Raw genomic sequence first — 56,172 nt, 5'->3', positions numbered from 1 at the left:
CTCCCGCCGTCCGGCCAGGCGCAGCCGGTCCAGGCCGGCGCCGATCATGGTCTGGTCCCACAGCGACCGGTCCTGGTCCTCCAGCCCGATCAGTTCGCCCGCCGGCCCGATCCGGCCGGGCTGCCGGGCGCGTTGCAGCAGCAGCAGGGCGAGCAGGCCGCCGGCCTCCGGGGCGTCCGGCATCAGGCTCGCGGTGAGGTCGGCCAGCCGGATCGCCTCGGCCATCAGGCCCGGCCGGGCCAGGTCGTCGCCGGCGGTGGCCGTATAGCCCTCGTTGAACAGCAGGTAGATCACGCCGAGCACCGCCGCCGTTCGTTCCGGCAGCAGATGATCGGGCGGCACCCGGTACGGGATCCCGGCCTGGGTGATCTTGGCCTTGACCCGGACCAGCCGCTTCGCCATGGTCGGCTCCGGGACCCCGAACGCCCGGGCGATCTCGGCCGTGGTCAGCCCGGCCAGGGTCCGCAGCGCCAGCGCGACCTGGGCCTCGAACGCCAGCGCCGGATGGCAGCAGGTGAAGATCAACCGGAGCCGGTCGTCGGTCAGCGGCGACATCGCCGGGTCCGGGTCGTAGGTCTCGGTGCGATCGCCCTCGGTCATGATCAACTCCTGCAGTTTGGTCCGGCCGACCTGTTCCCGGCGGAGCCGGTCCAGGGCCCGGCGGCGGGCCGCGGTGGTCAGCCAGGCCCCCGGCCGGTCCGGGATCCCGTCCCGGTCCCAGGTGCGCAGGGCCAGCGCGAACGCCTCCTGCGCACAGTCCTCGGCCAGGTCCCAGTCGCCGGTCCGCCGGATCAGGGTGGCCACGATGCGGCCCCACTCGTCGCTGAAGGCGGTTGCCACCGCCGCCGCGACCGCGGGGCCCGACCCCTGCGTCACGGGCCGATGACCGGCCGGATCTCCACCTGGCCGAAGTCGGTGGCCGGATGTCCGGCGGCGATCTCGATCGCGGCATCAAGATCATCGACGTCGATCAGCGCGAAGCCGCCGATCTGGTCCTTGCCCTCGATGTAGGGCCCGTCGGTCAGCAGCACCTGATCGCCGCGGACCCGGACCGTCGTCGCCAGCGGGCTCGGCCGCAGCCCTTCGTGGGCCACCAGCACCCCGCGCCGGACCAGGTCGTCCATCCAGGCATGGAATTGCCGGCCCTTCTCCGGGGTCGCCAGCACGTCGGTCCGGCTCTCGTCGGCACTGATCAACAGCAGATAGCGCATCGCACGCCTCCTGTGGTCTCGATTCACCCTAACGACGGACGGGCTGTCGCCCGGATGGACAGCGGGCGAGAATTTTCGCGTGACGGTCCTGCAGCCCGGTCGCCGTTCGTCGCCCCTGTGGAAGTCCCAAACGAGGAGGAATCATGGAATCCACGAAGTCCGCCGACGGCACGATCATCGCCTACGACCGGGACGGCGCGGGCGACCCGATCGTGTTCATCTCCGGCGCGTTCAACGACCGGACCAAGTGCGCCCCGGTCGCCGAACTGCTGCGGGACACGCACACGGTGATCTGCTATGACCGGCGCGGCCGCGGCGACAGCACCGACGAGGGCACGGTGGCCGGCATCCCGGCCGACGGTCCCGACCGCGAACTGGCCGACCTGTCGGCGGTGCTCGAGGCGGCCGGCGGTTCGGCGGCCGTCCTCGGCTTCTCGTCCGGCGGGGTGCTGGCGCTGCAGGCCGCCGCGGCCGGGCTGCCGATCACCAAGATCGCGCTGTACGAGCCGCCGCTCGGGGTCGACCGGGCCCCCGACCTGCCGGAACGACTGGCCGAGCTGATCATCGCCGGCCGGCGCGGGGATGCGGTCGCCACCTTCCAACGGGAGGGGATCGGGCTGCCACCGGCCGTGGTCGAGCAGATCCGGCAGTCGCCCGGCTGGCCGTACCTGGAAGCGATGGCGACTTCGGTCGGGTACGACGCGGCGGTCACCCGGCTCGGCCTGCCGGACTCGCTGCCGGACCTGCCGATGATCGTGCTGAACGGTGCCGAGACCTGGCCCGGCCTGCGCGAACTGGCGGCCGGACTGGCCGCACAGGTGCCCGGGATGCGGCACCTCGAGGTGCCCGGCGGCGAGAACCACACCATGCCGCCGGCCGCGACCGCCGAGGCCCTGCGGACGTTTCTGGCGGGAGCGGAGTCATGATCATCATCGCCGGCCACCTACGGCTCGACCCGACGGCGCGGGACGCCTTCGTCGCGGCCCATCGGGACCTGGTCGCCCGGGCCCGGGCCTTCCCGGGCTGCCTCGACCTGGCCATCACCGCCGACTCGGTGGACCCGAGCCGGGTGAACAACCTCGAGGTCTGGCAGGACGCCGAGGCGCTGACGGCCTGGCGGGCCGTTGCCGCGGCGCCCGACCTGGGCACGGCGATCCGGGCGGCGGAAGTCAAGCGGTACGACGCGGTTGACGGCGGACCGCTGTTCTGAGGACGCGGGTCGGTCAGCGGCGGTCGGGTGTCAGCCGGTAGATGTTGAGGCCGTCGGTCTCGGTGACCAGCCAGTCGCCGGTGACGGCGCGGACCGTACCCTCGACCGGATCCAGCCGGCGGGCGCCGGTGCGGTCGATCGCCGTCGTGCTGGTGGCGGACTCGAGCCACAGGTAGCGGCCGGTCGCGGCGCGCAGGTTGCCGAACCGGCCCAGGTCGGCCGACTCGCCGACCTTCGGGGCACGGATCGGCAGGCCGCTGCTCAGCACCGTGCCGCTCTCCTGGCCGGGCCAGGCGAAGTAGGCGCCGTCCGAGTCCCGGCCGAGCGAGCCGAGCGCCTGGAAGCCGTCGGTCAGTTCGTACTGGCGTTCCCGGGCGAGGTCGACCAGCACGGTGTGCGGGCTGGTGGTGTCGCCGGCGCCGGCCCGGACGGCGATCGCGGCCAGGTCCGCCGCCGATTCGTAGAGGTCGACCTCGGGCCGCCGCCAGGTGCCGCGGTGCTCCGAGGTCAGCACGACCTCGCCGCTCTCCAGGTCGACCACCACCGGGGTCCAGTCCTCCAGGTCCGGGCCGTTCACCCGCTGGGCCAGTACGTGGTCGCCGCTCACCCAGCTCGCGGCGTAACCGGAGAGCGTCCAGAGCCGGTCGCCCGAGTCGGCGTCCAGGGCCGCGATCGAACGCTGCTCCTCGTCGGAGGTCCGCAGTTCGACGATCACCGCGTCGTCCGTCACGTCGGCCACCGCGATCGGGCCCTCGTTGCCGCTGATCGACCGCGACCACTGGAGGCTGCCGTCCTCGGTGGAGAAGCCGGCGACGCCGTACTCGTTCGCGCCGATGCAGTCCACCGCGTCGCAGCGGTAGTCGGCCGCGATCAGGTCGGCCGGCCCCTCACCGAACGAGCCGACCACATGATCGATCGTCCGCGGCTCGTCCGGGTCCCCCAGCGTGAGCTGTCGGGGCAGCCGCCACTGCTGGGTGCCGTCGGCTCCCATCAGGTACGCGATCTTGTCGGGGCCGGCGAACACGACGCCGGAGTCCGTCACCGCGATCGGCTTGTCCTCGGCGTCGGCGAACCCGTCCGCCACCAGCTCGGCGTCCAGTTTCGGCGCCGCGGGAGCCGGCTTGCTCGGCGTCGGGGTGGGGCTCGGCGTCGGGCTCGCGCTGGGCGTCGAGCGTTCCGGGGCGCTCGCGTCCGGGGTCGGTGCGGACTGCGGTGCGGCCGTGCAGCCGGTCACCACCATGGCCACACCGAGCACGAGCAGTCTGGCGTACGTCCTCATCGGTCAGCTCCGTCCGCAGGCAGATCGATCGGTCGGCCCGATTCTGCCGGACCGAAGGGCACCGCTGGGACGGGGACGGCCGTGGGGTCCGGATTTCTTGTCGGGGGCGTAGTGTGAGTTGATGAGCAAACGGTCCGAAGCCAAAGCCCGAGCCCGGCAGCAGGACCAGCAGGCCGAGGCGCGTGCGCAAGCACACCGCACCGCGACGGCGAACGCCCTCGGCCGTCCCGAACCCGAGGTCCGTGCCCGGCTCAAGTTCGAGTACACCAACGCGGGACTCGAGCTCGACGAGACGTACGAGGCGGCGATCAGGGAACTCGTGGCCGGCCGTCCCGCCTGATCATTCCGGTTGATCGACCCCCGGGCCCGCAAGGATGGCGCCGAAACCCCGTCACCCAAACACGGAGGCTCGGATGCCAGATCACCTGACTCGTCGATCGCTGCTCATCGGCGGTGCCGCCGCCGGAATCGGTCTCACCGTCGGCATCGCCGAGGCGGAGGCCGCTCCCCGCGGCGTCAGATACCGCTATCAGGAACAGCCCAACGGCTGGTACTGCTCTGCCGCGTCCGTACGGATCGCCCTCAGCACGCCGCTGTTGGCCAGAAACGGAAGCATCCCGTCACAGAACAGCCTGGCCAAGTCCCTCAATCTGCATCCCTACGACGGCCCGAGCCGCGAGAACATGGGGCTCAAGGATCCCACCCTGATCGCCAAGGTGTTGAACCGCCGGCTCAGCTACGTCGGCCTCTCCTATCGCTACCTGTTCCGCATCGCGCCGAGCGGCACGCTCTACCGGGACCTGCAGGCGAAGGTCAAATACAGCATCGACCGCAACCATCCCGTCGTGATCAACATGAACCAGGTCGACGGCACCCGCTACGCGGGGCACTACATCGCGATCGTCGGCTACTCGAACCGGCAGTACAAGATCGCCGATCCCGCCAACCCCCGCCGCGCCGGCGTCTGGCGGGACAAGCAGAAGATCGTCGACTGGAACAAGCTCAACCGCTTCACCTACTTCGGGTACGCCGGCTGACTAGTCGACCGAGATCGTCTCCCGCGCGGTCACGCCGTTGACGGTGATCACCAGCTCGGCCAGGCCGGGCCGGAGGGCGGTCAGCCGGCCGGTGCCCGGATCGTAGGCGACGATCGCCTTCGGGTCCGGCCGGCGCCGCTCGTGATCACCGATCCAGACACCACTACCGCCCCAGGTCGCGCTGACCGGCCAGGCGACCGGGACCCGGCGATCACCGTCCTGGACGATGGAGGCGCCCGCGGCGACGGTCTCGCCGACCGCGAGCGAGCCGGGCACGGTCAGGTCGATGTCGTCCACCCGGGCCCGGGTCTCCACCCGCAGCCAGTCCAGTCGATCATGACTGCCGACGACCGGGCCCTTCGCCGGGTCGATGCCGAGCAGCGACCAGCCGGTGAAGCCGCCCCGGTCCGGCGCGCCGGACGGGCTCTTGCCGGAGTTGCCGTTGATCAGCCGGGACACGCCGCCCGAGGCCTCGGCGTAGAAGGTCCCGACGTGGCCGTTGATCAGGGCCACCGATTTCCGTTGTTCCGCCTGGAACCGGGCCAGCAGCCGGTCCAGCGCGGCGGCCTCGTGCCGATCACCGAGCTGGCTCGCCTGGTCCGGGTGCGGGTCGTCGATCGGGTGGTGGTGGAAGATCACCACACCGGTGATCTCCGGGTCCGCGGCGGCGTCCGCGAGCTGGGCCTCGAGCATCCGCAACTGCGCGGTGCTGCCGCCCGGGTGCAGCGTGCCGGTGCTCGAGTTCAGCGTGATGATCTTGGTCGGGCCGAGGTTGCGATGCGTGGACGAAGGACCGAAGATCGACTCGAAGTTGCCGATCGGGCCGCCCATGATCTCGTGGTTCCCCGGTACGTAGACGTACGGGATCTTCGTGCCGACCTCCTCGTCCAGGATCCGCTTGGCCAGCTCGAAGTCGATCATGGCCGCCTCGTCGACGAAGTCGCCGTTGATCACCAGCAGGTCCGGCTTCGCCGCGACGATCTCGCGCAGCGTGCGCCGGGCCGCAGCGACCAGGTCGCTGTCCGGATTACGGCCGACGAACTGGCTGTCGCTCATCACCGCGATCCGCTGCGGCCGGTCCGCCACCGAGCCCTCGCTGATGATCACCGGGTCGCGCAAGGCGGCCGGCTCCGGCAGATCGACCTCCGGCGGCACCTGAGCGGCCAGGCCGGCGATCTCCAACCGGTCCTTGTACGAGGCGTCGGACCTGATCTCCATGAACCGGAGTGCGGTCACGGTCAGCGGGAACGCGGTGCCGGCCGGGACCGGGAACCGCACCTGCCGCCAGCCGGTCCAATCGATGTTGGGGCCGTCCAGGTTGGTCGAGGTCCCGTCGCCGCGGGTGACCTGGATCCGCGGCCACTCCTCCTTGCCGGTGCCGTTGATCCACAGCGTCAGGGCCTGCGGCTGCCCGGCGACCGCGATCGGCCGCACCGGCACCGCGTACATGCCGCGCGTCGCCGTCGACTGGGTGAAGTCGAAGTCGAGCGCGAGCGCCGGGCCGCCCTCCGGCCCGGTGGCCGCGGACAGGGTCCCGGTCGCCCTGGCCGTCTGGGCCTTCCAGCCGGCCGGGTCGGCGAAGTCGGCCAGCGGCACCTCGGTGTGGCCGATGGTGACCGGCACCGTGAGCTGGTGGCCCTGGACGGTGAACGTGATCTTGCTGGCGCCGGTCCCGACCGTCGGGGTGATCAAGAACGCGCCGTTGTCGGCCGGCTCGACCCGGACTCCCGCGTCGGCGGTGATCTTCACGTCGCGCGGCTCGACCGGCACCCGGTGCCCGTCGGCGTCGACCGCGGTCAGGGTGATCGTGGCCGTCGACTCCGCGTCGGGCATCGCCACGATCTGGTCCGACCCTTCCAGCCGGGTCATCGGGCCGCGCACCCGGAGCGCGACCTCGGCGCTCCCGGTGCGGGTCCGGAACCGTACCGTGCCGCTGCCGGCGGTCCCGCCGATCACCACCGCTTCGGAGGTGGCGCGCGGATCGGCCAGCGTGATCACGCCGGACGGCCGGGCCTGGAAGGTTCCCGTGACCGGCGCGGCGGCGAGGTTGCCGTCCAGTCCGGTCCCGGTCACGGTCCGGCTCAGCCCCGGCAGCAGGTCGTACGCCTCAGGCCAGCCCAACCCGTGCGCCGGCTCGATCGCCGGCCGCAGCGCGACGTCGGTGATCGGTGCGGCGGGCGCGGTCGACCGGAAGACCAACGCGTTCGCGTCGGCGCGTTCCCGGCCGTCGGACGGCCTGTTGATCACGGTACGGTCCTCCGTCCCGGCCGGCCGGGCCACCAGGGTCGACGACCCGCCACCATCGAGATTGACGGCGTTCCAGGCGCCGAGTTCGATCATGAACCGGGTCAGCTCGGCGATCGTCATGCCGTGCGCGTCGCCCTGCCGGCCGTCGATGCTGACCACGATCAGGCGGCTGCCGTCCTTGCTCACCCCGACCGCGGTCCGGGCCGCCGCGACTTGATCTTGATCGGTCGGCTCGCCGTCGGTCAGCAGTCGTTGATCACCACCGACCGCGAGGTCGACGTCCGCGCTGGCCTGCACCGTGAGTTCCGCGGTGTCGCCGACCTCGGCGCCGGCCAGCCGCTCGGTCGCCGTGCCGCGGGCGACCAGGGCCGAGCCGCCCTCGGGCAGGTCGAGCGCCTTGCTGAGCAGCGACCGGTCGGTCGAGTTGCCGGTCACCTTCCCGGCCACGATCGTCACGATCCGTACCGGCTCGTCGGCCTCGATCAGCCGGCCGACCGGAAAGTCGCCCCAGACCCGGTTGAACAGGCCGATCGAGTTCTTCGCGAAGCTGGGTGAGTTGACCGACCGGAGCTGCTCGGTGGTGCCGTCGATCCGTACTGTCGCGGCCGACATCAGCTCCCGTACCGCTGCCTTGCCGTCCTTCAGCGTGAACGCCTGCCGCGGGTCGGCGCCGGCGGTCCGCAGCCCGTCGGTCGGCGAGATGTTGGTGCCGACCGGGGCGTCGGACCGGTTCAGGTCGAAGTAGTCGCCGTTGACCGCGGCGACCGTACGGCCCTTCGCCCCGAGGTCACTCTGCTCGGCGAACTCGCTGACCGGCGCGGGCGAACCGGCCACGTCGCCGCCGTCCTCGATGTCGAGTTCGAGCGTCGGCACCGACAGGTCGGCGCTGAGCACCGATCCGGTCACCCAGCCGCCCGGCTGCAGCCGCTGGAACGAGGTCAGGTCGAGGCCGGGCGCGACCCGGATCGACCGGTCCCGCAACAGGGCGGACTCACCGCCGGTCAAGTCGGGCCCGTCCGGCGGTTCGGCGGCAGCGAAGCCGCCCACTCCCGCAAGGCACAGTCCGGTCAACAGTGCCGCAACAGCGGCCAGGCGACGACGCGTCATGATCCCCCTCAGCGAGTACGTCCGCGCTCAGACTGGCATCACTTTGCCAGTCTTTGGCAGACCCCGCTGAACTCAGGGTTAATTCTTGACCTGCCTTGGGGATCAGAGCCCGTCGGCGATCGCCGCGGTGACGTGCACCCAGGCCTCCCGGGTCTGCGGGTGCAGTTTCTCGATCTCGATCGTCCCGCCGTCCACCAGCGCCGGATCGTGCGGCACGTCGAGCACGGCGCGGGTCAGCCGACCGAAATGATCATGGAGCCGGCGGGACAGGCCCTCCTCCGGTTCCCGGGCCGGCGCGGACAGTACGGTGACCGCCGATTCCACCTTGTGCTCCAGGCCGCGGGCCCGCAGGCCGTCGATCAGCCAGGCCGCCGAACTCGCCGTGTCCTCCCGCACACTGCTGCTGATCACCAGCAGGTCCGCCGCCTCGACCGCCGCGATCCAGTTCGAGGCCCGCATGTTGTTGCCGGTGTCGATGATCAACAACCGGTAGAACCGGGACAGGGTCTGGTGCAGCTGGTCGAACGCCTCGCCGTCCAGGGTCGCCGAGCGTGCCGCGTCCTCGTCGGAGGCGAGCACGTCGAACTGGGCCGTGCCCTGGGTCCGGACATAGTTGTCCAGGTCGCCGACCCGAGCCCGGTCCACCGCCTGGAACCGTTCGATGTCGGCCAGCAGGTCGACCGCGGTGTTGGTGTGCCGGGCCGGAATGGACCGCCAGCCCAGGGTGCCGCGGGTCTCGTTGTTGTCCCAGGCCAGCGTGTAGCCGCCGCGGTAGAGCCCGAACGTCGCCCCGATCAGATAGCAGGTGGTCGTCTTGGAGGCGCCGCCCTTCGGGTTCACGACGGCGACCGTCTTCGGCCCGGACAGCGACCGCTGGATCGCCGAGACGTCCATCCGGTGCTGCATCTCGGCCGACGACGGCCGGAACTTGACCGCGCCGAACGTCACCTTGCGCAGGGCACCGCGGACACCCCACTCGGCCGGGCCGGGCTTCGGCTTCGGCCGGGTCTCCAGCAGGTCCTCCAGGGTCGGCTTGCGGAACGGCTCCTCGCCGGGCGGCTGGACCTCGAGCACGTCCGACGGCGGCGGTTCGTGGCGCCGTTGGTCGTCATCCAGGTCGGCCGCCGACGTTCCCGGCGGGGGTGGGTTCTGCGGCGCGGCCGCCGGCTGCTGGGCGGGCTGTTGCGGGGCGGGCTGCTGCTGGGCGGGCGGCTGCTGAGCGGGCGGTTGCTGAGCGGGCGGTTGCGGGGCGCGCGGCGGCGGCGCCGACTGGACGTAGGCGGCCGGCGGCTGCTGGTCCGGTCCCGAAGGCGGCCAGCCCGGCGCCTGCTGCTGCGGCACGGGAGCGGGCGGGGCCGGCGGCGACGGCTCCGCGGCCGGCCGCTCCGACCGGGACGGCGGCGCCGGATAGTCGCTCGGGTGGGTCGGACTCAAGTTGACCAGGGCGCCGACCGAGCGCCGCTCCGGGGTCCACTCGTGGTGCCGGGCCGGTTCCGAGGCCGCCGGCTCGTCGTCGTCCGACTCGTCGATCGCGGCCGACCACGGGGTCGAGTCACTGTCGTTCGCCGGCGGCGGCTGCTGCTGGAACGGGTCCTGCCGGAACGGATCCTGGCCGAACGGATCGTTCCGGAACGGATCCGGCTGGTACGGCGGCTGCTCGGCCGGGAACTGCTGCACCGGAGGAGCCGGTGGTTGCTGCTGCTGCGCCGGAGGCTGGCGCGTCGCGTACGGATCCGGCTCCCGGACCGACCGGTCCTCGAACACCTGGCCGTTCGCGTGCACGATCAGCCACCAGCGGCCAGCCGGCTCGGACGTGGACAGCCGCACCGGATGCCCGGCGATCACGGCCCGTTGCCGGGCCCGTTCGAGGATCTGCTGACGTACCGAGTCCTCGTCGGCGGCCCGGATCTCCTGGGTGACGCCGTCCACCGTCACCGCCGCCGTGCCGTCGGCACGGACGACGGCATGCAGCATCGGATCGGTGGATGGTGTCGGATCCTGGTTCCGCTCGCTCATCTCGGTCCCTCCTCGCTCCCGCGGGCTTGGATATGGCCTCAATTGTGCTGGTTCCGGCGGACAAGTGCTGCGACAGGGGGCCGGTTTCGTCAATGGCCCACCCCTTGATACCGATTCAACGCGATCCGCCACAGTCCCGCCGCCGCCAGAACGGTCAGCGCCGCGACCACCGGCGTGGCCAGCCCGAGCCAGCGTTCCGGGCCGCCCCGGCCCAGCACCAGCAGCGCCGGGAAGTAGCTGACGAACGCGTACGGGATCACCATCACGACGATCCGCAGCGGGCCCGGATAGATGGTCAGCGGGAACTTCGCGAAGTCCCGCATCCGCGACACCATGGTCGGGAAGGCGCTCTGCGCCGCCGGCTCCCAGAACACCGGAAGATTGGTGATCAGGTTCACCGCGGCGCAGATCACGGTGCCGGACACCCCGGCCATGATCAGCACCGGGACGGTCCACCAGTGCCACACCGGCGCCGACCCGACCAGCCCGGTGATCAACATCGCCACGCCGAGGCCGGCGTCGCCGAGGCCGTGGATGGAAGCCATCGAGGAGAGTTGCTGCAGGACCGGGCGGAGCGGCCGGACCAGCACCCGGTCGAAGCTGCCCGAGTTCACGTCGACCCGGAGCCGCCAGGCGCCCTCGGTGAACATCTCGGTCAGACCGAGCGAGGTCATGATCATGCCGTGCAGGACGGCGACATTCCAGACCGACCAGCCGCCGAGCGACGGCACCACGCCGAAGAACGTGATCAGGAAGATCAGCCCGACCGCCTGCTGCAGCAGCGCGCCGAGGATCGCGATCCAGAAGTCGCCCCGATACTCCATCGCGGTCCGCAACTGGAGCAGGATCAGCCGGAAGTAGAGGCGTACGGATCTGATCATGATCAGCCGCCCTGGATGTCGACCACGGTGAACGCCTTGCGCCAGGCCAGGTTCGCGAACACCCAGAGCAGCGCCAGCCAGAGCACCTGCAGCCCGAGCAGCAGCGCGATCTCGCCGCCCTCGGCCTTGCCGAGATAGAGCGTGACCGGGGTCGAGACGATGCCGCGCATCGGCAGCACCTCGGCCACGATCCGGAGCCAGCCTGGCATCAGGGCCAGCGGGACGATCGTGCCGGACAGGATCTGGATCACCGCGTCCTGAGACCACATCACGCCCAAGCCGGACAGCGTCCAGAACGTGATCAAGGAGACCAGGAAGACGATCAGCGCCTTGGTCAGGAACCCGAGCAGCACCGAGACCGCGAACAGCACGGCGGCCAGCGGGGACGCCGGGGGCTGGAACCGGAGCAGCACCAGCCCGACGAAGAGCGTCAGGGCCAGGCTCAGGATCCCTTCCACGACAGCGAATCCGGCCGCCCGGGCGAGCTGGGTGCCGCAGTAGTTGAGCGGCCGGACCATCTCCCGGAGCACCTCTCCGGTCCGGATCGTCCCCATCATCTGGGTACCGACCCGCCAGCCGACCAGGGCGTTGATGCCGAACGCCAGCACGATGTAGGTCCGCATCTCGTCCCAGCTGTAGCCCCGGATCGCCGGGCGGCCGGAATAGGCGGCCTGCCAGAGGAAGTAGAGGACGAAGACCCAGATGAACGTGAGCAGAATGTTGATCACCGTCGTCCTGCGGTACGCGATCGCCTGCTGCAGCGACATCTGAGCCAGGGAGCGGTACTTGTTGATCGGTTTGGTGCGGCCGGTCCAGGTGCTCATGATCAGGACCGCGGTTCGTCGGTGTCGAAGGTCAGCTCGCCCTCGTACAGGCGCCGGATGATCGTCTCGGCGCTGGTCTCCTCGATCGTGAGATCGTTCACCGGTACGGCGCCGGTGAGCTCCCGGATCACCTCGCCGGGCGTGGCCCGCCGGCCGTCGAAGCTCACCTCGTAGGTGCCCGGGTCCGGGCTGGTCACCGCCGCGCCGATCCGGGCCAGCGCCGCGCCGATCCGTACCTCCGCGTCGGGCACCTCCTCGCTCAGCGTGACCGCGATCTTCTTCTCCCAGCCGAACCGCGCCGTGATCTCGTTGTAGGGGCCGTCGTAGACGATCTTGCCCCGGTCGATCATGATCATCCGGCGGCAGAGCTCCTCGATGTCGCCGAGGTCGTGCGACGTGAGCAGCACGGTCAACCCGTGCCGGTCCTGCATCAGCCGGATGAACTCGCGCAGCCGCGCCTTCACCGCGACATCCAGCCCGATCGTCGGCTCGTCCAGGAACAGCACCTCCGGCCGGTGCACCAGCGCGGCGCCGAGGTCGCACCGCATCCGCTGGCCGAGCGACAGCTGCCGGGCCGGCACGGTGAGCAGCGGGCCGAGGTCGAGGACGTCGACCAGGTCCGCCATCGTGGCCCGGAACTCCGCCGCCGGCACCTGATAGATGTCGCCGAGCAGCCGCAACGACTCGGCCACCGGGATGTCCCACCAAAGCTGGGTCCGCTGCCCGAAGACGACGCTGATGTTGCGGGCGTTGCGCTGCCGGTCGTGGTGCGGCCGGAGCCCGCAGACCGACACGGTGCCCGACGACGGCACCAGGATCCCGGTGAGCAGCTTGATGGTGGTCGACTTGCCGGCGCCGTTGGGCCCGACGTAGGCGACCGACTCGCCCGGCTCGATCCGCAGCGAGATCCGGTCCACCGCGGTCACCGTCTCGTACCGCGGCCGGAACAGGTGCCGCGCAGCCCCGGCCAGGCCCGGCGGCTTGACCGCCCGGCGGAACACCCGGGTCAGCTCATCGGTGCGAACGATCTCGGTACCCGGCATGACCCTGGACCCTAAGCCGACCGCCCCGGATTAGCCAGGAGAATTCCGCGCCGGCGATACGCGTTCTCCTATAGTCGGCGACGTGACGATCGAGATCAGGCAGGGCGACCTCACCGAGGTCCGCGCCGACGCGCTGGTCAACGCCGCGAACTCGTCCCTGTTCGGCGGGGCCGGCGTCGACGGCGCGATCCATCGCGTCGGCGGGCCGGAGATTCTCCAAGCCTGCAAGGAACTCCGGGCGACCCGGTATCCGCGCGGACTGCCGGTCGGCGAGGCCGTCGCGACGACGGCGGGCCGGCTGCCGGCGCGCTGGGTGATCCACACCGTCGGGCCGGTGCATTCGCCGCGGGAGGACCGGACCCACCTGCTCGCGGCCTGCTACACGTCGTCGCTGGCGGTCGCGGGCGAGCTCGGCGCCGCCTCGATCGCGTTCCCGGCCATCTCGACCGGGCTCTACGCCTGGCCCAAGCTGCCCGCGGCCCGGACCGCCCTCCGCGCCGTACGGGAGGCCGCGACCTCGGTCGAGAAGATCATCTTCGTCCTGTACGGCGAGGACAGTTATCAGGCGTTTCGTACCGCAGCGGAGGAAGAGTCATCATGAAGACGATCTTGAACGTGATCTGGTTCGTGCTGTCGGGCGTGTGGCTGTTCCTCGGGTACGTGATCGCCGGCGTGATCTGCTGCGTCCTGATCGTCACCATCCCGTGGGGCATCGCCTCGTTCCGGCTGGCCAACTACGCGGCCTGGCCGTTCGGGCGGGAAGTGATCAACAAACCGAAGAGCGGTTGCCTGACCATGATCGGCAACGTGATCTGGCTGATCGTCGCCGGCTGGTGGATGGCGCTGCTGCACGTGATCACCGGCGTCCTGCTCTGCATCACGATCGTCGGCATCCCGCTCGGCGTCGCCAACTTCAAGATGATCGGCATCTGCCTCGTACCGTTGGGCAAGGAGATCGTCGCGAAGGAGTGACGCCCACACCCACGTCACGGCTGCCTCCGATCTCGCCACCGCGCTGACCTTCGGCGTGACCACGGAGCTCGACCTGTTCTGCATGCCCGCGCTGCTCGCGGAACTCCGCGCCGCCGTCCGGGACCGGGACGACCACGCCGACCTCCGCTCCTCCGGTGTCGGCGCGACGGCACCCGGCGGGCACCCGAGCCAGCTCGTCCAGTGGGGCATCTATCCCGAGTTCCCGACCGTCGCCGGCCTTGATCAGGTGGAGTCCTTCGTCGCCGACCGGGTGGCCGAGGACTCCGAATATCTCAAGATCATCCTGGAGGACGGCAGCACCTTCGGAATCGAGTCGCCGCGCCTGTCACCGGAGGTCGTCCGGGCCTTGGCCGAGGCCGCCCACGCCGCCGGGCTGCGTACCGTCGCCCACGTGTCCACCCAGGCCGACGCCGACCTGGCGATCGAGGCCGGCATCGAAGGCCTGGCCCACCTCGTACCGATCCTCGCCGGCACCGACGCGGCCACCGGCCGGTCCGTACACGGCTTCAGCCTGCACGGCGAACTGGCCGCGCTGGTCGACGCCGGGTTGTCGCCGGCTGCTGCGCTGACGGCCGCCACCGCGGCTCCGGCGGACGCGTACGGACTTGCCGACCGCGGCCGCCTCCAACCCGGCCTCCGCGCCGATCTGCTGCTCGTCGACGGTGACCCGACGGCCGACATCACGGCCACGCGGGAGATCAGTGGTGTCTGGAAGGGTGGCGTGCCGCTCGACCGTGAGTCTCGAGCCGCCCGCCCGGAGTGAATTTCAGCCGGGCAGCCACGGCTGCACGGAGAGACCGTATTCAGCCGAGGCGCCGCATTGCTTGTTCTACGGCGATCTCGACACGAGCTGTCATCCCCGCCGCGTCGACTGGGCGGCGCCCCGCAACCTGGCGGGAGATTGCCTGCGGTGCGTTGTCGTTATGGTGCAGGAGGCTGTACAGGTCCCACCACGGGTGAAGTGGGACGCCCGCGATCGATTCGTAGAGCGAGCGGAGTTCCTCTGCCCAAGCGGGCGAGTACAGCGCGGCCAGGTACCGCCGACACTGTCCGATATCGATTGCGCGAGACCCTCGGTGAATGCCGTTCCAGTCGGTGAGTCCGGTGATCTTTCCGCGCGACCACAGCAGATTGACGGGCAGGTAGTCGCAGTGCAGGAAAACAGCCCCATCCTCCGGTGGTGGCGACTCCATGGCAGCGAATGCGGCCTTCCAGACCGCGGGCTGCTGCGCTCCGAGCGGAACCCGGAACTGACCGCGAGGGGTGATCCATGAGTCTGCCCAAGCTCGGAAGGTCGGGGCTGGGAGGTCAACGGCATGGAGGCTGGCAGCGAACTCGGCGATCCTCTCGATCCACGGCCGGTGCTCCGTTGGGTTGAGGTGGACGTGGCCAGGTAGCCGTGTCATCAGCAGCGACGGCGCCCCGCGGGTGGCTGCGCCGGTAACGTCAGTGGCCAGAATCGTCGGAACCGGAAGTCCACTGCCTGCCACCACCTTGAGGTTGGCAACTTCCTTCTCCAAGGCGGCCCGGAGCGCGATGCTTCCCGCCGGGTACTGCCGCAACACCACGAACGTTCGCGTGCCGTGTTGCTCAACGGTCAAGCGATGGACAGCAGAGTTGACGCCTCCAGTCAGCCGACGGTGGCCGACGATGCGACTGCCTTCACCCAGGGAAGCGGCCGCCCACGCCAGAGTTTCGGCCGAGGGCCGACGCTGAAAGAACTTGTCCTCTCGCCAATCGACGTCGTCCGTCAGGTCCTTGTCGGCAACGTCGTGGTTGGTCATGCACGCCAACCTACTGGCGACGGAGTTGCGCGCTCCAGCGCTTTCTCTCAGCCTCCGGGCGGGTCACTTGTTCGGGCAGGCGGCGTTCCAGATGGCGTGCGCGAATGCGCCGTGACCAAGATCGAAAGTGCCGGAGTAGTTGGTGATCTGGACATCGCCGTGGGGTGATCTGAAAATCATCGTGTCCGGCTCGGGTTGTCGGCGCTGCCAGCCGCCGAACGTGACCGCGCGGTGTTCCCGCTTCGCCAGCGGCGTCAACCTGGCCACATCGGTCTGACCCGGCGGACCGCCCAATCGGTAGGGCTCGGAGTGATCAAACTCGAGTCGCCCGGTCGCGGTGGACCACGGAAACCGTGAGCCGGGCCGGGCGTAACGAAGATAGCGTTTGTGCCGGTCCGGGATCTGGTAGTCATCGACCGAGGCTGGGGTGTCGTTCAGATCGATCACCGGCACGACCTTCACCCGGTCGTGGCCGAGCCAGTCCTTGACCACACCCTTGAGGGTGGGTCCGATTCCGGGGACCCGGCAGATCCCGTGTCCGGTCTCGAGGGATTCGGCAGCGAGGTGGACGACCAGGGTCGAGGTCGGCACCAGCAGGGCCGGATCCAGCTTCGCCACGATCCGCTCCACCGCCGCCTTGAACACGGCCGCCTCGACATCGACGCCGATGGCCGGCTTGGGCTTGTCCCGCAGGGACGGGTGCAGCTCGGACTCCTCCAGCGGCTCATCGTCACCGTCGATCGGCTGGACGGCGGAGGCGAACTCTTCGTCGAACAGGTCGGGCTGGCGATGCTCGGCCAACACCCGAGTCGCCTCGAGCTCGTTACCCAGCAATGCCAACCCCGCCGCCCGACGCTCATCCGCAGATCGATCATCGGGCGGGAGGGCGTCGGCCAGTTCCTGCACCCGGGCGAGAACCCGGATCGCGTCGGCCGGTTCAAGCCTGGCGAACATCGCCTTCAAACCCTCGTCAGTGGTCTGCGACAGCCATACCCCGAGCTGCTTCTTCCGCTCCGCAGCCTCCCGCTCCATCCGAGCGCCGTCGACCCGAGCGATCGCGGCCTCGGTCAGGTTCTGCAGCTTCTGCTGGCCGACCAGACCGGCGTGGCCGGCCAGGTCCTCATCGACCTGCCGGGCCAGCTCCAGGGAGAGGTGGTGGGTGTGGCGGGCGATGCCACGGGCCTGCCAGCCCTCGACCTCACACCTCATCGCCTTCTCCCACAACAGCGGGAGCCTGTGCCGCAGATCGAGCACCTCGCCGACGAACTTCGTGCACGCGTAGTCGCTCTTCTTGATCTTGACCGCGAGCTCCGCCAAGGCAAGATCATTCACCTCAGGCGTGCCCTCGCCACCCGGCCGCACGCCACGCGGCCCGCCCGGCAGCTTCAGTTCAGCGGGATGGATCGAATCCGCCGAGTTCGCATCCGCCCAGGCCGCAGTCCAGGCCAGCAGAGCGTTCTCGGCTTCCAGCTTGGTCCGCAGCGTTTCGGACGCAGCCTTGAGGATGTCGTCGGTCCCGTACCCGACAACCCGCTCCTCCAATGACTCGAACACGTGTTTGATTCTACCTGATCGCACTGATACTCACAATGCTGAAAACCCCACAAAATAAGGAGAATCGCGTCGATCAGCGGTAGGAACGGGCTTGGAGTTCGAAGAGGTCGGCGTAGAGTCCGCCCCTCGCCATGAGTTCGTCGTGGTCGCCGGTCTCGATCAGTTCACCATGATCGAGAACGATGATCAGATCCGCCATACGGACGGTGGAGAACCGATGGGACACGAGAATCGTGATCGCACCACTGGTGTCCTTGATCCGTTCGGACGCCGTTGCCCACTGGCGGAAGAGGCGATGTTCGGTGTCGGCATCGAGTGCCGCGGTCGGCTCGTCGAGGACGAGGAGCAGCGGTGCGGTTCGCATCATCGCGCGGCTGATAGCGATCTTCTGCCATTGGCCACCAGAAAGATCAACTCCGTCGGTCCAGCTCGGGCCCAGTTGGGTTTGGAGCCCGGCCGGAAGCGCGGCCGGAAGGTCCGCGGACCCGGCCCGCTGAAGCGCCGTCCGCACTGCGGCCTCGTCCTCGATCGCGTCGAGGTCGCCGATGCCGATGGCTTCACGGAGAGGAAGTTCGAAGCGGGCATGGTCCTGGAATCCGGCCGAGGTTCTGCGGCGCCAGCTCTCCGGGTCGAGGGTCGCAAGATCAACACCGTCGATGCTGATCTTGCCGTCAGTAGGCAGATACAGGCCGGTGAGCAGCTTGACCAGTGTTGTCTTTCCGGCGCCGTTGTCTCCCACCACGGCGACGGTTGAGCCCGCGGGCAGCCGGAGGTCGATGCCACGCAGGGCCGGTCGCGTCGAGTGTGGATAGCGGTAGCTGACCTGGTCGAGCCGGATGCCGTCGCGCAGCCGGGCCGGGGTGACCGCGGCCGCCGTGCTGCGTGACCGAGCCTGCCGGGAGATGCCTTCGAGTTCCACATAGCGGCCGGCCGTGGCGAGGTTCCGCCAGGCGAACTGCAGGAGTTCCGCCGAACTGGCGAGGAGGCTGAGGATCTGGCCGGCCAGGACGGCCGTCAGGGCGACGTCGCCGATGCTGGCCCGGCCGGTCGCGAACCAGTGGACGACGAGGAGGAGCGAACAGAAGTAGCCGAGGAGGAAGATCATCCGACCGGCGAGGCCGAGGGCTTCTGCGTGCACAGCGACGCGCCGGGAGACGCCGATGAGCTTGCGGTACTCGACGTGGAAACGCCGGACGAGGACGGGACCGAGGCGTAGCAGCCGGGTCTCCTTGGCGCATTCGGACTTGGTGGCCAGGTCATAGAGGACGGCCGTTCGGCGGTAGATCTCTGCGGTTCGGTCGTTGCCGAGGTGGTAGAGGCGGCTGATCTTGGAACTCAGGAGAAGTGTCGGCAGCCCGAGTACGGCGAGCAGGAGAAGGGCCGGGGAAACCGTGACCAGCAGTGCCGTCGTGGTGACGATGCGAATGCCGGTGGCGAACAGATTGACCAGTGAGGGGACGGTTTCACCGAATCTCCAGGTTTCGCGTTCGAGGACTTCGAGGTGGGTCAAGTAGGCCGGCGTCTCGTGGATGTCCAGGGTCGGGGTGTGCCCGACGATCTCCACCATCCGCCGCTCGACGAGCGCATGGGTGCGCTCGCGCAAGGCCAGGAGCACCTGATTGCTGCCATGGGAAAGCACGGTGTTGCCCGCCAAGGAGAGGGCGAGCCCCCCGGTGGCGAGGAACAGGTTGGTGAGGTCGGCAGCTGGTACGGCGTCGAGCAGGACCTTGAGCCACCACGCGAAGGTCGTACTGGCGAGCGCCTGGAGGGTGAACAGGACGAGGGCGAGGAGCGAGCGCTTCGGATCGGCGGCCCAGGCGAACCGGAGCATCGTCGCTGCGGTGGTCAATCGCTTGCCGGGAAGGGATTCAGCCATGATCACCAGCTGCCGGGTTGTCGTCAACATAACGGAGCGCCTGCTTGGCGAAGAGCCGGGCGTAGCGCCCGCCGGTGGCCACCAGTTCGGCGTGGCTGCCGTCCTCGGTGATCCGCCCACCATCGAGCACCAGAATTCGGTCGGCTCGCCGGACCGTGGAGAACCGATGGCTGATCACGATGGTGGTCAGCCCACGGGTCAGGTCGAGGAAGCGGTCGTAGATGTCGGCCTCGGCCCGCACATCCAGCTGGGCCGTGGGCTCGTCCAGAACGAGCACCCGCGCCCCGGCCTGCACGGTCAGCATCGTCCGCGCCAGGGCGATCCGCTGCCACTGCCCTCCCGAAAGATCGACTCCACCGGCCAGCCGTCGGGACAGCGGCGTGTCCAGCCCCTGCGGGAGGTCGGCGATGATCTCCCCCGCACCAGCCAGCTGGGCGGCCGATCGAAGATCATGATCGGCTGTCGACCGCTGGGAGCCTGCGAGATCGACAGCGCCGAAGCCGATCGCGTCGCGTGCCGGGAGCTCATAATGGACGAAGTCCTGGAAGATCGCGGCAACGCGCCGCCACCAGGACTCCAGGTCAAGATCAACAAGCGGAGTGCCGTCGACGGTGACCTGTCCGAGCTGGGGGGTTTCCAGGCCTGCGAGAAGCTTGATCAATGTGGTCTTGCCCGCGCCGTTCAGGCCCACGATGCCGACCGACTGGCCCGCCTCGATCCGCAAGCTGAGGCCATCGAAAACGGGGGTACGGCCGGCGTAGCCGAACCGTACGTTCTCGAAGTGGATCTCCCGGCGCGGCAGCCCGTCGGCAGGCAGCCGGCCTGGTCGGGCTGCGGCGAGGCCAGCCGTGGCTCGCTCGAGTTCCAGGACGTCAGGAACGGCGACCGAGCCGTTCGCGATGAAGCCGTCCCCGTTCTGACTGGCCAGGAAGGCCATGCCGAGAAGCCCCTGCAGCAGAATGATCAACTGGCCGAGGGACAGGCTCCCGTCCATGGCCGCCCGAGCCGCCAGAGCCAGCACCACCACGTTCGCAGCGACAACAACGGTGAAGAGCGCGAGGACGACGCGCTGCTCGACCGCGCGGATCCGCCACAAGTCGGCCAGGACCTTGGCGTTCTGCCGCCCGAACCGATCGGCAAGCCAGTCGACCAGGCCGAAGATCCGCAACTCCTTGGCCCAAGCCGGCATCAGACCGACCTGCTTGAGGTACCGAGCCCGGCGGCGCGTCTCGGTCCACGACGACGGATCGGTACCCGCATCCGGGTCAGCGTCGAAGTCGACCTGCAGGCGCCGCCCGACCAGAAGCCAGGCCACGGACAGGACGACCGCGGCCAGCGGCCAGATCGTCGCCACCAGGACCGCGGCCGCCAGCCCCTGAGCGCGCACCGCCCCCTTCTCCATCAGGCCGGTGATCAACTCTCCTGGCCCGAATCCGGGGATACGAACGGCGCGGTCGGTCTTGATCGCCAAGGCCGGATCCTCGAACGGGTCGAGTCCAGGAACCGCCAGGAGCGCCTTCATCACGCGGGTCAGCAGGTGCTCGTCGTACCTCTGGTAGACGACCGTTGTCGTGACCGTCGCCAACGACGCGACCAGTTCCTGGGCCAGGAGTACGACTCCGATGGCGACCAGGATGAAGAGAACCGGCTGGCCCGTTGCGGTGCCGAGTCCGGAACCGATGATCACCGGCAGTGACTCGACCAAATCCGCAACCAGCGCGGCGAACGCTGCCGGAAGCAGCCCCGCCAACGCGACCAGGAAGGCGATCCACGCGGCAGCGAGCGGGAACTCCCGGACCAAGACCGCTACCGCGGCTCGTCGACTCCGGGTTCGAACGGGCGGGGTGACGCGGGCAGCATCAGTAGGGCACACTGGGCCTGCTCCCTCCTTCGGGTAGGGGCATGGAGCCCCGGGGGCGGGCTTGTGCTTGCCGGCCGAACCCACCCCGGGGCCGCTTTCGCGCGTAACGCTACGTCCCCACCCCTCCCCCTGCAATCCCGTTCGGCGCGCCGCCCGCGCGTGCCCGGGTCAGGACTCGCCCTTGGCCTCTCGGGCTCGTTTGCGCCGCTTGCCTTCGTGCATGGCCTGCACCCTCGCGACGGGGATCTCGTGGCCCTCGGCGATCAGGTCGGCCGGCAGGGTCTGGTCGGCTGGCATCAGGTCGGCCCAGGGATCACCGGTGATCTTGAGGGCCGACTTCACGGTGAAGTCGGCGGGCTTCACGTCGTCAAGATCATCCCAGGGGACCGGGAAGGAGACGGTGGTGCCGGGGCGGACCCGGGGGCTGTAGGCGGCGACGATGGTGGCTCCGCCGGCCCGGGTCGAGTCGAGGAACACCTTGCCGCCGCGATCTTCCTTGATGTAGGCGGTCGTCGCGAGGTCGGGGTCGAGCTTCTCGGCCCGGGCGGCGACGGCCCGGGTGGCCGCGGCGACGTCCTCGATCGGCGCGGAGCCGTCCAGCGGGACCATGATGTGCACGCCCTTCGAGCCGCTGGTCTTGATCACGGCAGCCAGGTCGAGCTCGTCGAGCGCCTGCTTGACCACCTTGGCGGTCTTGATCACGACGTCGAAGCCGGAACCCTCCGGCGGGTCCAGGTCCATGATCAAGTACGTCTGCCGGTCCGGCTCGCTCATCGTGTTCAGGGTCGGGTGGTATTCGACGGCCCGCTGGTTGCCGAACCAGAGCAGGGTGCGCCAGTCGTTGCAGAGCGCGTACGAGACGTCCCGGTGCGACGACTCCGCCCACACGGTCGTGGTCTCGACCCATTCCGGCGTGTACTTCGGCACGTTCTTCTGCATGAACGGCTGCTGGCCCGGCCGGACCCGGATCACCGACAGCGGCCGGTCCCGCAGGCCGGGCAGGATCCGGTCCCGGCCGGCTTCGAGATAGTCGATCAGGTCCCGCTTGGTCGCGTCGGCGCCGGTGAACAGTTCCTGGTCGAGATTGGTCAGCCCGACCCCGTCCCGCTCCTCCTGCGCCGCCATGATCGTCTCCTACTTCTTCGCCTGCGGAAGTTTCTTGGTCCCTCGCCGAGCCGCGGGAGCAGAAGGTGGCGGCACCACCGGGCCGATGTCGCCGTCCGGGGCCGTATCAAGATCAACGATCACCGGAGCATGATCACTCGGCCCGGTGCCCTTGCGCGCCTTCCGGTCGATCCAGGCCGCCTTGACCCGGGCCGCGACCGGATCGGAGGCGAGCACCAGGTCGATCCGCATGCCCAGGTCCTGGTGGAACATGCCGGCCCGGTAGTCCCAGTAGCTGAACACCCGCTCGGTCGGCCAGCGGTCCCGGACCACGTCGTGCAGCCCGATCGTCTGCAGGTCAGCGAGCGCGGCCCGCTCCGGTTCGGTGACGTGGGTCTGCCCGATGTAGGCATCCGGGTCGAACACGTCGGCGTCGGTCGGGGCGATGTTCATGTCGCCGCAAACGATCCGCGCCGCCGGACCGGTCTCGACCTGCCGGCGCAGCGCGGCCAGCCAGTCCAGCTTGTAGCGGTAGTGATCGGAGTCCGGCACCCGCCCGTTCGGTACGTACACGCCGTGGATCCGTACCCCGTCGCAGGTGGCGGCGATCGCCCGCGCCTCCTGGTGCGGGAAGCCGGGCCCGTCCGGGATGCCGAGCACCACGTCCTCCAGGCCGACCCGGGACAGGATCGCGACCCCGTTCCACTGGGTCTCGCCGTTCACCGCGACCTGGTAGCCGCGGTCGGCCAGTTCGGTGTCGAGCAGCGCCCGGAAGGCGTCGTCGGCGAGCTTGGTCTCCTGCAGGCAGACCACGTCCGGCCGGCGCTCGTCGAGCCACGGCAGGAGCCGGGGCATCCGCTGCTTGACCGAGTTCACATTCCAGGTGACGATCCGCACTCCCCCACCGTAACCGGTATCGTCTCCGGGTAAACGTCTTCCGACATCGCTGTCCGGGGAGGACCGCCATGCCGACCACCCGCCCGCATCGCGCCCGTTCCATGATCGTCTGCCTGCTCCTGGCGCTCGCCCTGATGGCCGGCTGGTTCGGCGCCCGCGCACCGGCCGCCGGCGCCGAGCCGCCCGGATCGGAGGACGACCTGGCCAGGGTCTATTACGGTCTGCTGCTCCGCAACACCCCGTTCCTGCAGACCCTCTGGAACGAGCAGGCCGGCGCCTACTCCGGCGTCGAGGGGCTCGTCGGCAACGCGGTGCTGCTGGAGTTCGGCGACTACGACGCGGCCGCCGCCGGCCTCGACGAGGCCACCCTGCGCGACCGTACGGTCTCCTCGATCAGCTACTGGACCGCCCGGAACCGGTTCGTCGACCCGGCCGGCGGCAGCTGGGGCGCCCGGATCTACTGGGACGCGACCGCCGAGGCCTACCTGGTCGACGCCGCCCGGCTGCTCTGGGACGATCTTGATCAACGGACCCGGGACGGCATCGACGTGATCACCCGCGGCGAGGCCAACTATCTGGCCGACGTCGGCGCGAACCCGACCGATCCGGCCCGGGAGGGCGGCAGCACCAACGGGCTGGTCGGCGGGTACGTCTCGGACACCAAGCTCGAGGAGATGGGCGCCCGGACGATGAACCTGTCCGCCGCCGACGCGTACCTGCCTGACGATCCCAACGCCCCGAGGTGGCGCGAGTGGCTGACCCGGTGGACCCTCAACATGCCCGGGCTGCCGGTCGCCGACCGGGTCAACCCGACCATGATCGACAACCGGCCGATCGCAGACTGGAACACGGCCCAGAACGTCTTCGACAGTTACACCTCGGAGAACCACGGCAGCTGGAACGGCATGTACCAACAGTCGATCGGGTCCTACCCCGGCCGCAACGTGCCGCACTACCTGATCGCCGGGCGGCCGATCCCGCAGAGCCAGTTGATCATGCCGAACGCCGACGAGTTGTGGGCGACGCTGCACCGGCTGGGCACCCGGCAGGGCGTGCCGGCCGAGTTCATGATCGGCGACCGGGCCCACCTGTACGGGCGCAGCCTGCTCCCGGTCACCGCCCGCGCCATGATCAACGGGGACCCGCTGGCGGCCCGCGCCGAGCGCATGATCGCGAACGCCCTGGTCCCCTATGCGGCCGCCGAGCCGGCCGGCCGGTTGATCAAGACCACCGGCCTGCAGTACGAGACCGAGGCCAGGGCCGAGGTCGGCTACGCGTACCTGCTGCACTTCTGGCGGGACCGGCTGGCCGGCGACGTCGAGCCGGTCAGCCTGGCCGAGTACGACCGGCGCGCCGCCGGCGTGACCGACTTCGGCACCAGGCCCGGCTATCTGGCGCACCGGACCGGATCCGCGCTGGCGCTGCCGACGCTGCGGCCGGGCTTCGTGAAGTTCGGCTACCTGCCCGGCCACGACGACTATCTGATCAACCTGATCGGTCCGTCACCGTCCCTGCTGCCCTCCGTCGCCGCCGTCGACCAGGCCAACGCGCGGACGTACACCAAGATCAGGGACGGGATCGACGCGACCGCCACGGTGGTCCGTCGCGGTGATCGCTATGCCGGGTTCACGACGCTGCCGGACGGCTCGATCGCCTACGCCAGCACGGGAACCGGCGACGACGAAGGCTACCTGCGCCTGTTCAACCAGCGGATGCCCGGCATGCCCGGACTGGACGGCGACCGCACGTTCACCGGCCGGGACGGCTCGGTGACGCTGCCGCCGTCGACGGTCGGGCGGGGCGGCACCGAGACGCTCGATTTCCCGGCGACCGAGGCGCGCTATCTGCGAATGGTCGGCGTCGCAGCGCAGTCCCAGTGGGGCTATTCGATCTACGAGTTCGGCGCGTACGGACCCGGCGGCCCGGACAACCTGGCCCGGGGCAGGACGGCCACGGCCTCGACCAGCTACAACGCCGACCGCAGCCCGGACAAGGCGGTCGACGGCGACCCGAAGACGCGCTGGGGCAACAGCGAACAGGAACGGCCCACGATGAAGGGCTGGTGGGCTGTTGATCTTGGTACGGCGACGACGGTGGACCGGGTCACGATCCACTGGCAGGAGGACGCCTGGCCGTTCAACTACCGGATCGAGGCCTCCACCGACGGCAGCACCTGGACCACGGTGACCGAGGTGCCGAAGTTCACCGAGGTCGCCGGCGACTGGGTCAACCTGGACGGCCGGGCAGGCTTCGTGGTCAGCGGTTCGGACAGCCCGATCGCGGTGGCCGGCAACGATCTTGCGCTGTCCCACGGGCCGGCCGCGAAGGCGGCGAAGTTGATCATCCGCGGCTACGGCCCGCAGAGCCCGGCCGAGACGGCGCGGCGAGCGGGCGAGCCGCAGCCGTCCGGCGGCCCGGACGCGCTCCGCGCCGCGCTGAACGGCGACCGGCTGTCCCTGTTCAACCTGTCCGGCGAGCCGGTCCGGGCCACGCTCCGGGTGCCGCAGTCCGGTCGCACCCGGCTCGCGTACCGGGGCAGCCAGACGATCACCGGCGCCGGCATCGACTACACCGTCGCCCTCGATCCGGCCTCGGCGGCGGTGGAGCCGGTCCGGTTCCGGGTCCGCTCCGACCGGGCCGAGGGACTGGTGATCACGGTTGCCGACTCGCGCCGGGTCGAGGTCCGCAACCCCGGCGGCCGGACCGCCCGGGTCGAGCTCACCTCGACCGCGACCGGCGAGTCGCGCACGGTCGACGTACCGGCCGGGAAGTCCCGCGTGATCGACTTCACCGAAGGGCCGCGGACGCCCGTCACCGACCTGGCGCGGGGCAAGATCACCTACCCGGGATCCCCGCTGCCGGCCGGGATGTCCGATCCGGACCGGGCCGTCGACGGCGACCCGCGTACGGCCTGGACGCCCGGCGCCGCCGGCCGCCGGGTCGTGATCAACCTGGGTGGTGATCATGAGCTCGGCGAGGTCACGCCCCGCTGGACCAGGGGCAAGGTGCCGGCGTACGACCGTGCCGTCTCCGCCGACGGCGTCACCTGGCGGCCGTTCGCGCCGGGCGAGACCGCGCGCTACGTCTCGCTGCTGATCAAGGAGTGGCCACCGGGCGCCGCGTCGTTGGCTGAGCTCGCGGTCCGGCCCTGACGGCGCCGACGGCGACCGCCAGAACGGCCGCTAGCGTCGACAGCGCCGCGATCCCGACCGTTGCCGGCAGGGAGAGCCTGTCGATGGCGGCGCCGCCGACCAGGGCTCCGACTCCGATGGCAAGGTTCCAGACGCCGACCCACAAGGACGTCGCGGCCTCGACGGCCGCGGGCGCGGCCTTGATCATCCAGGTCTGCATGCCGACCGAGAGCCCGCCGAAGAACAGACCCCAGAGCAGGAGCAGCGGCACTCCGGAGATCGGCTGCAGACCGACCACGGGGAGCAGCCCCAGCGCGATCGTGACAACCGCGAGGATGCAGGCGACGACTCCGGTCACGCTGCGCCGCGCAGGGTCGCGATCAGCCCGACCGCCACGTCCCGGTTCCCGAGCTGGTCGAGCAGCAGCTGCGGCCGGACCGGGGTCGGCGCAGCAAGGGGCGGCAGCGCGACGATCAGGCACACCAGCGAGACCAGGGCGGCCGCCCCGAGCGCCGCGAACGCCAGCCGCCACCCCAGCTGAGTCCCCAGCATCGTGCCCAGCGGAACGCCGAGCACGTTGGCCGCGGCGACCCCGGCGAAGATGATCGCCGTCGCCTCGGGCACGTTCGGCGCAGCCACCAGTCGCACGGCGAGACCGCCGCCGATGGCCCAGAAGCCGCCGATCCCGATTCCCACGAACACCCGCGACAGCAGCAGGACCTCGAAGTTCGGAGCCACCCACGACGCGACATTCGCGGCCGTCATCAAGATCATCAGCGCGATCAGGAGCACCCGGCGGTCCAGCCGCCCTGCCACCACGGGTACGACGAGCGCCGCGACCCCGGCGATCACGCTCGGGATGGTCACGCTGAGCCCGGCCGCCCCCTCGGTCACCCTCAGCTCGGGACTGATCTGGATCAGCAGACCGATCGGCAGCTGCTCCGCCACGACCACGACGAACACCCCGACCATGGCCACCCAGGCCGCACCCCAACGCTCCCGCTCCATCCCGAACTCCTCCCGACACCTATTTGGGAACGATCGCTCCCAAATGAGGACGCTAGCATTGGAAGCGACCGCTCCACAACTAGGGCGAGAGGATCGACATGGCCAGGCCGCGCGGCTTCGACGAGGACACGGCTGTCCGCCGGGCCACCGAGGTGTTCTGGCGCAAGGGCTACCACGCCACCAGCACCCGCGATCTGGGCGAGGAGCTGGAACTCAACCCGAGCAGCCTCTATCGCACGTTCGGCGACAAGCACCGGCTCTTCCTGCGCGCCCTCGACCACTACCGCGCGACCGAGAGCACCGACGGGTGTCAACGGTTCCGCGACGCCGCCCCGACCCTGGCCGCACTCGTCGAAACCGTCACCGCCGTCGCCCTGGGAGGCGACGACCGAGCGGCCGAGCCGGTCGGTTGTTTCGTCGTCAACACCGCCGCAGAACTGGGCGCCACCGACCCGGAGGTCTCCCGGCGCGCCGAGGGGTCCTTCGAGCTCACCCGCACCGGTCTAGCCGACATCCTGACCCGGATGCGCGACAGCGGAGAACTCCCGGCCGGTACGGATCCGGCCGCGCTCACCGACCTCCTGTTCACCCTCATCCTCGGCTGGCGGCTCCGTTCCCGGGCGGGGCACAGCACGGAGGACATCCGGACGTCCGTCGAGAACGCGATCAGTCTCCTCGGTCAGCGCTGACCGGCCAGCCGGGCCACCGTCTCGGCCAGCGCGTGGTTGCCGTCGCCGTCCCGGCCGTCCCGGAGCAGCGGCTGGTAGAGCTGCGAGATCAGGCTGGTCGCGAGCATCGGCACCCGGAGCTCCCCGGCCGCCTCGAGCACCAGCCGGAGGTCCTTCTGCTGCAGGTCCACCCGGAAGCCGGGCCGCCAGTCGTCGTCGATCACCTGGGGCGCCCGCTTGGACAGCATCCAGGAGCCGCCGGCACCACCCTCGACGGCGGTGATCACCTTGGCCAGGTCGAGGCCGCTGGCCCGGGCGAACATCAGTGCCTCGGCCACGCCGAGCATGTTGGAGACGACCAGGATCTGGTTGGCCAGCTTGGTCACCTGACCGTGCCCGACCGGCCCGACGTGGGTGATCGTGCTGCCCACCTGCTGCAGGTACGGGAGCGCCCGCTCGACGTCGGCGTCCGCGCCGCCGACCATGATCGACAACGTGCCCTGCTCGGCCCCTTCGCTGCCACCGGTGAGCGGGGCGTCGACGAACGCGACGCCACCCTCGGCCAGCCGCTCCGCCCAGTGCCGGGTGGCGGTTGGGCTGACCGTGCTGGTGTCGATCACCAGGCCGCCCGGCGCGAGCCCGTCGGCCACGCCGTCGGTGCCGAACAGGACCTGCTCGACGTCGGCGGTGTCGCTGACGCAGATGATCACCACGTCGCTGTTCTGGGCGACGGCCCGCGGTGTCCGCGCCGCGACGGCACCCAGTTCGACCAGCGGCGCCGTGCGTTCGGCGGTCCGGTTGTAGACGGTCAGCGCGGTCCCGGCCCGGACCAGGTTCGCGGCCATTCCGCGGCCCATGATGCCGAGCCCGACGAAACCGACTCTGTCAGCCATGACGGCCTGCCTTTCCTGCTCCGTTCGACGATTCCGGGTCGATCACGATCACCTCGAAGAGCTCCAGGTCCGGCAACTCGATCACCAGCGCGTCCGGTTCGGGCACCGTCGTCAGCGCCCGGCCGGTGGTCAGCGAGGTCGCCGCGGACCCGGCCTCGAGGGGCAGCCGCAGCCTGCCGCCGGTCACCGGCAGCGGTGCGCCGAAGCCCCGGCGGCGGGCGCCGCCGAGGTTGATCAGGTGCACCACCGTGCGGCTGCCGTTGCCGCCGATGATCACCTCGACCTGTTCCGGCAGTTCGCTGTCGGCGACCGGCTGCGGCCCCGCCACCCCACGCACGATCTCGATCATCAGGTACCGCAGGTTGCCGGTGCCGAACTCCCGGTAGGTCCGCCCGATCGTCCAGGCGACCCGGATGCCGTCCCGGGCTTGATTCGCGACCACTGCGGCGAGCCGGCTCTCCTGGTGACCGTACGCCTTCTCCGGCGGGGCGAACGAGGCCTGCGGCAACACCCGCCAGCGAACGACCGCGTCCTCGGCCGGCTCCAGATTCAGCAGGTCACCGAAGATCGGCAGCAGGCGCCGGCCGTCACTCGCGTAGCTGGACCGCGTCTCGGCGAAGCCGGTGTGCCGTCCGCGCACCCGCAGCCCGGGCGCTCGCCGGAGTTGATCTTGGTCGTCGGCAACGGCACTGGAGCCGGTCGCGACAACGGCGCCGGCGAAGGCGTCGAGCGCGGTGATCATGTCGGCCGGCAGCGGACCCAGGTCGGGCAGCACCAGGACCCGGAAGCGGTCCAGCGAGCCCAGTGCGTCGGCCTCGGCCAGCCGCTCGGCCGGCAGCACGTCGAACGGGACGTGCCCCTCCTGCAGCGCCGCGTACCACCCCCGGAACTCGTCCCGCGCCGACTCCGGCTGGGTCAGCTGGTCGGGCCGGACCAGGGCGACCGTCGCCAGCGGGCGCAGCCCCTCGTAGACCGCCCGCTGGTCGCGGTGGAACCGGGTGACGGTGGCGGCCGCGGCCAGGCCCGGGTAGTCGATCACGCCCACCGGACCCATCAGGTACGTGGACGGGTTGGCACCCCGGGCGATCGCCTGGGCGAAGAACTGGCCGACGTGGTGCGGATCCTCCGCGGCCATCCGGTACGGCATGTCGACGAACAGCGTGGAGTTGACCAGCACCGGCTTGTCCGGCCGGACCGTCTTCGCCGCGCTCACCGCCTCCGCGGTCGCCGACGGCCAGAGCTCGCGGCCGATCTTGTTGTTCGCCTCGTGGAAGACGATGTCGGACCGGGAGCCGAGGATCAGCGGCGCGTCCGGCCGGCGGGCCGCGAGATGATCACGGATCCGGCCGGTCAGGTCGTCCAGCACCCGGCGGCAGAAGGCCCGCCAGCGGGCGAAGTCCGGCGACTCCGGCCCGGCCGGCAGGTCGGCGCCGCCCTCCTCGTCGGCGAACCGGCTCCGGCAGGCGTTGCAGTGACAGACGCCGTGCCGGACCCCGTGATAGTCCACCTCGCTGAAGCCGAACCAGTTGAAGAAGAACCCGTCCACCGGATACCGGTCCAGGATCTCGTCCAGGATGTCGAACGTCCGCTGCTGGTAGTACTCGCCGCACGGGCAGACGCTGACCAGCCCCTCGACCTGCTGCCGCTCGCGGGCCCGGGACCGGAAGCACCAGTCCGGATGATCATCGGCGATCGGCTGCGCGATCTTGGAGAAGTCCATCCGCGACATCAACCGCATTCCGCGCTGGTGCGCCGCCGCGACCGCGTCGCCGATCAGGTCGCCGCTGGGACGCTCACCCAGGTAGGGATTCCGGGTGTGGAACGGCAGGTCGGTCGGGTAGTTGGCCAGGATGCCGCCGGTGTTGATCAACCAGGTGTCGGCGCCGTGATCGGCGATCGCGTCGAGGTTGGCAGCGACGTCGAGGCCGGCATCGATCTCGCGCAGGTTGGTCTGCAGCATCTCGAACGGGCGTTCCCACCATCGGGCCCGTGGCCCGGAGTCACCGGTCATCGTGATCTCCCGCTTCGGTACGTGCCTCGTACCCTAACAGCGTTCTTGTCAGACCAGAATGCTTGACATGCAAAATCGAGAAGGGGCAGACTTCCGGTTATCGGAATGAGCGCAGCGCATGTCGGAACTCCTCGCCACAGCGCCTCCGAGAACGGGAGCAAGGAAATGACCTCACCGGATCCCCTCGTCGCCCTCCAGATCGGCGCCGCCTCGTTCGCCGACGAGGGGGTGAAGCCCGTGCTCGACATCCTGCAGGAGCGCGGCGCGGTGAACGCACTGTTCCTCGCGACACCGACCTGGACCCGCGGCACCGGCGGCCGGCAGCTGCCCGGCCATCCGCTTCCCGATCATGGTCCGCAGGAGTACGACCACGACTGGGTCGGCGGCAACTACGCCACCATCCATCCGGAGTTCTACCGGAACACGATTCTGGGCGCCTCCGGCCGGGCGCCGGACTACGACGGCGACCTGTTCGACGACGTGCTGCCGGAGGCCCAGTCGCGTGGGATGGCGAGCTACGCCTGGATGGAGGAGAGCTCGTACGCGCAGGCGTTGCGGGACTACCCGAACTTCCCGCAGTGCCTGGAGGTCGACGTCTGGGGTCGGCCGACCGAGCGGCCGTGCTTCAACAACCCGGACTACCGGAACTGGCACCTGAGCATCGTCGAGGACTACGTCAAGAGCTACCCGATCGACGGTCTCGCCTGGTGCTCGGAACGGCCCGGCCCGCTGAACCTGCTGCTGCAGCGGACCACGCCGACCGAGCTGGTCAGCTGCTTCTGCCGGCACTGTCGTGATCTTGGTCGGGAGCGCGGCATCGACCCGGCCCGGGCCCAGGCCGGCTACCGGGCGCTGCTGGAGTGGAACCACAAGATCAACTCCGGCGAGCGGCAGGCCGACGGTGCGTTCGTCACGTTCTGGCGCACCCTGCTGACGTACCCGGAAATCCTGGCCTGGCAGACGTTGTGGACGCAGAGCCAGCGCCAGCTCTATCGCGACATCTACGGCGTCGCCAAGGCCTGCCGGTCCTCGGTCCAGGTCGGCTGGCACGTCTATCACGAGATCTCGTTCAGCCCGTTCTACCGGGCCGACCAGGACTACGCCGAGCTGAGCGAGCTGTCCGACTTCCTCAAGGTGGTGGAATACAACAACTGCGCCGGGCCGCGGTTCCACACCTGGATCGCCGGAATCTGCACCAGTCTGTTCGCCGATGCCGAACCGGAGCAGGTCTATCCAGTGATGCTGCGCCTGCTCGGCCTGGACGAAGGCGATTACGACAAACTGCCGAGCACCGGGTTCACCGCCGAGTACGTACGCCGCGAGACCGCCCGGGCCGTCGCCGGCGTCCGGCACGGCTGCAAGGTGCTACCCGGCATCGACGTTGACATCCCGGTCGGCAACGGCTCGGACACCGGCGCTGGGGAGCTCACCCGGTGCACCCGGGAGGGCGTTCGGGACGCCGTGCTCGCGGCCTTCGCCGGCGGTGCCGACGGGGTCGTGCTGAGCCGCAAGTACTCCGAGATGCGGCTGGAAAACCTCTCCGGCGCCGGCGATGCCGTGCGCCAACTGACCTGAACCAGTAAGGACCTCCCATGAACGCAATGACGCGGATCAGTCGCCGGACCCTCCTCGGCGCGGGCGGTGTCGCGGCCGCCGCGCTCGCGGGCTGCAGCAGTCCCGGGGGCGGCGGTGGCGGGTCGAAGGCGATGACGTTCCTCAACGACTCCGACATCAAGGACGACCCGTTCGGCAAGGCGGTCGAAGCCTTCCAGCAGGCCAGCGGCATCTCGGTCGAGGTGCAGCCGGTGCCGTCCGACTACGACACCAAGTTCCGCACCGTGCTGTCCGGTGGCAAGCCGCCGGACCTGATCAAGATCAACGACGACTACGTGCGCGGGATGTCCGGCACCGGGGCCCTGCTGGACCTCAAGCCGTTCATCGAACGGGACAAGCTGGACACCTCGCACTTCCCCGATGATCTTTACAACTTCCCGGTCCAGGCCGACGGCCGGCACACGGCCTGGGTGATCGCCCACTCGCCGCGACTGTTCTACTACAACGTCGACCTGTTCCGGGAGGCCGGCGTCGACCTGCCGCCCACCGAGTGGAGCTCGGACGGCTGGACCTGGGACGACTTCCTGACCACGGCGAAGGCGCTCACCGTGCCCGGCGAACGGTTCGGCGCGCTGGTCTATCTGGACACCGGCTACGAGCAGACCTGGGCGATCAACAACGGCAGCCCGACCGGCATCTTCTCCGCCGACGGCAAGAGCTTCACGCTGTCCGAGCCGGCCGCGGCCGAGGCGCTGCAGTGGGCGACCGACCTGACCTGCACCGAGAAGGTGCAGCCGGCCTGGGGTGATCTGCAGAGTACGAACGCCGACCTGCAACTGTTCACCCAGGGCAAGCTGGCGATGTTCTACAGCCAGTTCAGTACGCTGCCGTACCTGCTGCAGAACGTGAAGGACTTCACCTTCGACGTCGCGCCGCCGCCGGCCGGCCCGAAGGACCAGCGCACCGAGTCCAGCGTCGTCACGTACGCGATCCCGGCCAAGGCGGAGAATCCCGACGCCGCCTGGGAACTGCTGAAGTTCCTCACCAGCGAGGAGGGCGGCACGTTCTTCGTCGAGGGCAACATGTGGCTCTCGATGGACGACCGGCCGCTGGCCAAGCTCGCCGAGCCGCCGGCGCACGTGAACCTCTTCGTCGAGGCCGTTGATCACTCGACGCTGCCGAACCAGACCTCGAACACCCTGGGCGCCCGGCAGATCTACCGGCCGCTGCTGGACGAGGTCTACAACTGCAACGCCAAGGCGGCCGACGTGCTCGCCGGAACCAAGGCCCGGGTCGACGAATCCCTGGCCCAGCAGGGCTAGCCGGACCGGCCGCCATGGCAACCCTGAACGGCGCGCGGGTGCACCCGCCCGGCACGCCGGCACCCGCACCCGCCCGGCGACGACGGGCCGGGAGCCGCTGGCTGCGCTACGAGGGGCTGCTCTACATCGCCCCGGTGATCTTGGGCATCGTCGCGTTCCAGCTGATCCCGATCATGGTCTCGATGTACCTGTCGCTGGCCGACTGGAACGCGCTCAGCGCACCGCGCTTCATCGGGTTGCGGAACTTCCAGGAGATGTTCACCAACGACCCGCTGTATCTGGAGACGCTGCGCAACACGCTGTTGTTCACGTTCGGCGCGATCCCGGCGACCACCGTGCTGGCGTTCCTGCTCGCCCTGCTGTGCAACCGGCGGGTGCCCGGCATTCCGGTGTTCCGGGCCGCCTACTTCGCCCCGTTCATCACCAACGTGGTGGCGATCGGCTACATCTGGTACTGGATCTTCAAGCCCGACGGCGGCGCCCTGAACGGGCTGCTCGGCACCGTCGGGATCCAGGGCCCGGCCTGGCTGGCCGACTCCCGGCTGGCCCTGCTGTCGGTGATCATCGTCTCGGTCTGGCAGGGCACCGGCTACCCGATGGTGATCTTCCTGGCCGGCCTGCAGGGCATCCCGGCCGACCTGTACGAGTCCGCCAGCATCGACGGGGCGAGCACGCGGCAGCAGCTGTTCAAGATCACCATCCCGCTGATGACGCCGAGCGTCTTCTTCGTGCTGATCACCCAGTTCATCACGTCGTTCCAGGTGTTCGGCGTCATCTACATCATGACGTCCGGCGGCCCGGGCCACAGCACCAGCGTCTACATCTACTACCTCTATCAGGTCGCGTTCTCGTTCGGCCGGTTCGGCTACGCGGCGGCGATGGCCTGGGTGCTGTTCGTGATTCTCGGCGTGATCACGTACCTGCAATGGAAACTGCAGAAGAGGTGGGTGTTCTACGGATGAGAAGAGTCAGCCAGCACACCCTGAACGTCCTGCTCTACATCTTCATGATCATCTGCGCGCTCGCGTTCGCGCTGCCGCTGCTCTGGATGATCGGCGCCTCCCTGAAGGAGGAGGGCCAGGTGCTCAGCACGCCGCCGACGCTGTTCCCGGCCGATCCGCAGTGGGACAACTACGCGGCCGTGCTGGAGGTGATCCCGCAGTTCTTCTTCAACAGCGTGCAGCTGGCGGTGATCAACGTCGTCGGCGTGCTGGCCGTGTCCGCGCTGGCCGGGTTCGCGTTCGGCCGGCTCCGCTTCCCCGGCCGGGATCTGCTCTTCATCGGCCTGCTGGCGACGGCGATGATCCCCGGGATCGCGTACCTGATCCCGCAGTACATCATCTTCCAGGAGATCGGCTGGGTGGACACCCAGCTGCCGTTGTGGGTGCCGCGGGTCTTCACGCCGGTGTTCGCGACGTTCCTGATGCGGCAGTACTTCCTCAGCCTGCCGCAGGAGTTGGAAGACGCGGCCCGGGTCGACGGCGCCGGCTCGTTCACCGTGTTCTGGCGGATCCTGCTGCCCGAGACCAAGCCGGCCCTCGGCGCGATCGCGATCTTCACGTTCCTGGATTCCTGGAACGACCTGTTCGGCCCGTTGATCTACATCAACTCGCGCGAGCTGCAGACCCTGCCGGTGGCCCTGGCCCAGTTCCAGAACGAATACTTCAGCCAGATCACCCTGCTGATGGCGGGCGCCACGATCGCCGTCCTGCCGGTGATCATCGTCTACCTGATCGCCCAGCGGCAGTTCATCCAGGGCATCACGCTGACCGGCATCAACCGGTGAGCGGTTCAGCCCGACAGCGACGCCTTTCGCTCGGCGATGTCGGAGAGCAGCGTCTCCCGGCAGCCGTGCAGATCGTTCCGCAGCGCCTGCTCGGCGGCGTCGGGATCACCGGCCCGGATCGCGTCCAGAATGGCGGCGTGGGTCGCGGTCAACTCGACCAGGTCGAGCCCGACGTGGCTGCGCACCTGGGCGATGCACAACTGCGACTCGCCCATCACCGTCTCGTGCATCCGCTGCAGCCGGGCACTGCCGGACGCCGCGACCAGGGCGCGGTGCAGCGAGATGTCGGCGTCGGTGTGCTCGGCGTGCTGGCTCAGCTGGGCCGCCATGCCCATCAGGGCCAGCGCCCGCTCCGCGTCCGGCGGCACCGTCGCCCGCTCGGCGAGGGCACGGACGGCGCGGGCCTCGATCGGCTCGCGGGCGAAGTAGATGTCGTTGATGTCGCCGGCCGACATCTGCGGGACGACCGCGGTCTGCCGCCGGCCGCGGCGCAGCAGACCCTCGTTGGTGAGCCGGTCCAGGCCCGCCTTCGCGGTCGGCCGGGCCACCTCGTAGTAGTTGGCCACCCAGATCTCGGACAGCTTCTGTCCGGGCTCGATCTGCCCGGAGATGATCTGTCGCCGCAGCGCCTCGCACAGCGAGTCGGTGAGCGAAGTGTTCTCCAGCGGTACGGCCACGACGCTCTCCCTTCTTGTCAGTCAAGAACACATGTCACACTACCGGAAGGAACCCGATGACGACCGCACCCTGGTACCGCCGGACCCACCGCTGGGGTCAGACCAATCTGACCGAAATCGATCCCGAGCGGTACGACGAGGGCTGGTGGCGCCGGCATTGGCGGGAGACCGCGATCCAGGGCGTGATCGTCAACGCGGGCGGCATCGTCGCCTACTACCCGTCCCGGTTTCCCTTGCACCACCGGGCCGAGACGCTCGGCGACCGGGACCTGTACGGCGAGATCGTCGCCGCTGCGCGGGACGAGGGCCTGACCGTGGTCGCCCGGATGGACTCCAACCGGGTCGCCGAGGACTTCTATGCCGCGCACCCGGACTGGGTCTGCCGGGACGCCGCCGGCGAGCCGATCCGAGCCGCCGACAAGTACGTGACCTGCCTCAACTCGCCGTATTACAAGGAATATCTGCCCGAGGTGCTGACCGAGATCATCGAGCGCAGCCGGCCGGACGGGTTCGCCGACAACAGCTGGGCCGGGCTGCCGCGCGGCTCGATCTGCTACTGCGATCACTGTTCCGCAGGATTCCGGCGCGAGGCCGGCGCGGACCTGCCCCGTGATCATGACTGGTCGGCGCCGGCGTACCGGGCCTGGATCGCCTGGAACTACCGGCTCCGGACCGAGCTGTGGGAGCTGAACAACCGGGTCGTCGCCGCGGCGGGCGGGCCGGACTGCCGCTGGTTCGGCATGCTCAGCGGGGACGTGCTCAACAACAACCAGCGCTTCATCGACCTGCGGCAGATCCTGGCCCGGTCGGAGTTGATCATGCTCGATCATCAGCACCGCAACGCCGTCGACGGGTTCGAGCAGAACACCGAGGCCGGGAAGCGGCTGCACGAACTGCTGGGTTGGGACAAGCTGATCCCGGAGAGCACCCCGCAGTATCAGCTGGGCCGGCCGGCGTTCCGGGTCGCCGCGATGCCCCAGGCCGAGGTGCGGTGCTGGGCGACGTCCGGGTTCGCCGGTGGCATCCAGCCGTGGTGGCACCACATCGGCGCCTGCCACGACGATCGCCGGCAGTACCGGACCGCCGCTCCGTTGTTCGGCTGGCATCGGGACAACGCGGACATGCTGGTCGACCGCACTCCGGTCGCCGACCTCGGGATCGTCTGGTCCCAGCGCAATCATGATCTTGCCGGGCAGGACCGGGCGGCGGAGCGGACGCTCGATCCGTACCGCGGCGTGACCCGCGCCCTGAACGCCGCCGGCCTCACCTCGCTGCCGATCCCCGCCGACGACCTGGACCGGGCCGCCGGCCGGTTCGCCGCGCTGGTGCTGCCCAACCTGGTCGTCCTGTCCGATGATCAACTCGCGGCGATCGAGCGGTACGTGGAGCAGGGCGGCTCGGTGATCGCGACCGGCGACACCGGGCTGATGGACGACGAGGGCCGGCCGCGGGCCGATTCGGGCCTGGCGGATCTGTTCGGAATCCGTACCTCCGCAGCGATTCAGGGCGATGTCGGGCCGGCGGACCCGAGCATCGAGACGCATCGACGGCACACCTACCTGCGGCTGGCACCGGAGCTGCGCGGACGCGTCGACGGCCCACGGGATCCGGCGGCGCCGGAGCCGGCCGGGGTCCGGCACCCAGTCCTGGCCGGGCTGGACGAGACCGACCTGATCCCGTTCGGCGGCCGGCTCCGGCAGTGCCGCGTCGATCAAGGAACGCAGGTGCTGGCGACCTTCGTACCCGACTTCCCGATCTTCCCGCCGGAGACCGCCTGGCTGCGCACGCCGAGCACCGACCTGCCCGGGATCGTCGTCCGGGAGACCCCGAGCGGCGGCCGGCTGGTCTGGCTGCTCGCCGATCTTGATCGCTGCTACGCCCGCGACCAGCAACCCGATCACGCCTTGATCATCGGCAACGCGGCGCGCTGGGCGGTACCCGAGCCGACCGTGATCATCGACGGCGGCGGCCGGGTCAACGCCAACCTCTATCGCCAGCAGGACCGGCTGGTGCTGCACCTGACCAACCGCACCGTGACCGCCACCGTGCCGGGCCGGCAGGACCACCTGATCCCCGCCGGCCCGGTCACGGTACGGCTCCGCGTGCCCGGTCTACGCGCGACGAGCGCCACGCTCCGGGTCGCCGGGCGCCCGGTGCCGATCACCGCCGACGGCGATCTGCTCACCTTCACCGTCCCGGAGCTCCTCGACCACGAGGTCGCCACCCTCCCCCACCAAACCCCGCCGACCAGTCACAAAAGCAGCCGTTCTGACGGCGTGTCGCTGCACAAGTGACCGGTCGATCGACTCGGATCGGCGGTCGGAGCCGGGACCGCGGCGAAAAGGTGGGTCCCCGGAGGCAGCGGCGGGTGAAGGGCGAGCGCGTCGCGGGATGGCCGGTCGACGGGGTGGCGGGGCCGCGGGCTAGGTTGGGGGCGCGATGGCATCGACCAAGGCGGAGCGGCGACAGCAGCTGGCGGACTTCGAGAAGCGGGCCACCCGGATCGCCGTCGGGCTGGTGATCGCGGGCCCGGTCCTGGGCATCGCCGCGATCTTCATCGGATCGGCCGAGATCTTCCCGTACGAATACACGGTGACGGTCGCCCTGACCGCGATGCTGGCCCCGATCGGCCTGGCCCTGCTGATCGGCGCGGTCGGCGGGCTGTACCTGATCGGCGGCTGGCGGGTCGCCCCGTTCGGTCTCGTGTTCGTCGCCGGCTTCGCCGCGCTGGTCTACGGCATCGTCGTCGCCGACCCGTGGTGGCGACAGGTCGGCGTCGGGCTGCTCGCGGTCTCCGGCTTGGTGATCTTCCTGGCCGGTACGGCCTCGGCCAAGACCCTGCCGAGCCCGTGGCCGGTCGCCGCGGTCACCGCGGCGGGCGGAGTCATCGCGATCGTCGGGCTGGTCACCGACCTCTGGCCGGTGCACCTGTTCGGCGCCATGGCGGCGGCCTGCCCGCTCGGCATGCTGATCGGCATCCTGCGTCGCAGTTCCTGATCAGGCGCCGCGGTCGGGAGCCAGCGCCACCGCGTCGATCTCGACCAGCCAGTCCGGCTGGGCGAGTCCGGCGACCTGGAGCAGCGTGTCGGCGGGGTACGGCTCGCTGAAGTACTCGCCCCGGAGCTTGATCACCGTCTCCAGGTTGGCCATGTCGGTGACCATGATCGTCACCTTCACGACGTCGGCGAGGCTGGCGCCGGCCTGGCCGAGAACGGTGGCCAGATTCGTGAAGACCTGCCGGGCCTGCGTCTCGAAGTCCGTTCCGACGGTGCGTCCGTGCTCGTCGATGCCGGCCTGGCCGGACACGTGGATCAGGCCGGCAGCCTCGATCGCCTGGGAGATGCGGTACGGCTCGTACCAGTCCGGTTCGGTCTTGATGCGTCGCATGGTCGTCGTCATACCTCGACTGTCGGTGACCGGGTCCCGATTCACAAGTACGGTCTTTTCTGTGTCATACGTACACTCTGTATAGTATTGAGCTCTCGAAGGAGGAACCATGCCGCCTCGGATCGCGACCACGGCACCTGACGAGTGCATGGTCGAGGCCGCCACCGAAGTCCTGGGCGGCAAATGGAAACTCGTGATCCTGCGCCACCTCCAGAACGGCACCCGCCGCTTCGGCGAGCTCCACCGTGCGATCCCGGGCGTCACGGCACGCATGCTCACCCGGCAACTGCGGGAGCTCGAGGCCGACGGCCTGGTCGAACGCAAGGTCTATGCCGAGGTGCCGCCGAAGGTCGAGTATTCGGTGAGCCCGATCGGCGCCAGCCTCAAGGAGATCACCGACCGGCTGGAGGCCTGGGGGCACTGGTATCGGGAGCAGGTCCGCGACTGATGGCCTTGATCAGCCGCCGACGCGAAGTCCGGACGGCCGCCAAACCTCGGCAAGATCATCCAGGCGGAGGTCGAGGGCGCGGCTGAGCGCGACCACGGTGCCGAACGCCGGCGACGGCAGCCGGCCACTCTCGATCTTGCGCAGCGTCTCCGGGGAGATGCCGGCGGCGTTCGCGATCTCACCGAGGCTGGCCGACCCGCGTGCCTCGCGCAGCATCGCCCCCAGCCGGCGACCGGCCTCGAGCTGCTCGGGTGTCAACGGATTGCGGACCACGGCACTACCGTACCCCGGATCACTCGGTATGATAATACCGGTATTGTTATACCGAACCTGCCCGTGTCCTAGGAGTGATCATGATCCACCTGAAGTCGGCCCGCGAGATCGAGCGGATGCGCGTCGCCGGCCGCTTCGTCGCCGAGGTCCTGCAGCGCCTGCGCACCGAGGTCGCCGTCGGCGTCAACCTGCTCGACCTCGAGCACCTGGCCCGGCAGTTGATCAAGGACCGGGGTGCCGTGTCCTGCTACTGGGACTACGCCCCGTCGTTCGGCAGCGGGCCGTTCCGCAACGTGATCTGCCTGTCGGTGAACGACGCCGTGCTGCACGGCAAGCCGCATGATCACCGACTGGCGGACGGCGACCTGCTCACCCTGGACCTTGCCGTGACCGTCGACGGCTGGGCCGGTGACGCGGCGATCAGCGTGATCGCCGGAACTCCCGCCCCGGAGGACGAGCGGCTGATCAAGGCCACCGAGGAGGCGCTCGCGGCCGGGATCGCCGCCGCCCAGGTGGGCCACCGGCTCGGCGACGTGTCGACCGCGATCACCGCGGTCGGCCAGCGCTACGGCTATCCGATCAACGACCAGTTCGGCGGTCACGGCATCGGCCGGACGATGCACGAGGATCCGCACGTCTCCAACGTCGGCCGGGCCGGCCGCGGCCTCAAGCTGCGGCCCGGCCTGACCATCTCGATCGAGCCGTGGTTCGCCCGGACCACCGACAAGATCAGTCACGACCCGGACGGCTGGACGATCAGGTCCGCCGACGGTTCCCGGACCGCGCACAGCGAGCACACGATCGCGGTGACCGACGACGGACCGGTGATCTTGACCCAGCTCTGATGATCAACAGTTCGGCGCGGACCAGGTCCGGCTGGCCTTGTTGCCGAGGTGAACATGATCATTGTGTCCCGGGTAGCCCGGGCCGAGCAGCTCCTCGAAGCCGGCCGTCTTGCCGGCGTTCCACATGGAGCACTGCGGCGGGTTGGTCAGCCCGAGGTCGGCCGCCTGCCCGTACATGTGCAGGCTGGTCGGCGAGCCGCCGGACGCCTCGTTGCAGGACACGCTGCGGAAGCCCGACGTGACGTTGAGCGGCCGGTCGCCGAGCTTGCGCCGCATGGCCTCCAGCTGCCACATGATCCGCCGGATGTTCTCCTTCGCGGTGGCTTCGGAGACCTTGCCGCCACGGAAGTTGTTGGCGCCACAGTTGTTGTCGAATTCCGAGTAGGCGAAGTGGATCGGAGTGCAGTCGTTGTCCTGCAACTCGTAGATCTTGGTGTACGTCGCCGAGTCCGCGACCCCCGTCACTGGGAGTCCGTACCCGGATTGGAAACGCCTGACGGCGGCCTCGGTCGCCGGACCGAAGTCGCCGTCCAGGGCGAGGTTCTCGCCCGAGCTGACCCAGCCCGCGATGCGGATCTGGAGTTGGGTCACATCTGAGCCGGTGGAGCCTTGTCGCAAGGTCCGGTCCCAGGTGTAGCAGCCGTCGGCGGCCGCCTTCTCGGGGGCCAGGACGTGAATCGTCACGGAGCCGACCACAGCCAGCGCCAGAACGGCGACAACGGAAAGGAATCGTCGAAACATCGCAGTCCTCCATCGCGTTGATGGTGAGGATCGCAGTTTGTCAGTATTCAACGCACAGCGTCAATGGCCAGGTCAGAAGATCACCTGGAGTTCGCCGGTCCGACGTGTCCGGCGCTACCGGGCCCGCTCGAACGCGGCGATGGCACGGTCAAGATCATCCCGGGTGTGCGCGGCGGACAGCTGGGTCCGGATCCGCGCCTTGCCCTTCGGCACGACCGGGTACGAGAACGCCCGCACGTAGATGCCGTCCGCGAGCAGCCGATCGGCCATCCGTGCCGCCTCGACCGCGTCGCCGATCATCACCGGGACGATCGGATGGTCGGACTCCGGGATCTCGAAGCCGCGCTTGATCATCTCGGACCGGAAGTAGGCGGTGTTGTCGCGCAGCCGGTCGAGCAGCTCGGCGGACGACTCCAGCAGGTCCAGGGTGGCGATCGCGGCGGCGGCGATGGACGGCGCCAGCGAGTTGGAGAACAGGTACGGGCGGGACCGCTGCCGCAGCATCTCCACGATCTCGGCCCGGGCCGCCGTGTAGCCGCCGGAGGCCCCGCCGAGCGCCTTGCCGAGCGTCCCGGTGACGATGTCGATCCGGTCCCGGACCCCGAACAGCTCCGGCGTGCCGGCCCCGGTCTCGCCGATGAACCCGACCGCATGGGAGTCGTCGACCATGATCAACGCGTCGTGTCGCTCGGCCAGCTCGGCGATCTTGTCCAGCGGTGCCACGTACCCGTCCATCGAGAAGACGCCGTCGGTGGCGATCAACCGGTAGCGGGCGTCCTTCGCGGCGATCAGCTGCACCTCGAGATCGGCCATGTCCCGGTTCTTGTACCGGAACCGGCGTGCCTTGCAGAGCCGTACTCCGTCGATGATCGAGGCGTGGTTCAGTTCGTCGGAGATGATCGCGTCGTCCGGGCCGAGCAGCGTCTCGAACAGGCCCGCGTTGGCGTCGAAGCAGGAGCTGTAGAGGATCGTGTCCTCGGTGCCGAGGAACCGGCTCAGCCGACCCTCGAGCTCCTTGTGGATCTCCGCGGTGCCGCAGATGAAGCGGACCGAGGCCATCCCGAAACCCCAACGATCCAAGGCCTGCTGGGCCGCCTTGATCATCTCGGGGTGATCGGCGAGGCCGAGATAGTTGTTGGCGCAGAGGTTGACCACCTCCCGTTCGCCGACGCCGATCGCCGCGGCCTGCGGCGTGGTCAGCACCGACTCGGCCTTGTAGAGCCCCTCCTCCCGCAGCTGCGCCAGGTCGGCGGCCAGTTGATCCTTGATCGCTCCGTACACCTCGTCCCCTTCACTCCCAGGTCATGATCACTTTGCCGCTGTGGCCGTCGGCCGTCGTCGCGAACGCCTTCTCGAATTCCGTGTACGGGAAGCGATGCGTGATCACGCCCGAGATGTCCAGGCCGCTCTGGATCAGCACCGACATCGCATACCAGGTCTCGAACATCTCGCGCCCGTAGATGCCCTTGATCGTCAGCATGTTCAGCACCACCGTGGCCATGTCGATGCTGATCTCCTGACTGGGTAGGCCGAGCACCGCGATCCGGCCGCCGTGGGTCATCTGGATGATCATGTCCCGCAGCGCGGCTGGGCTGCCCGACATCTCCAGGCCGACGTCGAAGCCTTCCTTCATGTCCAGCGATCGCTGCGCATCGCGGACCGCTTCGCGGTCGACGTTGACGCCGAGGCTGACCCCGAGCGAGCGGGCCAGGTCGAGCCGGTCGTCGCTGCGGTCGGTGATCACCACGTGCCGGGCGCCGGCCTTGCGGCAGACCATCGCCGCCATGATGCCGATCGGCCCGGCGCCGGTCACCAGCACGTCCTCGCCGAGCATCGGAAAGGTGAGCGCGGTGTGCACCGCGTTGCCGAACGGGTCGAAGATCGCGGCCACGCCCGGATCGATCGGGTCCCGGTGCACCCAGGCGTTGCCGGACGGCAGGGCCACGTACTCGGCGAAGGCGCCGTCGATCTGGACGCCGATGCCGCGGGTGTTGATGCAGAGGTGACGCCGACCGGCCCGGCAGTTGCGGCAGCGGCCGCAGACCAGATGCCCTTCCCCGCTGACGAAGTCGCCGACGGCGACATCGGTGACGCCGGAGCCGACCTCGACCACCCGGCCGGCGAACTCGTGCCCGACGATCAACGGAGCGGTGACCCGGCTCTGCGCCCAGGGATCCCAGGCCGCGATGTGCAGGTCGGTGCCGCAGATCCCGGTCGCGGCGACCTTGATCAACACGTCGCCCGGCCCGCACTGCGGCTCCGGCACGTCGACCAGCTGCAGTCCCGGCTCCGCCGCCGTCTTCACCAGCGCTCTCACGCGGTCAGCCTAACCTGCGGCTTGACCTTGACGTTGCGTCAAGGTTTGACCCTAGTGGGCATGGAGACGACCCAGACCATGACCGCCGTCCGAGCTCCGCGCCGGACGGTGGCCCTCTATCTGACGTCCGGAGCGCTGTCGATCTTCGGCAACGGGCTCGCCGCGATCGTGCTGCCGGTGATCGTGCTGACCCGGACCGGCCAGGTCGGCGCGGCGGCCCTGGTCGCCGCCGTGACCGCGCTCCCCCAACTGCTGGCCGCGATCGGCGGCGGCGTGATCGTCGACCGGTTCGGCCGGAAGCGGCTCGGCGTCATCGCCGATCTGGGGTCGGCGGCGTCGATCGCCGTACTGCCGTTGATCGAACTCACGGTCGGCCTGTCGCTGGGCTGGTTCATCGCGGCGGCGCTGCTCGGCGCGGTCTTCGACGTCCCCGGCATGACCGCCCGGGAGGCGCTGCTGCCGGCCGTGGCGCGTGCCGGCAAGGTTCCCGTACCGCGGCTGAGCGGGATCAACGAGGGACTGTCCGGGCTGGGGCTGTTGATCGGTCCCGCGCTCGGCGGGCTGCTGCTCGCGTTCACCGCGCCGACCACCGCGCTCTGGGTCACCGCGACCACCTCCGCCCTGGCGGCCCTGGCCACGGCCCTGCTGCCCCGCGGCATCGACCGGCTGCCGGAGGCCGACCGGGCACCGACGAGTTTCGGCCCGCGAGCCGCGCTGGCCGATCTGCGCGAAGGATTGCGGATCCTCCGCCGCGAGCCGGTCGTGCTGTGGCTGTGCAGTCTCACCGTCGGCGCGATCCTGGTGATCGGACCGCTGGTCGGTCTGCTGCTGCCGGCCTGGTTCACCACCGCCGGGCAGCCGGGCCTGATGGGGCCGGTGCTCAGCGCGATCGCGGTCGGCGGGCTGGTCGGTGCGGGCGGCTACAGCCTGTTCGGGACCAAGATCAGCAACCGGGTGGTCACGGCGAGCGGACTGGTCGTGATGGCCGTCGGGCTGGTCGTGATGATGATCTTCCCGCCGTACCCCGTCCTGCTGGCCGCGGCGGTCCTGGCCGGCGCCGGCTCGGGCTTCTTCACGCCCGTGTTCACCACCGTGATGACGGCCCGGATCCCCGAGCAGGCGTACGGCCGGGTGCTCGGCCTGCAGAACTCAGGAACGCTCGCCGCGGCACCGGTGGGAATGGCGATCGCCGGATTCATCGCCCAGCAATGGGGTGTCGCGGCGGCCGGCTGGACGTTGGCCGTGCTGTGGTTGATCATCACCGCGGCGAGCCTGCTCTCGCCCTGGTTGCGCAACCTGGATCGCAGGACCAAGACCGAGGAGGACGGGTGAAGATCGGCGAGCTGGCCGAATTGGCCGGCACGACTCCGCGGGCGGTCCGGCACTACCACGCCGAAGGGCTGCTGCCGGAACCGCGGCGACAGCCGAACGGCTACCGCAGTTACGGGGTACGGGAGCTGATCACGCTCGTCAAGATCAAGAAGCTGCGCGACGCCGGCCTGTCGCTGGCCGAGGTTCGGGACGTGATCACCGCACCGCCGGGCTCCGGAGCCTGGCGCTCGGCGATGATCATCGCCGAGCGGCGGGTGGCCGACGAGGAACGGCGGCTGCGCCGGCTCCGCCGGGAACTGCGGCGCCAACTCGAGACCGAGCTCGACCCGACCCTGCCGGCGCCACTGGCCAAGATCTTCCAGGAGTTGCGCGACGCCGGCCTGTCGCCGGCCGCACTGGCGTTCGAGCAGGAGTTGCTACTGCTGTCGGTCACGTACGAACCCGCCGCCACCGAGCCGCTCACGGCCTACTACCGCAGCATGATCGACCGGCCCGGCTGGGCGGACGAATTCGCCCGCCTGCACGCCGACTTCCTCGCCCTGGCCGAGCTGGAGCCGGACGACCCGCGGGTGGACGAGTTCGCCCGGCGAACCGCCGAGGACGCGCTGAACCATGGTTCCGACCTCCTGCTCGGCAGCGACGGCGAGCCGGTGGACCTGGACGACCCGCAGCTGGCCGATTTCTTCGACCAGTTCGCCCCGGCCCAGCGCCGAGCGCTCACCCTCGCCGTCGGCTGGATCGCCGAGCAGGCCGGTCGCGGCGTGTCGGTGCCGCCGGTGAGCGGTGAGGCAGGTGAGACTTCTGGCGACCGGTGATCCCTGCCGGGTATGAGCCGGCAGGGGGCCCGGTGTCGTTGCGGGCTGGGTCTGTCGGATCCTTCGACAGGCTCAGGGCACCGCCTTCACCTCGCGAGCAGTCCGAGATGCGCCAAAGCCCGGAAGCCGTGCCCGAGATCGGTGAGCGCCCCGACTCGGAGTTGATCATGGAACGCGGGCAGTTCCTTGATCACCACCTCGACCTGCTCCGCGCCGTCGAGTTCCTGCTCGGACACCTTCCGGCACCGGGTCGCGACCGCCGTCCAGCAGCGCCGGGTCACATTGCCGGCCAGCCAGGTACTCCCGACCACCTCCACCTCGCCCGCGTAACCCGTCTCCTCCAGCAACTCCCGGGCCGCAGCAGCCGCCGGATCCTCGCCCGGCCCGACCCCGCCGCCCGGCAACTCGTCCAGGACCACCCCCGGACCCGGCCGGAACTGCCGCGCCAGCACCACCCGCGAGTCCTCCGTCAGCGCCAGCACCGCGACCGAGTCCGGCCCGTCGAGGATGTCCCACTCACACTCCGTACCATCCGCCAGGCGGTAGCGATCCGCCCGGATCCGGACGAACCCGGCCGACCCCGGCCGACTGTCCAGCAACGTCCATGGCTCCATCGAGGCATCGTGCCAGGGGTGCCTGCCGTGGTTGGCTGGTGCAGGCGCAGTCGACCGCTGCCCACGCGATCTCAGCTGGCGCGGTGCGGCTGACTTGGCCGGGCAGTCCGGGGGTCAAGGTCTGACCAGTTCGGCGCCGAGGGCCCGCATTGCGGGGAGGCCGTCGCGCCAGCGGGACGGCCAGCCGTCGGCGACCCAGCCGGCGTGCGGTTGGTGGCCGCGTTCGCCGAGCCAGACGACTTCGTCGATGGCCAGTTTGTGGCGGGTCACGGCGGCCTCGGTGAGGTCGAACGGTTCGGTCCAGCCGTAGCCGTCCAGGAACGCGTCCGCCCGGGCCCGGCGATCCGGCGCAGCCGTGAGGCCGCGGCGAGCCAGTTCGCTCCGGTCTGCGGTGAACGGAGTCAGCCAGATCAGTCCGTACGCGATGTCGTCCAGCGGCTCGCCCGGCCGGGCCGCGTCCCAGTCGAACAGACCGACCGCGCGGCCGCCCTGCCAGGCGAAGTTCGCGGGCTGCGGGTCGCCGTGACAGATCACCGGACCACCCTGATGCGGCACCGACCAGACCGCGTCGGCCGGCGGTTGCCAGTCCCGGGTCGCATCGTGAATCGCGCGGAGCAACTCCCCGGCCGACCGAACGCCGCCGAGTGAGGCCTGGTGCGGCCACGCGTCCTGGCCCGCGTCACCGTCCAACAGCCGGACGTACTCCAGCTGCTCGTCGTACCCGAGCGGTTCGGGGACCGGCAGGCCGCGTCCGTACAGGTGGGCGAGCAGGGCCTGGATCGTCGGCGTCCACTCCTTCACCGGCCGCCGCACCACTCCGTCGACGATCTCGATCCTCCGCACCCGGCCACCCTATGGCGGCCCGAATCGTCGGTGATCGCAGCGTGAGAGCACACTGGGGCTGTGACCGTCAGCGTTTTCGACCTGTTCAGCATCGGGATCGGACCGTCCAGTTCGCATACCGTCGGCCCGATGCGGGCCGCGAAGCGGTTCGCGGTGGCGCTGGCCGAGTCGGACCGGCTGACCGAGGTCACCCGGATCCGGGCCGAGCTGTTCGGTTCGCTCGGCGCGACGGGGCACGGCCACGGCAGCTACAACGCGGTGCTGCTCGGGCTGGAGGGCGAGGACCCGGAGACCGTCGACACGGCGTCCGGTCCGCGCCGCGCCGCCGAGGCCGTCACCGAGCGCAACCTGCTGCTGGCGGGCAAGCACCGGATCCCGTTCAACGGGGACACCGACCTGGTCCTGCACCGCCGCAAGACGCTGCCGTTCCACCCGAACGGGATGACCTTCACCGCCTGGTCCGGCGACGAGGTCCTGGAAAGCCGTACCTATTACTCGATCGGCGGCGGATTCGTCCTCGACGACGACGGCAGCGGCTCCCCCGCCGTCGTGCCCGATCCGACCCCGGTCCCGTACCCCTTCCGCACCGGCACCGAACTGCTCGACCTGTGCACCGAGCACGACCTGCCGATCTCCAAGATCGCGCTGGCCAACGAGGTCGCCCGGCGGCCGGAACACGAGGTCCGGGCCGGGCTGCTGCGGATCTGGTCGGTCATGACGGAGTGTGTACGGAATGGCTGCGCGACGACCGGCGTCCTGCCCGGCGGCCTCCGGGTCCGGCGCCGCGCCGCGGACCTGAGCCGGGAACTGATCGCCGAGGCCCCCGCCAACACAGATCCGCTCGCGGCGATGGACTGGGTCACGCTCTGGGCGCTCGCCGTCAACGAGGAGAACGCCTCCGGCGGCCGGGTGGTCACGGCACCGACCAACGGCGCCGCCGGGATCATCCCCGCCGTGTTGCACTACGCAGCGAAGTTCGTGCCCGGAGTCCACGACGCCAAGATCGTGGACTTCCTGCTGGTGGCCGGCGCCCTCGGCTCGATCTACCAGCAGACGGCCTCGATCTCGGGCGCCGAGGTGGGCTGCCAGGGCGAGGTCGGTACGGCCTGCTCGATGGCCGCCGGCGCCCTCGCCGAACTGCTCGGTGGCACCCCGGAACAGGTCGAGAACGCCGCCGAGATCGGCATGGAGCACCACCTCGGGCTGACCTGCGACCCGGTCGGTGGCCTGGTCCAGATCCCTTGTATCGAACGGAATGCGGTGGCTTCGGTGAAGGCGATCACGGCCGCCCGGCTGGCCCTGCGCGGCGACGGCCGGCACACCGTCAGCCTGGACAAGGTGATCAAGACGATGATGCAGACCGGCGCCGACATGAAGATCAAGTACAAGGAGACGGCGCGCGGCGGGCTGGCCGTCAACATCGTTGAGTGCTGATCGTCACAGTCCAGCCGGTAAGCGCTCTCTGGCTGCCTCCCGAGGCACCAGGTAGAGTGCTGGCAGCGCAGGGTCGCGCTCAACGACCATGCGCTGTTGTTTCCACTACGGATCGTCGGGCACGTACCTGCCCGTGGAAAGGAATGTGGCATGGCCACCGTTACGTTCAACCAAGCTTCCCGGGTCTACCCCGGTTCGGAGCACCCCGCCGTCGATCGCCTGGAACTCGAGATCGGCGACGGCGAGTTCATGGTCCTGGTCGGGCCGTCCGGTTGTGGCAAGTCCACCTCGCTGCGGATGCTGGCCGGCCTCGAAGAGGTCAACGAGGGCAGCATCCACATCGGTGAGCGGGACGTCACCGACCTGCCGCCGAAGGACCGGGACATCGCGATGGTGTTCCAGAACTACGCGCTCTACCCGCACATGTCGGTCGCCGACAACATGGGCTTCGCCCTGAAGATGGCGAATGTGCCGAAGGCGGAGCGGCAGCAGCGGGTGCTCGAGGCCGCGAAGCTGCTCGGCCTGGAGGAGTTCCTCAACCGGAAGCCGAAGGCGCTCTCCGGTGGTCAGCGGCAGCGGGTCGCGATGGGTCGTGCCATCGTCCGGCAGCCGCAGGTCTTCCTGATGGACGAGCCGCTGTCCAACCTGGACGCGAAGCTCCGGGTGTCCACCCGGACCCAGATCGCGGCCCTGCAGACCCGGCTCGGCGTCACCACGGTGTACGTGACCCACGACCAGGTCGAGGCCATGACGATGGGCGACCGGGTCGCCGTGATGAAGGACGGCGTCCTGCAGCAGGTGGACACCCCGCTGTCGCTGTACGACAAGCCGGAGAACCTGTTCGTGGCCGGCTTCATCGGCTCGCCGGCGATGAACCTGATCGACGGCTCTGTGTCCGAGGGCGGCGTCCGGGTCGGCGACTACGTCGTTCCGGTCCCCCGTGAGGTGCTGACCAAGGCCGGCGACGAGAAGACGCTGACCATCGGCATCCGGCCGGAGAACTTCGACCTCGGCGAGACCGGCATCGGTGTCGACGTGGCCGTCGTCGAGGAGTTGGGCGCGGACGCGTACCTCTACGGCACGCTTGCGGGCCTGACCGAGGACGAGAAGCTGACCGCGCAGCAGATCGTCGGCCGGATCTCGTCCCGGCGCCCGCCGGAGCGGGGCGTCACCGTTCGCCTCGCGATCGACCCGGAGCACATCCACGTGTTCTCCCAGGCGACCGGCGCTCGGCTGACCGACTGATTCACCACGCAACGCCCCCGCCCCGCACCGGGTGGGGGCGTTGTGCTGTCGCCAGAACTCTTGAACTCGAACGCTGGAGCCCGGTGGTCCCAGGTGAAGTGGAGCACCGTCCAACCGGCGGCGGTCAGGTTGGTCCACTTGCGCCGGTCCCGGTGAAACTGCTCGCGATGGTCGGCCCCGCTCCGGCTTCCGGATCTGCCAGGAACGTCTTCCGCCGGAACTGGTCGTGCGGCACCGGGGCTGCTGGATCACGCGACCGACGCTGACGGCACTCCGGCGGGCCCTGGCGCTGACCGCGAACCGCGCCGGGAACGGGCTCCGCCGCGCGGCCTTGCGTGACTCGAGGCACTCGCCGTGGTCGGAAGCGGAGCGACTGTTTGCATGAACTCCTGCGTCAGGCCGACATCCGCGGTTGGTCGGGAAACCGGCCGGTCCGGTGATCACCGCGTCGGGAAGCCACAGACTCGCCGCGCGGATCCTGACCTCGACCCGGTCGGCATCGGCAGTCCGGCAGTAGATCCCGGGCAGCGGCCTGGCAAGTTTTCCGCGCTCGGCCAGCCGCTGCGCGGTCCGGGCCAGTCGCGGATGATCGCGAATTCTGATCACGCCGCCTCCGTCGCGGAGCAGAAACTCGAGTTCGGGAGTCACCTCCCGAGCATCCGGCGCCTTGCCGCACGTCGGACCGGTTGTCCACAGGCCTACGTGTTGTCCGTCGCGGCCGAGTGTCGTCCGGGCACGAAGTGGAAGGATGGGGCCGTGCCTCGCTTCATCGCCGCCCGGCCGGACTCGCGGCTGATCACCCTGCCCTGGGACGTTCCGCTGGAGGACTGGCCGACCGACAGCCTGGTCGCGCTGCCCCGCGGCATCTCCCGGCACGTGGTCCGGTTCGTCCGCGTCGGCACTGAGATCTACGCGGTCAAGGAGGTGCTGGAGCACCTCGCGATCCACGAATACCGCCTGCTGCACGACCTGACCCGGCTGGACACGCCGTCGGTGGAGCCGGTCGGCGTCGTCACCGGCCGGGTGGATGCCCACGGCGAGCCGCTGGACTCGGTCCTGATCACCAAGCACCTGCAGTTCTCGCTGCCGTACCGCTCGCTGTTCACCCGAGGGGTACGCCAGGACACGGTCAACCGGCTGGTCGACGCGATGGTCGTGCTGCTGGCCCGGCTGCACCTGATCGGCTTCCTCTGGGGCGACGTCTCGCTGTCCAACACGCTGTTCCGGCGCGATGCGGGCTCGTTCGCCGCGTACCTGGTGGACGCCGAGACCGGCGAGCTGCACCAGGACCTGAGCGACGGGCAGCGCGAGCACGACCTCACGATCGCCCGGACCAACCTGTTCGGCGAGTTCAGCGATCTGGAGGCGGGCGGGCTGCTGGACGAGGCGCTGAAGCCGCTGGTGCTGGTGGAGGCCATCGAGAACCGGTATCGCGACCTGTGGTCAGAGCTGACCGGGGTCGAGGAGTTCGACGGCAGCGAGATGCACCGGATCGAGAGCCGGGTGCGTCGGCTGAACGCGCTCGGCTTCGACGTCGCCGAGCTGGACATCACCACCGACTTCGCCGGTTCGACGATCCGGATCCAGCCGAAGGTGGTCGACGCCGGCCACCACTCGCGGCGGCTGCTCCGGCTGACCGGGCTGGACACCGAGGAGAACCAGGCCCGGCGGCTGCTCAATGATCTTGACTACTTCCGGGCCCGGACCGATCAGCAGAACGCCGACGAGTCGATCGTCGCGCACCAATGGCTGACCGAGGAGTTCGAGCCGGTGGTCGAGGCGGTGCCGCACGAGCTGCGCGGCAAGCTGGAGCCGGCCGAGCTGTACCACGAGGTGCTGGAGCACCGCTGGTTCCTGTCCGAGCAGGCGGGCCACGAGGTGCCGATGATCGACGCCATCGAGTCGTACGTCAGCACGGTGCTCCGCGGCCTGCCGGACGAGGCGATCGTCTCGGCGACCGGCGACGACGGGCCCGCCCTGGCGAATCCGTACGACCCGTCGCAGGGTTTCGCCGATGATGATGAGACCAAGCCGTACGACCCGTGGGAGGACGGCGACGAAGCCCCCGAGGCGGGACCTGAGGCCACTTCCGACTTCCTGGACATCGCCGCGCTACGTCGCAAGGCCGCTGCCAGCAAGGCCAGTCGCATTGACGATGAGGCGGTCGGCTGACCGCATTCCGGATGTTTCAGCAGAATCCACCATTGTCAGAGTTGGCCCGGCATGGTGAAGTCAGTTCGAACCGCGCGGTGTGCACATGATCGTCGACTACGACGAGGCTGGCGAGCAGTCCGTCAACATAGGCGAGTCCGCCGGCCGCCGTACGGTTCCTGAAGTACCAGTCCTTCGCGGCCGCAGCACGCGGTCCGCCGAGCGCGTCAAGCACCGCACCGATCTCTGCCAAAGCGGCATCCATCGCAGTGTCGTCGTCGGTGCGCGCGTGCACGTAGAGCCGGTCAATGCCCTCCGGTCTCGCCGGGCTCGCCCGGATCGTGAGACCGTCGCCGCCCTGGGTGCATTCCATCTCATATTCATTTCGTTCGCAGCGGAAGCCGCGCTGAACGGCAACCGACTCGACCAGGTCCAGGTCGCCCGGAAGCTTGGCCGCGAACAGTTCCGGCGGCTTCCAGCCGGCCCGCAGGAGCCTGATCGTGCTGGTTGAAACCGTGGGGCGTTGCAGTTTCACCTCACCCCAGTCGATGTTGAATTCCGCCTGCTTTCCTGCCAGCTCCCTGCGTACCGCAGCCGCGTCCGCGGCACTCAGCTCGGCGGCCTCGACAAAGTCGCCGACCAGGTCGTCGAACGCACCGGGGGCATCATCCCGATCATCGGCGAGAAGGTAGTCGAGATGGATCTCGACCTTGCTGAGCCTGCCGTCCACCGGGCCAAGGAACTCGACCCGGATGAGATGTTCGGGGTCTTGCCGATAACAACCGCGGCTGAACACCTTCGCGAGTTTCTCGTCAGAACACACGAGGCCACGCGCCCGCAACAACGTGCTGAACGCCTCGGCCTGCCCAGTCGCCGGCCCGCCGGTGTCCGGGACCTTCGTGTACTTCTTCTTCGGATGTTCCGACGTGTTCGTGGCACGCGGCGGGTTCGGGGGAGCCGTGACACTCGACGCAGTTTCTCCGACGTTCCGAAAAGCGAGGACGCCAAACGCCGCGACCGCGACCAGAGCGAGGCAAGACAGCACGATCAAAGCGATCACCCCGGACTGGCGAGGTCGGGGCGGCCTCGGGGGTCTTGGTCCTGCCGGACCGAATCCAGAGGTCATGCCATAGCCCTTTCGTTCACCGGATTCCAATCGGTAGCCGGTTCATCACCGATAGGCGAGTCCATCACAAGCCGCTGACGGGTCACTGACACGAACCTGCCGCGGCGTCTCGCCGGACGGGCATGGATCCCGACCGCATCGGCGGATGGATTGGGCATGAACATGTCGATCAGGCCCGTCCGCCTCACCGACCGGCGCCGGAGCCATCCGCATTAGGGTGATCGACATGGCAGCAACCCTTCCCGATGACGTACGAGAGTTCCTCAAGCAGGCCAATCCGGCGGTCATGGCGACCACCACCAAGGACGGCCGGCCGATCACCGCGGCGACCTGGTATCTGCTCGAGGACGACGACCGGGTCTTGATCAACTTCGACGCCGAACGGGTCCGGCTGAAGCACGTCCGCCGGGATCCGCGCTGTGCCCTGGACGTCCTCCCGCTCGACGCCTGGTACTCCCACGTCGCGCTGCAGCTCGACGTCGTCGAGATCACCGAGGACACCGGGCTGGCCGACATCGACGCGCTGGCGAAGCACTACACCGGGAACCCGTACGGGAACCGGGACCGGGCCCGGTTCAGCGCCCGGGCCGAGATCCGCAGCTGGTGGGGCTGGGGCGAGTTCGCCGACTGACCCGGACTCGCAGCCCCTCCTGCCGGCGTTCGCAGACCGCGTGCTTTCCTTCGATCTGGGAGCTAGGAGGGTGGTCGCCAGCGGTCGAGCTCCTGCTCAACGGCGGTTTGCACCCGAGCCCGGGCTTCGTGCCGCTCGACGCCGGCCATCAGCAGGTCCTCGTACTCCGTGTCCTGGTGCCGGATCGACGCGATGACGGCCCGGGTGATCGCGTCGGGGTCCAGTGCCCGGCCGGCGGCGGTACGCCCGACCCGGCCGCTGCCCCGAACGTTGGTGTGACCCGCGATCGCCTCGGCGCGCTCGGCCGGGCAGCCGGGAAAGAGACGGCGGATCTTGTCGGCCAGCCTCGCCTGCACGGCAAGGTCCTGTTCGGACCGGCGCTCCGCGGCCCGCTCGCGCTGCCGGGCCCGGGCGTCCTCATCCGCCAGGGTCTGCTGCTCGGCGTCGGCCAGCGCCGCCTCCTCCACCAGGAGCCCCTGCCGCTCGTACCGCTTGCGCGTCGTGCTGAACCGCACCACGACCGCGCTGAGCCGGCTCGCCTTCTTGGCCCGCCGGGTGAGCGCGGTGTTGCCGGACGGCAGGAAGACCAGGTGGTCGAGCCCGGCGCAGGTCAGGCACAGCGGGCCCGGGTCCTCCATGATCAACAAGTCGCCGCCGGGCTCCGAACATTCGGCGCAGGTGAACGGCTTGCGGGCCGAGATCACCACCAGGTCCGGCGGTTTGCTCTGCCGTTCGGCCAGCTGTTGTTGCTTCCGCTCCGGCAGGTCCGGTGACAGCCAGTGGGTACGAAAGCGCCGCTCGACCCCGGGATCACCGCTCTCGCTGAACTGGAGCCTGCGACGATCAACCGTCCGGGCGACGTAGTCCGTCTCGCTGGGCCGCAGGCCACGCTCCCGGGCCAGCGTCTCGAGGTAGCCGATCGCCATGGTCGCCTTGGCCAGATCCACCTGCAGGACCGGTTCCAGTCGGGCCGGCTTCCCGTACCGCCATCGTTCGACCGCGGCCTCGGTCAGCCAGCCGAGCCCGATCAGGACGCCGATCGGGCTCACCACGCCCGCATCCGCCAACGACGACTCGGCAGCCCGGACCACTCGGCCCCTGATCTTGCTGCTCATGCAGGGATTGTGCCACCGCGACCGGGCGGCTCAGGCGGTCACCAGCGCGGTGATGTCGGAGCGTTCGGTCTGCACCGGGCGCCCGGTGATCAACTCGCCGTTCGCGACGTAGCCCTCCTCGCGGCCGTCCAGGTAGTTGATCAAGCGCCCGCGCCAGTCGTCGATCTCGGCGGACCGGGTCGGGTCGTCGATCAGGTTGTGCAACTCCTGCGGGTCCTCCTCGAGATCGAAGAACTGCTCGATCCCCTTCGCGGAAGCCCAGAGATACTTGCGTTTCCCGTCGGTGACCCAGTGCAGCGACTGATCGAAGTGGGTGTGCTCGCCGTGCAGGTCGCGGCGCCACACCTCGGGCGCCGGGGTCCCGGTGACGAACGGCTTCAGGCTGGCGCCGTCCACCGTGTCCGGCGCCTCGACGCCGGCGAAGTCGAGCACGGTCGGCATGATGTCGCGCAGCTCGGTGACCTCGGTGATCACCTGGCCGCGCGGTGCGTCCGGCGCGAACCGCGGCGCCGGCCGCACGATCAGCGGTACGTGAGCGCTGCCCTCGAAGCCGACCGACTTCCGGTACATGTCGTGATCACCCATCATGTCGCCGTGATCGGACGTGAAGATGATCACCGTGTCGTCGAGCAGCTCGTAGTCGGCGAGCCCCTCGAACAGCCGGTTCAGCTGCATGTCGATGTGGGTGATCAGGCCGTAGTAGCCGGTCACCGTGCGGTGGTGGGTCTCCGGGTCGAGCCGGCCGAACTTGGTCTGGTGGTAGTTGTCCCGCCGGAACTCCTCGAACGCGCCGGCCCAGTCGCCGCGCGGCGGGTCGGTCCGGGGCCGGTCGATGTACTGATCCCAGGCCCACTGCGGCGGGTTGAACGGCGCGTGCGGCC

General features: G+C 69.6%; 52 protein-coding genes (2 of these 52 only partly in view). 23 read left to right on the top strand and 29 right to left on the bottom strand.

Features of this window, described 5'->3' with window-relative positions; translation table 11 throughout:
• Together BKA15_RS23300 and BKA15_RS23295 are read right to left on the bottom strand one after the other, a co-directional pair.
• Positions 1–876: the 5' portion of an RNA polymerase sigma factor gene (locus BKA15_RS23300; protein ID WP_179754834.1), read on the bottom strand. 375 nt of this gene lie to the left of the window's left edge; only the first 876 of its 1,251 coding nucleotides appear in the window; its start codon is at positions 874–876; its stop codon lies off the left edge, out of view.
• Positions 873–1,211 carry a YciI family protein gene (locus tag BKA15_RS23295; RefSeq protein WP_179754832.1) on the bottom strand — a complete coding sequence of 113 codons (339 nt, stop codon included), beginning with the start codon at positions 1,209–1,211 and terminating at the stop codon, positions 873–875. Before BKA15_RS23295 ends, BKA15_RS23300 begins: the two co-directional genes overlap by 4 nt.
• A gap of 143 nt (positions 1,212–1,354) precedes the next feature.
• Between BKA15_RS23295 and BKA15_RS23290 the strand changes: the two genes are divergently transcribed.
• Together BKA15_RS23290 and BKA15_RS23285 are read left to right on the top strand one after the other, a co-directional pair.
• On the top strand, positions 1,355–2,137 hold the full coding sequence (locus tag BKA15_RS23290) for an alpha/beta fold hydrolase (RefSeq protein ID WP_179754831.1): 783 nt from the start codon (positions 1,355–1,357) through the stop codon (positions 2,135–2,137).
• Positions 2,134–2,421, top strand: coding sequence for a putative quinol monooxygenase (locus BKA15_RS23285; protein ID WP_179754829.1), 288 nt, complete (start codon positions 2,134–2,136; stop codon positions 2,419–2,421). The genes BKA15_RS23290 and BKA15_RS23285 overlap by 4 nt, the downstream gene beginning before the upstream one ends.
• Before the next feature lie 13 nt (positions 2,422–2,434).
• Here the strand turns inward: BKA15_RS23285 and BKA15_RS23280 are convergent, their stop codons facing one another.
• Positions 2,435–3,700, bottom strand: coding sequence for an outer membrane protein assembly factor BamB family protein (locus BKA15_RS23280; protein ID WP_179754827.1), 1,266 nt, complete (start codon positions 3,698–3,700; stop codon positions 2,435–2,437).
• Between the two features lie 121 nt (positions 3,701–3,821).
• Between BKA15_RS23280 and BKA15_RS23275 the strand changes: the two genes are divergently transcribed.
• Together BKA15_RS23275 and BKA15_RS23270 are read left to right on the top strand one after the other, a co-directional pair.
• Entirely contained in the window at positions 3,822–4,040 is a 219-nt protein-coding gene (locus BKA15_RS23275) for a hypothetical protein (RefSeq protein ID WP_179754825.1), read from the top strand.
• A gap of 73 nt (positions 4,041–4,113) precedes the next feature.
• The gene (locus BKA15_RS23270; protein WP_179754823.1) at positions 4,114–4,737 is read left to right on the top strand and encodes a C39 family peptidase; all 624 of its coding nucleotides are present in this window, start codon (positions 4,114–4,116) and stop codon (positions 4,735–4,737) included.
• On the opposite strand, the gene BKA15_RS23265 is transcribed toward BKA15_RS23270, so the two are convergent.
• The 5 genes from BKA15_RS23265 to BKA15_RS23245 form a co-directional block, all read right to left on the bottom strand.
• Complete coding sequence (locus BKA15_RS23265; RefSeq protein ID WP_179754821.1) at positions 4,738–8,091, bottom strand: phosphodiester glycosidase family protein; 3,354 nt, start codon at positions 8,089–8,091, stop codon at positions 4,738–4,740.
• A gap of 102 nt (positions 8,092–8,193) precedes the next feature.
• A complete protein-coding gene (locus BKA15_RS36540) occupies positions 8,194–10,107 on the bottom strand; it encodes a MinD/ParA family ATP-binding protein (protein ID WP_179754819.1) in 1,914 nt (637 codons plus the stop codon).
• 89 nt (positions 10,108–10,196) lie between these two features.
• Positions 10,197–10,988 carry an ABC transporter permease gene (locus tag BKA15_RS23255; RefSeq protein WP_179754817.1) on the bottom strand — a complete coding sequence of 264 codons (792 nt, stop codon included), beginning with the start codon at positions 10,986–10,988 and terminating at the stop codon, positions 10,197–10,199.
• A 2-nt stretch (positions 10,989–10,990) separates the two neighbouring features.
• Complete coding sequence (locus tag BKA15_RS23250; RefSeq protein ID WP_179754815.1) at positions 10,991–11,812, bottom strand: ABC transporter permease; 822 nt, start codon at positions 11,810–11,812, stop codon at positions 10,991–10,993.
• Positions 11,813–11,814: 2 nt separating this feature from the next.
• Positions 11,815–12,855 carry an ABC transporter ATP-binding protein gene (locus tag BKA15_RS23245; protein ID WP_179754813.1) on the bottom strand — a complete coding sequence of 347 codons (1,041 nt, stop codon included), beginning with the start codon at positions 12,853–12,855 and terminating at the stop codon, positions 11,815–11,817.
• Between the two features lie 82 nt (positions 12,856–12,937).
• Between BKA15_RS23245 and BKA15_RS23240 the strand changes: the two genes are divergently transcribed.
• Genes BKA15_RS23240 through BKA15_RS35795 form a run of 3 tightly spaced genes read left to right on the top strand, consistent with a single transcriptional unit; the run spans position 12,938 to position 14,611 of the window.
• Entirely contained in the window at positions 12,938–13,456 is a 519-nt protein-coding gene (locus BKA15_RS23240; protein WP_179754811.1) for an O-acetyl-ADP-ribose deacetylase, read from the top strand.
• A complete protein-coding gene (locus BKA15_RS23235; protein ID WP_179754809.1) occupies positions 13,453–13,827 on the top strand; it encodes a YccF domain-containing protein in 375 nt (124 codons plus the stop codon). The genes BKA15_RS23240 and BKA15_RS23235 overlap by 4 nt, the downstream gene beginning before the upstream one ends.
• A 55-nt stretch (positions 13,828–13,882) precedes the next feature.
• Positions 13,883–14,611 (top strand): amidohydrolase family protein, encoded by a 729-nt coding sequence (locus tag BKA15_RS35795; protein WP_179754807.1) that lies wholly within the window; start codon positions 13,883–13,885, stop codon positions 14,609–14,611.
• A 40-nt stretch (positions 14,612–14,651) separates the two neighbouring features.
• On the opposite strand, the gene BKA15_RS23225 is transcribed toward BKA15_RS35795, so the two are convergent.
• The 6 genes from BKA15_RS23225 to BKA15_RS23200 all read right to left on the bottom strand — a co-directional run bounded on the left by BKA15_RS23225 (position 14,652) and on the right by BKA15_RS23200 (position 22,924).
• Positions 14,652–15,632 (bottom strand): phosphotransferase family protein, encoded by a 981-nt coding sequence (locus BKA15_RS23225; RefSeq protein ID WP_179754805.1) that lies wholly within the window; start codon positions 15,630–15,632, stop codon positions 14,652–14,654.
• Between the two features lie 63 nt (positions 15,633–15,695).
• Complete coding sequence (locus BKA15_RS23220; protein ID WP_179754803.1) at positions 15,696–17,186, bottom strand: hypothetical protein; 1,491 nt, start codon at positions 17,184–17,186, stop codon at positions 15,696–15,698.
• Between the two features lie 73 nt (positions 17,187–17,259).
• Positions 17,260–19,062, bottom strand: coding sequence for an ABC transporter ATP-binding protein (locus BKA15_RS23215; protein WP_179758653.1), 1,803 nt, complete (start codon positions 19,060–19,062; stop codon positions 17,260–17,262).
• Positions 19,055–20,863 carry an ABC transporter ATP-binding protein gene (locus BKA15_RS23210; protein WP_246322408.1) on the bottom strand — a complete coding sequence of 603 codons (1,809 nt, stop codon included), beginning with the start codon at positions 20,861–20,863 and terminating at the stop codon, positions 19,055–19,057. Before BKA15_RS23210 ends, BKA15_RS23215 begins: the two co-directional genes overlap by 8 nt.
• Positions 20,864–21,091: 228 nt before the next feature.
• Positions 21,092–22,048: a non-homologous end-joining DNA ligase gene (gene ligD, locus BKA15_RS23205; protein WP_218871542.1), complete on the bottom strand. Its 957-nt coding sequence runs from the start codon at positions 22,046–22,048 to the stop codon at positions 21,092–21,094.
• Positions 22,049–22,057: 9 nt separating this feature from the next.
• Complete coding sequence (locus BKA15_RS23200; protein ID WP_312879225.1) at positions 22,058–22,924, bottom strand: exodeoxyribonuclease III; 867 nt, start codon at positions 22,922–22,924, stop codon at positions 22,058–22,060.
• Positions 22,925–22,992: 68 nt separating this feature from the next.
• On the opposite strand from BKA15_RS23200, the gene BKA15_RS23195 reads away from it, so the two are divergent.
• Positions 22,993–26,076, top strand: coding sequence for a discoidin domain-containing protein (locus tag BKA15_RS23195; RefSeq protein ID WP_179754801.1), 3,084 nt, complete (start codon positions 22,993–22,995; stop codon positions 26,074–26,076).
• On the opposite strand, the gene BKA15_RS34975 is transcribed toward BKA15_RS23195, so the two are convergent.
• Together BKA15_RS34975 and BKA15_RS34970 are read right to left on the bottom strand one after the other, a co-directional pair.
• Positions 26,021–26,413: an MFS transporter gene (locus BKA15_RS34975; RefSeq protein ID WP_218871541.1), complete on the bottom strand. Its 393-nt coding sequence runs from the start codon at positions 26,411–26,413 to the stop codon at positions 26,021–26,023. The two genes, BKA15_RS23195 and BKA15_RS34975, sit on opposite strands and share 56 nt — an antisense overlap.
• Positions 26,410–27,063 (bottom strand): MFS transporter, encoded by a 654-nt coding sequence (locus BKA15_RS34970; protein WP_218871540.1) that lies wholly within the window; start codon positions 27,061–27,063, stop codon positions 26,410–26,412. Before BKA15_RS34970 ends, BKA15_RS34975 begins: the two co-directional genes overlap by 4 nt.
• Positions 27,064–27,161: 98 nt before the next feature.
• On the opposite strand from BKA15_RS34970, the gene BKA15_RS23185 reads away from it, so the two are divergent.
• Positions 27,162–27,752, top strand: coding sequence for a TetR/AcrR family transcriptional regulator (locus BKA15_RS23185; protein WP_179754800.1), 591 nt, complete (start codon positions 27,162–27,164; stop codon positions 27,750–27,752).
• On the opposite strand, the gene BKA15_RS23180 is transcribed toward BKA15_RS23185, so the two are convergent.
• Together BKA15_RS23180 and BKA15_RS23175 are read right to left on the bottom strand one after the other, a co-directional pair.
• Positions 27,743–28,624 (bottom strand): NAD(P)-dependent oxidoreductase, encoded by an 882-nt coding sequence (locus BKA15_RS23180; RefSeq protein WP_179754797.1) that lies wholly within the window; start codon positions 28,622–28,624, stop codon positions 27,743–27,745. The genes BKA15_RS23185 and BKA15_RS23180 overlap by 10 nt on opposite strands.
• A complete protein-coding gene (locus BKA15_RS23175) occupies positions 28,617–30,635 on the bottom strand; it encodes an alpha-amylase family protein (protein WP_179754795.1) in 2,019 nt (672 codons plus the stop codon). Before BKA15_RS23175 ends, BKA15_RS23180 begins: the two co-directional genes overlap by 8 nt.
• 165 nt (positions 30,636–30,800) lie before the next feature.
• Between BKA15_RS23175 and BKA15_RS23170 the strand changes: the two genes are divergently transcribed.
• From BKA15_RS23170 to BKA15_RS23155, 4 genes are read left to right on the top strand one after another with little or no spacing between them, the layout of a single operon-like run.
• The gene (locus BKA15_RS23170; protein ID WP_179754793.1) at positions 30,801–32,210 is read left to right on the top strand and encodes a hypothetical protein; all 1,410 of its coding nucleotides are present in this window, start codon (positions 30,801–30,803) and stop codon (positions 32,208–32,210) included.
• Positions 32,211–32,227: 17 nt separating this feature from the next.
• Positions 32,228–33,511, top strand: a complete 1,284-nt coding sequence (locus tag BKA15_RS23165) for an ABC transporter substrate-binding protein (RefSeq protein ID WP_179754791.1) — start codon at positions 32,228–32,230, stop codon at positions 33,509–33,511.
• Positions 33,512–33,525: 14 nt separating this feature from the next.
• Positions 33,526–34,473, top strand: a complete 948-nt coding sequence (locus BKA15_RS23160) for a carbohydrate ABC transporter permease (protein WP_179754789.1) — start codon at positions 33,526–33,528, stop codon at positions 34,471–34,473.
• Positions 34,470–35,297, top strand: a complete 828-nt coding sequence (locus tag BKA15_RS23155) for a carbohydrate ABC transporter permease (RefSeq protein ID WP_179754787.1) — start codon at positions 34,470–34,472, stop codon at positions 35,295–35,297. The genes BKA15_RS23160 and BKA15_RS23155 overlap by 4 nt, the downstream gene beginning before the upstream one ends.
• Before the next feature lie 5 nt (positions 35,298–35,302).
• Here the strand turns inward: BKA15_RS23155 and BKA15_RS23150 are convergent, their stop codons facing one another.
• Entirely contained in the window at positions 35,303–35,974 is a 672-nt protein-coding gene (locus BKA15_RS23150; protein ID WP_179754785.1) for a GntR family transcriptional regulator, read from the bottom strand.
• A 56-nt stretch (positions 35,975–36,030) separates the two neighbouring features.
• On the opposite strand from BKA15_RS23150, the gene BKA15_RS23145 reads away from it, so the two are divergent.
• Both BKA15_RS23145 and BKA15_RS23140 read left to right on the top strand, forming a co-directional pair.
• The gene (locus BKA15_RS23145; RefSeq protein ID WP_179754783.1) at positions 36,031–38,268 is read left to right on the top strand and encodes an alpha-amylase family protein; all 2,238 of its coding nucleotides are present in this window, start codon (positions 36,031–36,033) and stop codon (positions 38,266–38,268) included.
• Between the two features lie 145 nt (positions 38,269–38,413).
• Positions 38,414–38,971, top strand: coding sequence for a hypothetical protein (locus tag BKA15_RS23140; RefSeq protein ID WP_179754781.1), 558 nt, complete (start codon positions 38,414–38,416; stop codon positions 38,969–38,971).
• On the opposite strand, the gene BKA15_RS23135 is transcribed toward BKA15_RS23140, so the two are convergent.
• The gene (locus BKA15_RS23135; protein ID WP_179754779.1) at positions 38,972–39,373 is read right to left on the bottom strand and encodes a RidA family protein; all 402 of its coding nucleotides are present in this window, start codon (positions 39,371–39,373) and stop codon (positions 38,972–38,974) included.
• Positions 39,374–39,470: 97 nt separating this feature from the next.
• On the opposite strand from BKA15_RS23135, the gene BKA15_RS23130 reads away from it, so the two are divergent.
• Entirely contained in the window at positions 39,471–39,809 is a 339-nt protein-coding gene (locus tag BKA15_RS23130; RefSeq protein WP_218871539.1) for a winged helix-turn-helix transcriptional regulator, read from the top strand.
• 9 nt (positions 39,810–39,818) lie between these two features.
• Here the strand turns inward: BKA15_RS23130 and BKA15_RS23125 are convergent, their stop codons facing one another.
• Positions 39,819–40,082, bottom strand: coding sequence for a helix-turn-helix domain-containing protein (locus tag BKA15_RS23125; RefSeq protein WP_179754777.1), 264 nt, complete (start codon positions 40,080–40,082; stop codon positions 39,819–39,821).
• A gap of 80 nt (positions 40,083–40,162) precedes the next feature.
• Here BKA15_RS23125 and map point away from each other — a divergent pair, with 80 nt between their 5' ends.
• Positions 40,163–40,927 carry a type I methionyl aminopeptidase gene (map, locus tag BKA15_RS23120; protein ID WP_179754774.1) on the top strand — a complete coding sequence of 255 codons (765 nt, stop codon included), beginning with the start codon at positions 40,163–40,165 and terminating at the stop codon, positions 40,925–40,927.
• A 3-nt stretch (positions 40,928–40,930) separates the two neighbouring features.
• Here map and BKA15_RS23115 read toward each other — a convergent pair whose 3' ends face one another.
• The 3 genes from BKA15_RS23115 to tdh all read right to left on the bottom strand — a co-directional run bounded on the left by BKA15_RS23115 (position 40,931) and on the right by tdh (position 43,985).
• Positions 40,931–41,668, bottom strand: coding sequence for a M15 family metallopeptidase (locus tag BKA15_RS23115; RefSeq protein ID WP_179754772.1), 738 nt, complete (start codon positions 41,666–41,668; stop codon positions 40,931–40,933).
• Between the two features lie 114 nt (positions 41,669–41,782).
• Complete coding sequence (locus BKA15_RS23110) at positions 41,783–42,937, bottom strand: glycine C-acetyltransferase (RefSeq protein WP_179758648.1); 1,155 nt, start codon at positions 42,935–42,937, stop codon at positions 41,783–41,785.
• Between the two features lie 22 nt (positions 42,938–42,959).
• Positions 42,960–43,985 carry an L-threonine 3-dehydrogenase gene (gene tdh / locus BKA15_RS23105; protein WP_179754770.1) on the bottom strand — a complete coding sequence of 342 codons (1,026 nt, stop codon included), beginning with the start codon at positions 43,983–43,985 and terminating at the stop codon, positions 42,960–42,962.
• A gap of 60 nt (positions 43,986–44,045) precedes the next feature.
• Between tdh and BKA15_RS23100 the strand changes: the two genes are divergently transcribed.
• Positions 44,046–45,317 carry an MFS transporter gene (locus BKA15_RS23100; protein WP_179754768.1) on the top strand — a complete coding sequence of 424 codons (1,272 nt, stop codon included), beginning with the start codon at positions 44,046–44,048 and terminating at the stop codon, positions 45,315–45,317.
• A complete protein-coding gene (locus tag BKA15_RS23095; protein WP_179754766.1) occupies positions 45,314–46,132 on the top strand; it encodes a MerR family transcriptional regulator in 819 nt (272 codons plus the stop codon). The genes BKA15_RS23100 and BKA15_RS23095 overlap by 4 nt, the downstream gene beginning before the upstream one ends.
• Positions 46,133–46,218: 86 nt before the next feature.
• Here BKA15_RS23095 and BKA15_RS23090 read toward each other — a convergent pair whose 3' ends face one another.
• Both BKA15_RS23090 and BKA15_RS23085 read right to left on the bottom strand, forming a co-directional pair.
• Positions 46,219–46,746, bottom strand: a complete 528-nt coding sequence (locus BKA15_RS23090; protein ID WP_179754764.1) for an NUDIX hydrolase — start codon at positions 46,744–46,746, stop codon at positions 46,219–46,221.
• Between the two features lie 114 nt (positions 46,747–46,860).
• Positions 46,861–47,589, bottom strand: coding sequence for a phosphotransferase (locus BKA15_RS23085; protein WP_179754762.1), 729 nt, complete (start codon positions 47,587–47,589; stop codon positions 46,861–46,863).
• A 60-nt stretch (positions 47,590–47,649) separates the two neighbouring features.
• On the opposite strand from BKA15_RS23085, the gene BKA15_RS23080 reads away from it, so the two are divergent.
• The 3 genes from BKA15_RS23080 to BKA15_RS23070 all read left to right on the top strand — a co-directional run bounded on the left by BKA15_RS23080 (position 47,650) and on the right by BKA15_RS23070 (position 52,440).
• The gene (locus tag BKA15_RS23080; RefSeq protein ID WP_179754760.1) at positions 47,650–49,023 is read left to right on the top strand and encodes an L-serine ammonia-lyase; all 1,374 of its coding nucleotides are present in this window, start codon (positions 47,650–47,652) and stop codon (positions 49,021–49,023) included.
• Between the two features lie 150 nt (positions 49,024–49,173).
• Positions 49,174–50,268: an ABC transporter ATP-binding protein gene (locus BKA15_RS23075; RefSeq protein WP_179754758.1), complete on the top strand. Its 1,095-nt coding sequence runs from the start codon at positions 49,174–49,176 to the stop codon at positions 50,266–50,268.
• A gap of 756 nt (positions 50,269–51,024) precedes the next feature.
• Entirely contained in the window at positions 51,025–52,440 is a 1,416-nt protein-coding gene (locus BKA15_RS23070) for a DUF4032 domain-containing protein (RefSeq protein WP_312879222.1), read from the top strand.
• A 16-nt stretch (positions 52,441–52,456) separates the two neighbouring features.
• Here BKA15_RS23070 and BKA15_RS23065 read toward each other — a convergent pair whose 3' ends face one another.
• On the bottom strand, positions 52,457–53,470 hold the full coding sequence (locus BKA15_RS23065; RefSeq protein WP_179754754.1) for a hypothetical protein: 1,014 nt from the start codon (positions 53,468–53,470) through the stop codon (positions 52,457–52,459).
• Between the two features lie 301 nt (positions 53,471–53,771).
• On the opposite strand from BKA15_RS23065, the gene BKA15_RS23060 reads away from it, so the two are divergent.
• Positions 53,772–54,176, top strand: coding sequence for a pyridoxamine 5'-phosphate oxidase family protein (locus BKA15_RS23060; protein WP_179754752.1), 405 nt, complete (start codon positions 53,772–53,774; stop codon positions 54,174–54,176).
• A gap of 62 nt (positions 54,177–54,238) precedes the next feature.
• On the opposite strand, the gene BKA15_RS35790 is transcribed toward BKA15_RS23060, so the two are convergent.
• Together BKA15_RS35790 and BKA15_RS23050 are read right to left on the bottom strand one after the other, a co-directional pair.
• On the bottom strand, positions 54,239–55,291 hold the full coding sequence (locus BKA15_RS35790; RefSeq protein ID WP_179754750.1) for a DUF2293 domain-containing protein: 1,053 nt from the start codon (positions 55,289–55,291) through the stop codon (positions 54,239–54,241).
• A 30-nt stretch (positions 55,292–55,321) separates the two neighbouring features.
• A protein-coding gene (locus tag BKA15_RS23050) for an arylsulfatase (RefSeq protein WP_312879221.1) crosses the window boundary here: on the bottom strand, positions 55,322–56,172 show its 3' portion. 682 nt of this gene lie beyond the right edge of the window; the window shows 851 of its 1,533 coding nt (coding positions 683–1,533); the start codon falls outside the window, past its right edge; its stop codon occupies positions 55,322–55,324.

The sequence above is a fragment of the Microlunatus parietis genome (assembly GCF_013407955.1).
Lineage (GTDB): Bacteria > Actinomycetota > Actinomycetes > Propionibacteriales > Propionibacteriaceae > Microlunatus > Microlunatus parietis.
The sequence above is the reverse complement of the archived record's forward strand: the minus strand, read 5'-3'. Positions and strand labels throughout refer to the sequence as shown.

Bases quoted from the DNA above. Each gene is read 5' to 3' on its own strand.
- BKA15_RS23195 (WP_179754801.1), top strand. From the start codon at position 22,993: ATGCCGACCACCCGCCCGCATCGCGCCCGTTCCATGATCGTCTGCCTG.
- BKA15_RS23255 (WP_179754817.1), bottom strand. From the start codon at position 10,988: ATGATCAGATCCGTACGCCTCTACTTCCGGCTGATCCTGCTCCAGTTG.
- BKA15_RS23140 (WP_179754781.1), top strand. From the start codon at position 38,414: ATGGCATCGACCAAGGCGGAGCGGCGACAGCAGCTGGCGGACTTCGAG.
- BKA15_RS23155 (WP_179754787.1), top strand. From the start codon at position 34,470: ATGAGAAGAGTCAGCCAGCACACCCTGAACGTCCTGCTCTACATCTTC.
- ligD (WP_218871542.1), bottom strand. From the start codon at position 22,048: ATGGCGGCGCAGGAGGAGCGGGACGGGGTCGGGCTGACCAATCTCGAC.
- BKA15_RS23160 (WP_179754789.1), top strand. From the start codon at position 33,526: ATGGCAACCCTGAACGGCGCGCGGGTGCACCCGCCCGGCACGCCGGCA.
- BKA15_RS36540 (WP_179754819.1), bottom strand. From the start codon at position 10,107: ATGAGCGAGCGGAACCAGGATCCGACACCATCCACCGATCCGATGCTG.
- BKA15_RS23185 (WP_179754800.1), top strand. From the start codon at position 27,162: ATGGCCAGGCCGCGCGGCTTCGACGAGGACACGGCTGTCCGCCGGGCC.
- BKA15_RS23295 (WP_179754832.1), bottom strand. From the start codon at position 1,211: ATGCGCTATCTGCTGTTGATCAGTGCCGACGAGAGCCGGACCGACGTG.
- map (WP_179754774.1), top strand. From the start codon at position 40,163: ATGATCCACCTGAAGTCGGCCCGCGAGATCGAGCGGATGCGCGTCGCC.
- BKA15_RS23075 (WP_179754758.1), top strand. From the start codon at position 49,174: ATGGCCACCGTTACGTTCAACCAAGCTTCCCGGGTCTACCCCGGTTCG.
- BKA15_RS23235 (WP_179754809.1), top strand. From the start codon at position 13,453: ATGAAGACGATCTTGAACGTGATCTGGTTCGTGCTGTCGGGCGTGTGG.
- BKA15_RS23115 (WP_179754772.1), bottom strand. From the start codon at position 41,668: ATGTTTCGACGATTCCTTTCCGTTGTCGCCGTTCTGGCGCTGGCTGTG.
- BKA15_RS23060 (WP_179754752.1), top strand. From the start codon at position 53,772: ATGGCAGCAACCCTTCCCGATGACGTACGAGAGTTCCTCAAGCAGGCC.
- BKA15_RS23100 (WP_179754768.1), top strand. From the start codon at position 44,046: ATGGAGACGACCCAGACCATGACCGCCGTCCGAGCTCCGCGCCGGACG.
- BKA15_RS23145 (WP_179754783.1), top strand. From the start codon at position 36,031: ATGACGACCGCACCCTGGTACCGCCGGACCCACCGCTGGGGTCAGACC.
- BKA15_RS23245 (WP_179754813.1), bottom strand. From the start codon at position 12,855: ATGCCGGGTACCGAGATCGTTCGCACCGATGAGCTGACCCGGGTGTTC.
- BKA15_RS23270 (WP_179754823.1), top strand. From the start codon at position 4,114: ATGCCAGATCACCTGACTCGTCGATCGCTGCTCATCGGCGGTGCCGCC.
- BKA15_RS23290 (WP_179754831.1), top strand. From the start codon at position 1,355: ATGGAATCCACGAAGTCCGCCGACGGCACGATCATCGCCTACGACCGG.
- BKA15_RS23285 (WP_179754829.1), top strand. From the start codon at position 2,134: ATGATCATCATCGCCGGCCACCTACGGCTCGACCCGACGGCGCGGGAC.
- BKA15_RS23215 (WP_179758653.1), bottom strand. From the start codon at position 19,062: ATGGCTGAATCCCTTCCCGGCAAGCGATTGACCACCGCAGCGACGATG.
- BKA15_RS23130 (WP_218871539.1), top strand. From the start codon at position 39,471: ATGCCGCCTCGGATCGCGACCACGGCACCTGACGAGTGCATGGTCGAG.
- BKA15_RS23225 (WP_179754805.1), bottom strand. From the start codon at position 15,632: ATGACCAACCACGACGTTGCCGACAAGGACCTGACGGACGACGTCGAT.
- BKA15_RS35790 (WP_179754750.1), bottom strand. From the start codon at position 55,291: ATGAGCAGCAAGATCAGGGGCCGAGTGGTCCGGGCTGCCGAGTCGTCG.
- BKA15_RS23280 (WP_179754827.1), bottom strand. From the start codon at position 3,700: ATGAGGACGTACGCCAGACTGCTCGTGCTCGGTGTGGCCATGGTGGTG.
- BKA15_RS23090 (WP_179754764.1), bottom strand. From the start codon at position 46,746: ATGGAGCCATGGACGTTGCTGGACAGTCGGCCGGGGTCGGCCGGGTTC.
- BKA15_RS23275 (WP_179754825.1), top strand. From the start codon at position 3,822: ATGAGCAAACGGTCCGAAGCCAAAGCCCGAGCCCGGCAGCAGGACCAG.
- BKA15_RS23175 (WP_179754795.1), bottom strand. From the start codon at position 30,635: ATGACCGGTGACTCCGGGCCACGGGCCCGATGGTGGGAACGCCCGTTC.
- BKA15_RS23165 (WP_179754791.1), top strand. From the start codon at position 32,228: ATGAACGCAATGACGCGGATCAGTCGCCGGACCCTCCTCGGCGCGGGC.
- BKA15_RS23135 (WP_179754779.1), bottom strand. From the start codon at position 39,373: ATGACGACGACCATGCGACGCATCAAGACCGAACCGGACTGGTACGAG.
- BKA15_RS34970 (WP_218871540.1), bottom strand. From the start codon at position 27,063: ATGGAGCGGGAGCGTTGGGGTGCGGCCTGGGTGGCCATGGTCGGGGTG.
- BKA15_RS23170 (WP_179754793.1), top strand. From the start codon at position 30,801: ATGACCTCACCGGATCCCCTCGTCGCCCTCCAGATCGGCGCCGCCTCG.
- BKA15_RS23265 (WP_179754821.1), bottom strand. From the start codon at position 8,091: ATGACGCGTCGTCGCCTGGCCGCTGTTGCGGCACTGTTGACCGGACTG.
- BKA15_RS23250 (WP_179754815.1), bottom strand. From the start codon at position 11,812: ATGAGCACCTGGACCGGCCGCACCAAACCGATCAACAAGTACCGCTCC.
- BKA15_RS23180 (WP_179754797.1), bottom strand. From the start codon at position 28,624: ATGGCTGACAGAGTCGGTTTCGTCGGGCTCGGCATCATGGGCCGCGGA.